The organism is Streptomyces sp. NPDC093261 (assembly GCF_044753645.1).
Lineage (GTDB): Bacteria > Actinomycetota > Actinomycetes > Streptomycetales > Streptomycetaceae > Streptomyces.
This window is the reverse complement of sequence record NZ_JBIVNO010000002.1, coordinates 72,121-129,791: the sequence shown is the minus strand read 5'-3', so window position 1 is coordinate 129,791 and position 57,671 is coordinate 72,121. Positions and strand designations below refer to the sequence as shown.

General features: G+C 70.4%; 47 protein-coding genes and 1 riboswitch (1 of these 48 running past the window's edge). Of the genes, 11 read left to right on the top strand and 36 right to left on the bottom strand.

Going from position 1 to position 57,671, the window contains the following annotated elements; genetic code table 11:
* From htpX to ACIP94_RS06890, 11 genes are all read right to left on the bottom strand, one after another.
* On the bottom strand, nucleotides 1-786 hold the 5' portion of the coding sequence (gene htpX / locus ACIP94_RS06940; RefSeq protein WP_402420679.1) for a zinc metalloprotease HtpX. Its footprint begins 78 nt before the window's first position; only the first 786 of its 864 coding nucleotides appear in the window; it begins with the start codon at nucleotides 784-786; the stop codon falls past the left edge of the window.
* Between the two features lie 207 nt (nucleotides 787-993).
* Nucleotides 994-2,493 carry an NADH-quinone oxidoreductase subunit N gene (locus ACIP94_RS06935; protein WP_402420677.1) on the bottom strand — a complete coding sequence of 500 codons (1,500 nt, stop codon included), beginning with the start codon at nucleotides 2,491-2,493 and terminating at the stop codon, nucleotides 994-996.
* The gene (locus ACIP94_RS06930; RefSeq protein WP_402420674.1) at nucleotides 2,490-4,064 is read right to left on the bottom strand and encodes an NADH-quinone oxidoreductase subunit M; all 1,575 of its coding nucleotides are present in this window, start codon (nucleotides 4,062-4,064) and stop codon (nucleotides 2,490-2,492) included. Before ACIP94_RS06930 ends, ACIP94_RS06935 begins: the two co-directional genes overlap by 4 nt.
* A gap of 6 nt (nucleotides 4,065-4,070) precedes the next feature.
* Entirely contained in the window at nucleotides 4,071-6,062 is a 1,992-nt protein-coding gene (locus ACIP94_RS06925) for an NADH-quinone oxidoreductase subunit L (protein ID WP_402420672.1), read from the bottom strand.
* The gene (gene nuoK / locus ACIP94_RS06920) at nucleotides 6,059-6,424 is read right to left on the bottom strand and encodes an NADH-quinone oxidoreductase subunit NuoK (protein ID WP_402420670.1); all 366 of its coding nucleotides are present in this window, start codon (nucleotides 6,422-6,424) and stop codon (nucleotides 6,059-6,061) included. The genes ACIP94_RS06925 and nuoK (ACIP94_RS06920) overlap by 4 nt, the downstream gene beginning before the upstream one ends.
* Complete coding sequence (locus ACIP94_RS06915) at nucleotides 6,424-7,056, bottom strand: NADH-quinone oxidoreductase subunit J (protein WP_402420668.1); 633 nt, start codon at nucleotides 7,054-7,056, stop codon at nucleotides 6,424-6,426. The genes nuoK (ACIP94_RS06920) and ACIP94_RS06915 overlap by 1 nt, the downstream gene beginning before the upstream one ends.
* On the bottom strand, nucleotides 7,053-7,556 hold the full coding sequence (locus tag ACIP94_RS06910; RefSeq protein ID WP_402421714.1) for a 4Fe-4S binding protein: 504 nt from the start codon (nucleotides 7,554-7,556) through the stop codon (nucleotides 7,053-7,055). Before ACIP94_RS06910 ends, ACIP94_RS06915 begins: the two co-directional genes overlap by 4 nt.
* A 113-nt stretch (nucleotides 7,557-7,669) precedes the next feature.
* On the bottom strand, nucleotides 7,670-8,638 hold the full coding sequence (locus tag ACIP94_RS06905; RefSeq protein ID WP_402420665.1) for an NADH-quinone oxidoreductase subunit H: 969 nt from the start codon (nucleotides 8,636-8,638) through the stop codon (nucleotides 7,670-7,672).
* A complete protein-coding gene (locus tag ACIP94_RS06900; protein WP_402420662.1) occupies nucleotides 8,635-10,170 on the bottom strand; it encodes an NADH-quinone oxidoreductase subunit C in 1,536 nt (511 codons plus the stop codon). The genes ACIP94_RS06905 and ACIP94_RS06900 overlap by 4 nt, the downstream gene beginning before the upstream one ends.
* Nucleotides 10,167-10,871: an NADH-quinone oxidoreductase subunit B gene (locus ACIP94_RS06895; RefSeq protein WP_402420659.1), complete on the bottom strand. Its 705-nt coding sequence runs from the start codon at nucleotides 10,869-10,871 to the stop codon at nucleotides 10,167-10,169. The genes ACIP94_RS06900 and ACIP94_RS06895 overlap by 4 nt, the downstream gene beginning before the upstream one ends.
* Complete coding sequence (locus ACIP94_RS06890; RefSeq protein ID WP_402420656.1) at nucleotides 10,862-11,311, bottom strand: NADH-quinone oxidoreductase subunit A; 450 nt, start codon at nucleotides 11,309-11,311, stop codon at nucleotides 10,862-10,864. The genes ACIP94_RS06895 and ACIP94_RS06890 overlap by 10 nt, the downstream gene beginning before the upstream one ends.
* A gap of 351 nt (nucleotides 11,312-11,662) precedes the next feature.
* On the opposite strand from ACIP94_RS06890, the gene ACIP94_RS06885 reads away from it, so the two are divergent.
* The 5 genes from ACIP94_RS06885 (at nucleotide 11,663) to ACIP94_RS06865 (ending at nucleotide 19,063) form a co-directional block, all read left to right on the top strand.
* Nucleotides 11,663-12,859: a sensor histidine kinase gene (locus tag ACIP94_RS06885; RefSeq protein WP_402420653.1), complete on the top strand. Its 1,197-nt coding sequence runs from the start codon at nucleotides 11,663-11,665 to the stop codon at nucleotides 12,857-12,859.
* A 242-nt stretch (nucleotides 12,860-13,101) separates the two neighbouring features.
* Complete coding sequence (locus ACIP94_RS06880; RefSeq protein ID WP_402420650.1) at nucleotides 13,102-14,454, top strand: sensor histidine kinase; 1,353 nt, start codon at nucleotides 13,102-13,104, stop codon at nucleotides 14,452-14,454.
* Between the two features lie 634 nt (nucleotides 14,455-15,088).
* A complete protein-coding gene (locus ACIP94_RS06875) occupies nucleotides 15,089-15,748 on the top strand; it encodes a LuxR C-terminal-related transcriptional regulator (RefSeq protein WP_402421712.1) in 660 nt (219 codons plus the stop codon).
* A 314-nt stretch (nucleotides 15,749-16,062) separates the two neighbouring features.
* Nucleotides 16,063-17,991, top strand: a complete 1,929-nt coding sequence (locus ACIP94_RS06870; protein WP_402420647.1) for a 2-oxoacid:acceptor oxidoreductase subunit alpha — start codon at nucleotides 16,063-16,065, stop codon at nucleotides 17,989-17,991.
* The gene (locus ACIP94_RS06865; RefSeq protein WP_402420644.1) at nucleotides 17,984-19,063 is read left to right on the top strand and encodes a 2-oxoacid:ferredoxin oxidoreductase subunit beta; all 1,080 of its coding nucleotides are present in this window, start codon (nucleotides 17,984-17,986) and stop codon (nucleotides 19,061-19,063) included. The genes ACIP94_RS06870 and ACIP94_RS06865 overlap by 8 nt, the downstream gene beginning before the upstream one ends.
* A gap of 20 nt (nucleotides 19,064-19,083) precedes the next feature.
* Here ACIP94_RS06865 and ACIP94_RS06860 read toward each other — a convergent pair whose 3' ends face one another.
* Nucleotides 19,084-19,446, bottom strand: coding sequence for a winged helix-turn-helix transcriptional regulator (locus ACIP94_RS06860; protein ID WP_402421709.1), 363 nt, complete (start codon nucleotides 19,444-19,446; stop codon nucleotides 19,084-19,086).
* A 156-nt stretch (nucleotides 19,447-19,602) separates the two neighbouring features.
* Here ACIP94_RS06860 and ACIP94_RS06855 point away from each other — a divergent pair, with 156 nt between their 5' ends.
* A complete protein-coding gene (locus ACIP94_RS06855) occupies nucleotides 19,603-20,457 on the top strand; it encodes an SDR family oxidoreductase (protein ID WP_402420642.1) in 855 nt (284 codons plus the stop codon).
* 197 nt (nucleotides 20,458-20,654) lie between these two features.
* Nucleotides 20,655-21,608 carry an EamA family transporter RarD gene (gene rarD, locus ACIP94_RS06850; protein WP_402421706.1) on the top strand — a complete coding sequence of 318 codons (954 nt, stop codon included), beginning with the start codon at nucleotides 20,655-20,657 and terminating at the stop codon, nucleotides 21,606-21,608.
* Between the two features lie 99 nt (nucleotides 21,609-21,707).
* Here the strand turns inward: rarD and ACIP94_RS06845 are convergent, their stop codons facing one another.
* The 6 genes from ACIP94_RS06845 to ACIP94_RS06820 form a co-directional block, all read right to left on the bottom strand.
* A complete protein-coding gene (locus ACIP94_RS06845; RefSeq protein ID WP_402420639.1) occupies nucleotides 21,708-23,081 on the bottom strand; it encodes a hypothetical protein in 1,374 nt (457 codons plus the stop codon).
* 506 nt (nucleotides 23,082-23,587) lie between these two features.
* On the bottom strand, nucleotides 23,588-24,484 hold the full coding sequence (locus tag ACIP94_RS06840; RefSeq protein ID WP_402420637.1) for an ABC transporter permease: 897 nt from the start codon (nucleotides 24,482-24,484) through the stop codon (nucleotides 23,588-23,590).
* On the bottom strand, nucleotides 24,471-25,475 hold the full coding sequence (locus ACIP94_RS06835) for an ABC transporter ATP-binding protein (protein ID WP_402420634.1): 1,005 nt from the start codon (nucleotides 25,473-25,475) through the stop codon (nucleotides 24,471-24,473). The genes ACIP94_RS06840 and ACIP94_RS06835 overlap by 14 nt, the downstream gene beginning before the upstream one ends.
* A gap of 37 nt (nucleotides 25,476-25,512) precedes the next feature.
* Nucleotides 25,513-26,805 carry an outer membrane lipoprotein carrier protein LolA gene (locus ACIP94_RS06830; RefSeq protein WP_402420631.1) on the bottom strand — a complete coding sequence of 431 codons (1,293 nt, stop codon included), beginning with the start codon at nucleotides 26,803-26,805 and terminating at the stop codon, nucleotides 25,513-25,515.
* 313 nt (nucleotides 26,806-27,118) lie between these two features.
* Nucleotides 27,119-28,144, bottom strand: a complete 1,026-nt coding sequence (locus tag ACIP94_RS06825; RefSeq protein WP_402420628.1) for a CHRD domain-containing protein — start codon at nucleotides 28,142-28,144, stop codon at nucleotides 27,119-27,121.
* Nucleotides 28,145-28,287: 143 nt separating this feature from the next.
* Nucleotides 28,288-29,298, bottom strand: a complete 1,011-nt coding sequence (locus ACIP94_RS06820) for a polyprenyl synthetase family protein (RefSeq protein WP_402420625.1) — start codon at nucleotides 29,296-29,298, stop codon at nucleotides 28,288-28,290.
* An 805-nt stretch (nucleotides 29,299-30,103) separates the two neighbouring features.
* Nucleotides 30,104-30,304, top strand: a riboswitch (cyclic di-AMP (ydaO/yuaA leader).
* Nucleotides 30,305-30,308: 4 nt separating this feature from the next.
* On the opposite strand from ACIP94_RS06820, the gene ACIP94_RS06815 reads away from it, so the two are divergent.
* Nucleotides 30,309-30,824 (top strand): transglycosylase SLT domain-containing protein, encoded by a 516-nt coding sequence (locus tag ACIP94_RS06815; protein WP_402420622.1) that lies wholly within the window; start codon nucleotides 30,309-30,311, stop codon nucleotides 30,822-30,824.
* A gap of 140 nt (nucleotides 30,825-30,964) precedes the next feature.
* Here the strand turns inward: ACIP94_RS06815 and ACIP94_RS06810 are convergent, their stop codons facing one another.
* Entirely contained in the window at nucleotides 30,965-31,831 is an 867-nt protein-coding gene (locus tag ACIP94_RS06810) for an HAD family hydrolase (protein WP_402420620.1), read from the bottom strand.
* A 660-nt stretch (nucleotides 31,832-32,491) separates the two neighbouring features.
* Here ACIP94_RS06810 and ACIP94_RS06805 point away from each other — a divergent pair.
* Nucleotides 32,492-32,797, top strand: coding sequence for a hypothetical protein (locus tag ACIP94_RS06805; RefSeq protein ID WP_402420617.1), 306 nt, complete (start codon nucleotides 32,492-32,494; stop codon nucleotides 32,795-32,797).
* 146 nt (nucleotides 32,798-32,943) lie between these two features.
* Here ACIP94_RS06805 and ACIP94_RS06800 read toward each other — a convergent pair whose 3' ends face one another.
* Both ACIP94_RS06800 and ACIP94_RS06795 read right to left on the bottom strand, forming a co-directional pair.
* Nucleotides 32,944-34,146: an FAD-dependent oxidoreductase gene (locus ACIP94_RS06800; RefSeq protein WP_402420614.1), complete on the bottom strand. Its 1,203-nt coding sequence runs from the start codon at nucleotides 34,144-34,146 to the stop codon at nucleotides 32,944-32,946.
* Nucleotides 34,147-34,228: 82 nt separating this feature from the next.
* Nucleotides 34,229-35,473, bottom strand: coding sequence for an ATP-grasp domain-containing protein (locus tag ACIP94_RS06795; protein WP_402421703.1), 1,245 nt, complete (start codon nucleotides 35,471-35,473; stop codon nucleotides 34,229-34,231).
* Between the two features lie 241 nt (nucleotides 35,474-35,714).
* Here ACIP94_RS06795 and fahA point away from each other — a divergent pair, with 241 nt between their 5' ends.
* Nucleotides 35,715-36,929, top strand: a complete 1,215-nt coding sequence (gene fahA, locus ACIP94_RS06790; protein ID WP_402420611.1) for a fumarylacetoacetase — start codon at nucleotides 35,715-35,717, stop codon at nucleotides 36,927-36,929.
* Nucleotides 36,930-37,150: 221 nt separating this feature from the next.
* On the opposite strand, the gene recQ is transcribed toward fahA, so the two are convergent.
* From recQ to ACIP94_RS06715, 15 genes are all read right to left on the bottom strand, one after another.
* Nucleotides 37,151-39,163: a DNA helicase RecQ gene (gene recQ / locus ACIP94_RS06785; protein ID WP_402420609.1), complete on the bottom strand. Its 2,013-nt coding sequence runs from the start codon at nucleotides 39,161-39,163 to the stop codon at nucleotides 37,151-37,153.
* Between the two features lie 200 nt (nucleotides 39,164-39,363).
* Nucleotides 39,364-41,013 (bottom strand): NADH-quinone oxidoreductase subunit NuoN, encoded by a 1,650-nt coding sequence (gene nuoN, locus ACIP94_RS06780; protein WP_402420606.1) that lies wholly within the window; start codon nucleotides 41,011-41,013, stop codon nucleotides 39,364-39,366.
* Nucleotides 41,010-42,581, bottom strand: a complete 1,572-nt coding sequence (locus ACIP94_RS06775) for an NADH-quinone oxidoreductase subunit M (RefSeq protein ID WP_402420603.1) — start codon at nucleotides 42,579-42,581, stop codon at nucleotides 41,010-41,012. Before ACIP94_RS06775 ends, nuoN begins: the two co-directional genes overlap by 4 nt.
* Nucleotides 42,582-42,586: 5 nt before the next feature.
* Nucleotides 42,587-44,533, bottom strand: a complete 1,947-nt coding sequence (gene nuoL, locus ACIP94_RS06770) for an NADH-quinone oxidoreductase subunit L (protein ID WP_402420600.1) — start codon at nucleotides 44,531-44,533, stop codon at nucleotides 42,587-42,589.
* A gap of 15 nt (nucleotides 44,534-44,548) precedes the next feature.
* Complete coding sequence (gene nuoK / locus ACIP94_RS06765) at nucleotides 44,549-44,848, bottom strand: NADH-quinone oxidoreductase subunit NuoK (protein ID WP_076093711.1); 300 nt, start codon at nucleotides 44,846-44,848, stop codon at nucleotides 44,549-44,551.
* Nucleotides 44,845-45,687, bottom strand: coding sequence for an NADH-quinone oxidoreductase subunit J (locus ACIP94_RS06760; RefSeq protein WP_402420596.1), 843 nt, complete (start codon nucleotides 45,685-45,687; stop codon nucleotides 44,845-44,847). Before ACIP94_RS06760 ends, nuoK (ACIP94_RS06765) begins: the two co-directional genes overlap by 4 nt.
* Nucleotides 45,684-46,322 (bottom strand): NADH-quinone oxidoreductase subunit NuoI, encoded by a 639-nt coding sequence (nuoI, locus tag ACIP94_RS06755; RefSeq protein ID WP_402420593.1) that lies wholly within the window; start codon nucleotides 46,320-46,322, stop codon nucleotides 45,684-45,686. Before nuoI ends, ACIP94_RS06760 begins: the two co-directional genes overlap by 4 nt.
* Complete coding sequence (gene nuoH, locus ACIP94_RS06750; protein WP_402420591.1) at nucleotides 46,315-47,679, bottom strand: NADH-quinone oxidoreductase subunit NuoH; 1,365 nt, start codon at nucleotides 47,677-47,679, stop codon at nucleotides 46,315-46,317. Before nuoH ends, nuoI begins: the two co-directional genes overlap by 8 nt.
* Complete coding sequence (locus tag ACIP94_RS06745) at nucleotides 47,676-50,180, bottom strand: NADH-quinone oxidoreductase subunit G (RefSeq protein ID WP_402420588.1); 2,505 nt, start codon at nucleotides 50,178-50,180, stop codon at nucleotides 47,676-47,678. Before ACIP94_RS06745 ends, nuoH begins: the two co-directional genes overlap by 4 nt.
* Entirely contained in the window at nucleotides 50,177-51,526 is a 1,350-nt protein-coding gene (nuoF, locus tag ACIP94_RS06740) for an NADH-quinone oxidoreductase subunit NuoF (RefSeq protein ID WP_402420585.1), read from the bottom strand. Before nuoF ends, ACIP94_RS06745 begins: the two co-directional genes overlap by 4 nt.
* On the bottom strand, nucleotides 51,526-52,413 hold the full coding sequence (nuoE, locus tag ACIP94_RS06735) for an NADH-quinone oxidoreductase subunit NuoE (protein ID WP_402420582.1): 888 nt from the start codon (nucleotides 52,411-52,413) through the stop codon (nucleotides 51,526-51,528). Before nuoE ends, nuoF begins: the two co-directional genes overlap by 1 nt.
* Nucleotides 52,410-53,792: an NADH-quinone oxidoreductase subunit D gene (locus ACIP94_RS06730; RefSeq protein ID WP_402420579.1), complete on the bottom strand. Its 1,383-nt coding sequence runs from the start codon at nucleotides 53,790-53,792 to the stop codon at nucleotides 52,410-52,412. The genes nuoE and ACIP94_RS06730 overlap by 4 nt, the downstream gene beginning before the upstream one ends.
* The gene (locus tag ACIP94_RS06725) at nucleotides 53,789-54,601 is read right to left on the bottom strand and encodes an NADH-quinone oxidoreductase subunit C (RefSeq protein WP_402420576.1); all 813 of its coding nucleotides are present in this window, start codon (nucleotides 54,599-54,601) and stop codon (nucleotides 53,789-53,791) included. The genes ACIP94_RS06730 and ACIP94_RS06725 overlap by 4 nt, the downstream gene beginning before the upstream one ends.
* Nucleotides 54,598-55,152, bottom strand: coding sequence for an NADH-quinone oxidoreductase subunit B family protein (locus tag ACIP94_RS06720; RefSeq protein WP_023547484.1), 555 nt, complete (start codon nucleotides 55,150-55,152; stop codon nucleotides 54,598-54,600). Before ACIP94_RS06720 ends, ACIP94_RS06725 begins: the two co-directional genes overlap by 4 nt.
* A 13-nt stretch (nucleotides 55,153-55,165) precedes the next feature.
* A complete protein-coding gene (locus ACIP94_RS06715) occupies nucleotides 55,166-55,525 on the bottom strand; it encodes an NADH-quinone oxidoreductase subunit A (RefSeq protein ID WP_003992243.1) in 360 nt (119 codons plus the stop codon).
* 788 nt (nucleotides 55,526-56,313) lie between these two features.
* Here ACIP94_RS06715 and ACIP94_RS06710 point away from each other — a divergent pair.
* A complete protein-coding gene (locus tag ACIP94_RS06710; RefSeq protein ID WP_402420573.1) occupies nucleotides 56,314-57,117 on the top strand; it encodes a C40 family peptidase in 804 nt (267 codons plus the stop codon).
* Nucleotides 57,118-57,671: the final 554 nt, after the last annotated feature.

The window sequence follows — 57,671 nt, the reverse complement described above, 5'->3', positions numbered from 1 at the left end:
AAGTCCCTCGCCCGGACGGAAGGGGTTCGCGATCATCATGTGACTCGCGGTCTCGATGCGCGGCTCGGGCGGCAGCGGGAGCTGTCTGGTGCCCGCTTCGAGCTTGCGCAGGGCACTCGCGAGCGCGAGGGGGTCGCCGGTCAGCTGGGCTCCGGAGGCGTCCGCCTGGTACTCCCTGGAGCGGCTGATGGCAAGCTGGATGACCGTCGCGGCGAGCGGACCCAGGATCATGATCAGGAGCAGGCCGACGAGGCCGGGGCCCTCGTCGTCGTCCGAGCGGCCGATCGGGATCAGCCAGGCGAAGTTCACCAGGAACATGATCACGGAAGCGAGCGCTCCGGCCACCGACGAGATCAGGATGTCGCGGTTGTAGACATGGCTCAGCTCGTGCCCGATGACGCCGCGCAGTTCGCGCTCGTCGAGGATGCGCAGGATGCCTTCGGTGCAGCACACGGCCGCGTTCCGCGGATTGCGGCCCGTCGCGAACGCGTTCGGCGCCTCCGTCGGCGAGATGTAGAGCCTGGGCATGGGCTGACGGGCCTGGTTGGACAGCTCACGGACCATGCGGTAAAGCCCCGGGGCCTCGAATTCGCTCACCGGGCGCGCCCGCATCGCGCGTAGAGCCAGTTTGTCGCTGTTCCAGTACGCGTACGCGTTGGTGCCGATCGCTACGAGGACCGCGACGATCAAGCCCGTACGCCCGAAGAAGCTGCCGATGACGATGATGAGTGCGGACAGTCCCCCGAGGAGTACTGCGGTCCTGAGCCCGTTGTGCCGGCGGTGCACGGTACGCCCTCCAAGTGGTGCGGCAGGGGAACCCTTTGTCTGCGGATGCTGCTGACTCCACTTCTCAGTGGACCCTCCCGTACTGGTCAACGCCAGGCGGAGAGCGCGAGTTCCCTTGTGCGGGCACCAGGCCTCGTAGGCCGTCCGGGTGAGGTGGCCGCCTCACCCGCGCGTGGCGGTCACGGGTGCCCGCGGTGAGGGCGTCGGTCAGAACAGGGCGGCGGCCGAGAAGCGGAGCACCAGCTGCGGCGCTCCGGACAGGGCGATGCCCAGGACGGCGGTCAGGGCGAGGGCGGCCGTGAGCGGGGCCGGGACGCGGTGCTTCTCGGGCTCTCCCTCGGGGGCCCGGAAGAGCACGGCCGTCCACTGGAGGTAGTAGAAGAGGGCGATCACCACGTTGACGGCCATGACCACGGCGAGCCAGCCGAGTCCGGCGTCCACGGCCGCGGAGAACACGGTGACCTTCGCGAAGAGGCCGATGATGCCCGGCGGGAGGCCCGCCAGGCAGAGCAGGAAGAACGCCAGCAGCAGGGCGGCGAGGGGATGGGACGCGTACAGACCGCGGTAGTCGGTGATCCGGTTCAGGGCTCTCGTCCGGCCCACGAGCGCGGCCACGGCGAAGGCACCGAGGTTCACCGCCCCGTACATGAGCGCGTACGCCACGGTGGAGCCGATCGACTTCTGGGCGTCCTTGGAGTAGGCGGCCGCGGCGATCGGCACCAGGAGGTACCCCGCCTGGCCGACGGAGGACCAGGCGAGCAGGCGTACGGCGCTGTACGCGCGCGTGGCCTGCTGCCGTAGGGCGCCGACGTTGCCGACGGTCATGGTCAGGGCCGCCAGCGCGGCGAGGGCCGGGCCCCAGACGCCGGAGTACGACGGGAGGGCCACGACGGTGACGAGGATCAGGCCGGAGAAGCCGACTGCCTTGCCCACGACGGACAGGTAGGCGGCGACCGGCAGGGGCGCGCCCACATAGGTGTCGGGCACCCAGAAGTGGAACGGGACCGCGGCCGTCTTGAAGGCGAAGCCGACGAGGGTGAGGACGACGCCCGCCTGGGCGAGGGTATGCAGCTGGCCGTCCACGTGCTGGATCCGGTCGGCGATCCGGGCGAGGTAAAGGGTGCCCGTGGAGGCGTACACGAAACTGATGCCCATGAGGCTCACCGCGGTCGCGGTGACGGACGACAGGAAGAACTTCAGTGCCGCTTCGGAGGACCTCCTGTCGCCGTACCGGATGCCGATGAGGGCGAACGCCGGCAGGGACGCGACCTCCAGGGCGACGATGAGGGTCGCCAGGTCGCGAGAGGCGGGAAGCAGGGCGGCCCCGGCGGCGGAGGAGAGCAGCAGGAACCAGAACTCCCCTTCGGGGACCTCCTTGCGCGCGTCCTTCAGGGAGGTGACGGACAACAGGGCCGCGAGGAGGGCGCCGAGGAGGACGAGGAGCTGGATGACAAGGGTGAAACGGTCCGCCGTGTAGCTGCACAGGTGCGGATCGCCCGTCAGGCAGAAGGTGGCGCGGTCGCCGTCCAGCAGGGGCAGCAGCATCAGTGCCGCGACGGCGAGTCCTGCGACGGACACCCAGCCGAGCAGGGGCTTTCTCCGTTGGTCGAGGAAGAGGTCGGCGACAAGGACGACGATTCCGACGACCGCCGCGATGGTGGGCGGCGCGATCGCCAACCAGTCGACGGACTGGACGAGGGAGCTCATCGGGTGCCTCCTGCGAGGAGCTGCTGCACGGCCGGGTCGGTCAGGCCGAGGAGGGCCCTGGGCCACAGGCCGGCGACGACGGTGAGGACGACGAGCGGCGTCCAGGCCGCGAATTCGTACGTGTGGACGTCGACGAGGTTCGGGGCCTCCTGCGGTACGGCGCCCATGCACACCCGCCGGACCACGATGAGCATGTACGCGGCGGTGAGCAGGGTGCCGAACGCGGCGATCGCCATGAAGGTGAGGAAGGCCGGGCGGCTGAGGTCGGCGGCAGGCTTGAAGGCGCCGAACATGGCGAGCATCTCGCCCCAGAATCCGGCCAGTCCCGGCAGGCCGAGCGAGGCGACGGCAGCGAAGGCGAGCAGCCCGCCGAGGCGGGGTGCCTTGCCGTAGAGGGCGGCACCGGTCTCCTCGGCGAGGGTGTCGAGGTCGGTGGTGCCCGTGCGGTCCTTCAGCGCGCCGACGAGGAAGAAGAGCAGGCCGGTGATGAGGCCGTGGGCGATGTTGGCGAACAGCGCGCCGTTCACTCCGGTCGGGGTGGTCGTCGCGATGCCGAGCAGCACGAAGCCCATGTGGCCGACGGAGGAATAGGCGATGAGCCGCTTGAGGTCGCCTTTCGCGCCGCGCTTGGCGAGGGCGAGGCAGGCCAGGGATCCGTAGATGATCCCGACGACGGCGAAGGCGGCGAGGTAGGGCGCGAAGGTGTGGAACCCCTGCGGCGCGACCGGCAGGAGGATGCGCACAAAACCGTACGTACCCATCTTCAGCAGCACACCGGCCAGCAGGACCGAGCCGACGGTGGGGGCTGCGGTGTGGGCGTCGGGCAGCCAGCTGTGCAGAGGCCACATCGGCGTCTTCACCGCGAGCCCGATCCCGATCGCCAGAACGGCGATGACCTGCACGGACGTGGTGAGTGACCGGCCGTTGTCAGTGGCGAGTGCCACCATGTCGAACGTGCCTGCCTTGAGTCCGATCAGCAGCAGGCCGAGCAGCATGACGACGGAGCCGAGCAGCGTGAAGAGGATGAACCGCCACGCGGCCTGGGTTCGCCCCTCACCGCCCCAGCGGGCGATGAGGAAATACATCGGGATGAGGACCATTTCGAACGCGAGGAAGAACAGCAGCAGGTCGAGGACGGCGAAAGTGGCGAGGGTGCCGGACTCGAGGACGAGCAGCAGGGCGACGAAGGCCTTCGGGGACGGCCCCGCGGGCGGCTTGAAGTACGAGTAGAGCGCGCAGAGGAAGGTCAGCAGCGCGGTCAGGACCAGAAGGGGGAGGGAGATGCCGTCGATGCCGAGGTGGATCCGCACGTCGAGTGCGGGGATCCAGCTGATGTCGGTCGTGGCCTGCATCTTCGACGGGTGGCCGTGGTCGAAGCCGAGCGCGAGGACGATGGCGGCCGCGAGGACGGCGCCGGTGACGGTGACACCGTGCCGCAGCACGGCCTGCGCGGGCGACTTCCCCTTCAGCCCGGGCGGGGCCGGCACAAGGGCGGCGAGCGCGCCGATGAGCGGCACGACGACGATGAATGCCAGAAGGAACTGCATCACGGACTCGCTGATATCGATCACGTCTGCTCACACTCCCGTGGCGACGAGGAGGGCGGCCACCGCCAGGAGGACGGTGCCAGCGAGCAGCGCGCTCACATAGGTCTGCACATTGCCGGTCTGGGCTCGTCGTACGGCGGCCCCGAGCAGACGGGGCAGGGCGCCCGCGCCGCGTACGTAGGTTTCGACGACCTCGCGGTCCAGGAACCTGACGAGGCTCGCCCCGGCCCTGACGGGCCGGACGAAGAGCACGTCGTAGACGGCGTCCAGGTGGAAGCCGACGGCCGCGTGGCGGTGCAGCGGGCCGAGCAGCAGGCGGCCCGGGTCCGCCGGGTCGGGCGCGTACGCGACATCTCCGTAGACGGGCGTGTGGCTGGCGATGGCTTCCGCCTCGACGAGTCCGGCGTCCGCCTCGGGGTGGGCCGCGACCGCACCCAGCGGGACGCGGCTCCCGAGGGCGGTGGTGTGTCGCCAGGCTCCGTAGGTGACGAGTCCGCCGACCAGGGCGAGGCCCGTGCCGAGGACGGAGGTCGTGAGCGCCGGCGTGAGGGAGCGGCCGTCGAACCAGTCGGGCAGCACGCCGTAGGCGAGACCGAAGGCGAGCGACGGGACGCTGAGCACCCACAGCACCGCGTTCATGGTGAGGGGCTGCTTGCCGTGGTCGGGGGCCTCGGGGCCGTGGCCGCGGAAGGCGAGCAGCCACAGTCGGGTCGCGTAGGCGGCGGTGAGCAGGGCGGTGACCAGACCGGTGACGAGGATGATCCACCCCGCGGCGCCGGGTGCGTGCTCGGTGTGGCCGGTGGCGACGTGCTCGGCGGCGCCGAGCACGGACTCCTTGGAGAAGAAGCCCGCGAAGGGCGGGATCGCGGCGAGTGACAGCAGCGCCACGGTCATCGTCCAGTAGGCGTCGGGGACGCGGCTCCGCAGGTCCTTCATACGGGACATGGCGGCCAGCGAGTTGGTGCCGGCGGCGTGGATGATCACGCCTGCGGCGAGGAACAGCAGCGCCTTGAAGGCGCCGTGCGACAGGAGGTGAAAGACGGCGGCACCCCGGTCGCCGACGGCGAGGGCGCCGGTCATGTAGCCGAGCTGGCCGATCGTCGAATAGGCGAGGACGCGTTTGATGTCGTCCTGCGCGAGCGCGGCGAGCGCTGATCCGGCCATCGTCACGGCGGCCATCACGGCGAGGACCACCATCGCGGCCGAGGAGGCCTCGAAGACCGGGAGGAGCCGGGCGATGAAGTAGACACCCGCTGCGACCATGGTCGCGGCGTGGATCAGCGCGGAGACGGGGGTGGGGCCCGCCATCGCGTCGGGAAGCCAGGTGTGCAGCGGGAACTGCGCCGACTTGCCCGCCACGCCGGCCAGGAGCAGCAGGGCGACCAGGGTGGGGTGGTGCAGTCCGCCGCTCGCGACGGTGCTGAGGACCCTGGTGATGCGGAAGGAGCCGGCGTCGGTGCCGAGGGCGAACAGTCCGATGAGGAACGGGATGTCGCCGAGCTTGGTGACCAGGAAGGCCTTGATGGAGGCGGCGCGGGCCTCCGGGGTCTCCCAGTAGTGGCCGACCAGGAAGTAGGAGCAGATGCCCATGACTTCCCAGCCGACCAGCAGCACGATCAGGTCGCCCGAGTAGACGACCAGGAGCATCGCGGAGGTGAACAGGGAGACGAGAGCGGCGTACGAGGGGTAGCGCGGGTCGTCGCGCAGATAGCCCGTCGAATAGATCTGCACACAGGTGGCGACGACGCCGACCAGCACGGCGACGAGGGCGGCGAATCCGTCGATGTGCAGGGCGAGTTCGACCGGGACCGAGCCCGTGGGCGTGAGTTCGGTGGCGGAGTCGACGGCCCTGCCGCCGCCCTGACGCGCGGCGACCAGCACGGCCATCACGAGTGACGCGAGGGTGGGCAGGACGGCGAAGGGACGGACGAAGCCGGGGGCCGTGCGGCCGAGCAGCAGGCCGGCCGCGGCGCCCAGGAAGGGAAGGAGGGGGACGAGGACGGCGAGGGTGGTCGTGGTCACGCGGTGGCCTCAGCCTTCTCAGCCGCAGGAGTGTCGCCGTCGCGACCCTCGGCGGTGTCGCGGAGCCGGTCGATGTCCGAGGTGCCGCGGTTGCGGTAGACGGCGAGGACGATCGCCAGGCCGATGCCGATCTCGGCGGCGGCGATGGCGATGGTGAACAGGGTCAGGGCCTGGCCTGAGTGCAGCGTCTCGCGGGCGGTTCTGCTCAGCCAGACGTCGAAGGCGACGAGGTTGAGGTTGACGGCGTTGAGCATCAGCTCGACCGACATCAGCACGAGGACCGCGTTGCGGCGGGCGAGGACGCCGTACAGGCCGGTGCAGAAGAGGAGAGCGGAGAGTACGGCGGGATAGGCGAGGTGCATCAGCGGACGCCTTCCTTCTCACTCCGGCTGCCCGGGACGACCGGGGTGCCCGCGGTGGTGGTCGCCGCGTTCGCCTTGGCCCTGCGGGACAGGACGATCGCGCCGACCAGGGCGGCGAGGAGGAGGACGGAGAGGGCCTCGAAGGGGAGGACCCAGTTCTGGAAAAGGCTCGCGCCCGTGACCTTGGTGGAGCCGGAGGCGGCGCCGCCGAGGTCGATCCAGGTCGTGCGGAAGGCGTCGACGACCACCCACACCAGCGCGGCCGCCGCGGCGACGGCCACGGTCAGAGCGGCCCAGCGATTGCCGGAGTCGGCGTCCGGGGAGCGGCCGATGGGGGCCTTGGTGAGCATCAGTCCGAACAGGAGGAGGACGACGACGGAACCGACGTAGATGAGGACCTGAACCCAGGCGATGAACTCGGCGGTGAGCAGCAGGTACTCGATGGCGAGCCCGCCGAGGGTCGCCACGAGCCACAGCGCGGCGTGCACCAGCTGCCGGGTGGTGACGGTGACGAGCGCGGCGCCGAAGGTGACCAGGCCGACGAGGAGGAAGGCGACTTCCACACCGGTCGGGGAGAGGAAGCCGTGCGTGGGGGCGGCCGCCGTGGCCGCCGTCGCGGAGGCGAGGCTCACGACACTCCTTCCTGCGGACCGGCGGGCTCGGCCTGGGCCGCGGCCAGCTTCTCGGCGGTCTTGTGGGCGGCGGCGATCTCCTTGGGCTCCTCAGCGCCGGGGTCGAGGGCGGGCGGGGCCGGCACGGTCCACATCCACTCGCGGAGCTTGTCGCGCTCGTGGGTGAGGTCGCGGATGTCGGTCTCGGCGTACTCGAACTCCGGGGACCAGAACAGGGCGTCGAAGGGGCAGACCTCGATGCAGATACCGCAGTACATGCAGAGGGAGAAGTCGATGGCGAAACGGTCGAGGACGTTGCGGCTGCGCTCATGGCCGCCGGGGGCGGCGGGCGGGACCGTCTCCTTGTGGGAGTCGATGTAGATGCACCAGTCCGGGCACTCGCGTGCGCACAGCATGCAGACGGTGCAGTTCTCCTCGAACAGACCGATGACACCGCGGCTGCGGGGCGGGAGGGCCGGCTGAGCCTCCGGGTACTGCTCGGTGACGGACTTCCTCGTCATCGTGCGCAGGGTGACGGCCAGACCCTTGGCGAGGCCGGAGCCGGGGATCGACAGGCGGGGCCGCGCGGAGGGCGTCGTCGAGGCGTGGTGGTCGGGCGACGGGCGGGACATGGTTACGAGATCACCACCTTGACGATGCCGGTGAGGGCGATCTGGGCGAGGGACAGGGGGACGAGGAGGGTCCAGGAGAACTTCTGGAGCTGGTCCTCGCGCAGGCGCGGGTACGTGACGCGCAGCCAGATGACCACGAAGGCGAGAATCGCGGTCTTCAGGAGCGTCCACAGCCAGCCGAGACCTTCGGCGCCCCAGGGGCCGTGCCAGCCGCCCAGGAAGAGGACCGTGGTCAGGCCGCACAGGACGACGATTCCGGCGTACTCGGCAAGGAGGAACAGGGCGAAACGGAGACCGGTGTACTCGGTGTACGCACCGAAGATGATCTCCGAGTCAGCGACGGGCATGTCGAACGGCGGACGCTGCAACTCGGCGAGGCCGGCGACGAAGAAGACCAGCGCGCCGATGATCTGCCAGGGCAGCCACCACCACTGGAAGGCGTTGACGATGCCGGGAAGCGAGACCGTGCCCGCCGCCATGGCGACCGATGCGGCGGCGAGCAGCATGGGGAGTTCGTAGGCGAGGAGCTGGGCGGCGGTACGGAGGCCGCCGAGGAGGGAGAACTTGTTCGCGGAGGCCCAGCCCGCCATGAGGGAGCCGAGTACGCCGACGCCCATGACGGCCAGGACGAAGAAGATGCCCGCGTCAATGACCTGGCCGACCGCGCCCTGGCTCGGCCCGATCGGGATGGCCAGGAGCACGAGGAGGTAGGGCAACAGGGCGACGGCGGGGGCGAGCTGGAAGATACGGCGGTCGGCGCCCGCCGGAACCACGTCCTCCTTCTGGGCGAACTTCACGCCGTCGGCGACGAGCTGGGCCCAGCCGTGGAAGCCGCCTGCGTACATCGGACCCAGGCGGCCCTGCATATGGGCCATGACCTTGTGCTCGGTCTGGCCGACGATCAGGGGGAAGGTGAGGAAGACGACGAACACGACGACGAGTCGCAGAGCGACGTCGAGAGCGCCGTTCACTGCGTGCCTCCGGAGGAATCGTCGGGGGTGGTCTCGTCGGGGAGGGTGTCGTCTGGGGTGGCCGGCTTGGGGGGCTGGTCGTCGCCGGAGCGGGATTCCCGGTCAGTGGCTTTGGGCTCCGCTGTGGGCGTGACGTCCGCTGCGGTGCCCGGGGAATCGGGTTTCGCGGGCGGCTCGGCCACGGTCTCGGCGGCGGTCGGCTCGACCACGGTCTCGGCCGCCGGAGGCACGGCCCCGGCCTCCGGCTCCGCAGACGGCTCGGCCGCGGTCTCCTTCGCCGGAGGCTTGACGCCGGCCCCCGGCTTCGCGGTCGGCTCGACCACGGTCTCGGCCGCCGGAGGCACGGCCCCGGCCTCCGGCTCCGCAGACGGCTCAGGGGCGGTCGGCTCGGGGGCGGTCGGCTCCGGCTCGTCGAAGGCCGGGCGGGCGTGGTGCCACGGGGCGTCCGCGCTGCGCGGGGCGATGGGGGGCTCGGGGTCCGCGCCCGCTGCCGCGCCGGCATCCGCGCGCTGGGAGGCGGAGCCTTCCGAGGCGTTGCGCGACCGGCGGGGGCCGGAGGAAGGCCCGGCAGGAGCAGCGGGCGGCGCGGCACCCTCGGTGCTCTCGGCAGCGCGCTGCGAGGCCGAGCCCTCCGACACGCTCCGCGCACGGCGGGGGCCGGCCGGGGCGGCCGTGGCCCCCGTTGCACCCTCGGCGCGCTGCGAGGTCGAGCCCTCCGAGGCGCTCCGGGCGCGGCGCGGACCCGCCGCAGTCGCCGGCTGCGTGCTCGGCTCCGCCCCGCGCTGCGAGGCCGAGCCCTCCGACACGCTACGAGCGCGGCGAGGCGCCGGTGTGGCCTCCCCCGATTCGACGCCTGTCGGGGCCTGGCTCGCCGAACCCTCCGCCGTCGTGCGAGTGCGGCGCACCGGGCGCTCGCCCGTGGCACGGCCGGCGGCGCGGGCCGGACGGGCGGGAGCCGGGGGCAGCTGCCCCTTGAGAGGGCCCCACTCGTTCGGGTCGGGGACGCCCGGAGGCAGCATCTGACGGCGCTTGGGGCCGCCGTGGTCGGACTCCCCCGGTTCCTTGGCGCCCGGCCAGGCCTTGGCGACCCGGGCCGCCAGGACGAAGTCCTTGCGCAGGGGGTGGCCCTCGAAGCCGTCGGGGAGCAGCAGGTGGTCCAGCGCCGGGTGACCCTCGAAGGCGACGCCGAACATCTCGTGGGTCTCGCGTTCGTGCCAGGCGGCGCCCGCGTAGATCTCCACGGCGGAGGGCAGGACGGGGGCCTCGTGCGGGACCGTGGTCCGTACGAGGAGACGGCGGACCGGGGACAGAGCCACCACATGCGCCGAGACGCGCAGGCCGGTGCCCGGTTCGTCGACCGCGCTCAGCCAGTCGAAATAGGTGCAGCCCAATTCGTCGCGCGCGACCCGCAGCGCCGCGATCCAGCCTGCCGGGGGCACGTCCACCGTCAGGACCTCGTACGACTCCTCGGCCGTGGCCTCCGGCCCGAAGAGGTCCTCGACGGATACGGGCAGCCAGCCGGCGGCGCTCATCGCGCCACCCCGGAACCCGAGTCCGCACCGGAGACAGAGCTCGCGCCGGAGGAGAGACCCGAGCCCGCGGCAGCATCCGGGTCCGAGCCCGCGCTCGGAACAACGGACGGCGGCTGGACCAGCCCGCTCCGCAGGGCGGCGGCGGACGGTCGCGAGGTGCCGTACCGCTCCCCCAGCGACTCGCGCGCGATCTTCTCCTGAAGCTTGAGGATGCCCTGGAGCAGCGCCTCGGGACGCGGCGGGCAACCGGGAACGTACACATCCACCGGGATGATCTGGTCGACGCCCTTCGTGACCGAGTACGAGTCCCAGTAGGGGCCTCCGCAGTTCGAGCAGGCGCCGAAGGAGATGACGTACTTCGGCTCGGGCATCTGCTCGTACAGGCGTTTGATCGCCGGGGCCATTTTGTCGGTGACCGTGCCGGACACCACCATCAGGTCGGCCTGGCGTGGCCCTGGCGCGAACGGGATCACCCCGAGGCGGATGAAGTCGTGCCGGGCCATCGACGCGGCGATGAACTCGATCGCGCAGCAGGCGAGGCCGAAGTTGAAGACCCACAGCGAGTAACGGCGGCCCCAGTTCAGAACCACCTTCATCGGCTCGGGGGCGAGGCGTGCGAGCGCGCCGAGCCGCTTCGGCTCGGGCAGCAGCACGGGCTCCGGGACCGAGGAAGCAGGGGTGGCCGAGGGGTTCACGTCCATGCCAGGACGCCCTTCTTGTATGCGTACAGCAGGCCTACGGCGAGGAAGCCGAGGAAGATGAACATCTCCACGAGCGTCGCCGCGCCGTAGCCGGGGGCGGCGAAGACCGTCGCCCAGGGGAACAGGAAGATCGAGTCGATCGCGAAGATCACGTACAGGAAGGCATAGACGTAGTAGCGGACCTGTGTATGGGCCCAGCCCTCGCCGACGGGGTCGACACCGCACTCGTACGTCAGAAGCTTTTCCGGGGTGGGCACGACGGGACGCAGCAGGCGGCCCGCGCCGAAGGCGACGGCGACGAAGAGCACGCCGATGAGGGCGAGCAGCCCGACGACGGAGTAGGAGTGGAAGTAGCCCGCCGCGACTACGTTCCCCGCGTTCGCGGCGGTCCTCGCGCTCCCGGTCTCCGCCATGACGGCAACGGCGGTCGGATCCGGCACGTCAGCCCCTCACTCCCTGACCTCGTGACCCTGGTGAACCTTGTGTTCGACGATCTGTACGCACGGGAGTCTAGGCCCTGCTAAAGAGACGGTAAGCAGCCCGTCACACCTCGAGACGCGCTGGTACTCCCCGCGCGCTCCGATCACGTACCCATGGTGCGACTCCGCGCACGCCTCAGGGGACCCCGAAAGCACGCTACCCGGCCCCGAAAGCGTGCCGCTTGCCGTCGGAAGCCGACCTCACCGCCCCGGAGGTGGGGTTTCCCCCACCGGATCGCGGCGGCCCGCCTCATGGTGTCGCGGCGGGCGGCACGGCACGCTGAACGACATGACCGAACGAGGCCGGCAGATATGACCGAACGCATGACGACCCACGGCGTCCGGGACCGCGGCGAGCACCCGCCGCCCGCGCGTTTCGCCCTGGACGGGCACACCTGGCGGGAAATCGCGTATCTGCTCACGAACCTGCCGATGTCGCTGGCGGGGTTCATCTACGTGGTGACGGTGCTGTCCACGGGAGCGGGGCTGACGGTGACTGTGATCGGTCTCCCGTTGGTGGCGGCCGGGCTGGGGGGTGCGCGGCAGCTCGGCAGGCTGGAGCGGGCACGGGCCGGGGCGCTGCTCGGGGTGCGGGTGGACGAGCCGACACCACTCCGCTTGCTCAGAAGAGGCGGGCTGTTCCAGCGGCTGTGGACGGCGCTGAAGGATCCCGTGGGCTGGCGGACCATGTTGTACGGCTTCATCCGGCTGCCATGGGGGATCCTGACCTTCACGGTGACGTTCGTGTCGCTGTTCCTGCTGTGGCCGGTTCTTCCGTTCCTGGCGCGCGGGCTGACGAACGTCGACCGGGCGATGGCGCGGGGCCTGCTGTCCCCCTCCGACGAGTTGGAGCGGCGCATCGCCGAGCTGGAGTCCGACCGCGGGGTGGTCGTGGACACGGCGGCAGCCGACCTGCGGCGCATCGAGCGCGATCTGCACGACGGGGCACAGGCCCGGCTGGTGAACCTGGCGATGGGGCTCGGACTGGCCAAGGAGAAGCTGCTGGAGGACCCGGACGAGGCGGCGGCGATGGTCGAGGAGGCGCACGGCGAGGTGAAGCTGGCGCTGCAGGAGCTGCGGGACCTCGCGCGGGGCATCCATCCGGCGGTCCTGACCGACCGGGGCCTGGACGCGGCGCTGTCGGCGGTCGCCACCCGCTGCACGGTGCCGGTCAAGGTGACCGTGGATCTGGCCCGAAGACCGGCCGCGGCGATCGAGGGCATCGCCTACTTCACGGTCTCCGAGCTGCTGCAGAACGTCAGCAAGCACAGCGGGGCGAAGTCGGCCTCCGTCGATGTGTGGCAGGCGGAGGAGCGGCTGCTCATCCAGGTCCAGGACGACGGTCGCGGCGGCGCCCGCCTCGACGGGGGTACCGGCATGGCGGGGCTGGCGGAGCGGCTGGGCGCCGTCGACGGCCTGTTCGTCGTGGACTCCCCGGCGGGCGGTCCGACGACGGTCACGGCGGAACTGCCGTGGCGCGACCGAGAGGACGAGGCAACCGGACGGTAGGGGCACCCGCGATCTGTGGAGGCAGAAAGCGGTCGTACGTGACAGCGTGCGGGCCGCTTCTGCCGTCACACGAGGGGTTCGGGTGCGCCCGCCGTAGAAGGTGGGGAAAACCCCCGCTCCAAGAGGCCGATGGGCTCCATGGTCGGACGGGCGCGGAACCGGGAGTGTGGAGCCACGAACCCGGAGACAGCCGAGCAGGCCGACCACACCGGGCTGGACGACGAGGGGAACGGACGACACCGATGGCCACGTACTACGGGCAGGGGTACGGAGAGTGGGACGACCCGGCATCCCCGGGCCCCGGAAGGCAGCCGCACCGGCTTCCGGTCGTGCTGCGGGCGCCGTTCGAGGCGCGCAGCTGGAGTGAGTTCTGCTATCTGCTGCTGAGCCTGCCCCTCGGGATCCTGATGTTCACCTACAGCGTCACGATGCTCTCGCTCGGCGCCGGTCTGCTGGTGACGTTCCTCGGGATACCGGTGCTCGCGGCGGCCCTCGCGGGATGCCGGGGCTTCGGAGCCCTGGAGCGGGCGCGGGCCCGGGGACTGCTGCGGCTCGAGGTGGCCGATCCGGAGCCCCTGATGATGAAGCGGCGGGGGCCGATGGCCTGGATCGCGGCGATGCTCAGGAGCGGGGTGTCGTGGCGGCACGTGCTGTACACGGCGCTGCAGTTCCCCTGGGCGGTCTTCTCGTTCGTCGTGGGGGTCACTTTTTGGACGTCCGGATGGACGCTGCTCACCTATCCGCTGTGGTTCTGGGTGTTCCCCATGTACGGCGGTCAGGGCGGGCTTCAGCTGTACGGCGACGAGACACACAGCGTCTACCTCGACAACCCGTTCGAGATCATGGTGACCGCCCTGGTCGGTCTGTTGATCACGCTGGCCACACCGTGGATCGTCCGGGGGCTGACGACCGTGGACCGGCTGCTGGTGCACGGGCTCCTCGGGCCGTCCCGCCTGGCCACTCGGGTGGTGGAGCTGGAGTCGGACCGAGGCGTGGTGGTCGACACGGCGGCGGCGGACCTCCAGCGCATCGAGCGGGACCTGCACGACGGGGCGCAGGCCCGGCTGGTGGCGCTGGCCATGGATCTGGGGCTGGCCAAGGAGAAGCTGGCACAGGACCCCCGGGCGGCGGCGCAGATGGTGGAGGAGGCGCATGGAGAGGTCAAGACGGCGCTGCGGGAGCTGCGGGACCTGGCGCGCGGGATCCATCCGGCGGTGCTGACGGACCGGGGGCTGGACGCGGCACTGTCGGCGGTGGCCTCTCGGTGCACCGTGCCGGTGAAGGTGGAGGTGGACCTGCCGTCGCGGCCGGCCCCGGCGATCGAGGGGATCGCGTACTTCACGGTGTCGGAGCTGCTGCAGAACGTCAGCAAGCACGCGAGGGCGTCGCGGGCAACGGTGGACGTGTGGCGGGCGGAGGAGCGGTTGCTGCTGCAGGTGGTGGATGACGGGGTGGGAGGCGCGGACGCCTCCAGTGGGTCGGGGCTGGCCGGGTTGGCCGGGCGGCTCGATGCGGTGGACGGGATTCTGGTGGTGGATTCGCCGACCGGGGGGCCGACCAGAATCACCGCCGAGCTGCCATGGCGATCGTCCTGACCGTCCGCACCGCCCCCAGCAGGACACCGGAACTCCAGCACGCCTCCGCGCGCAACGCCTGAACCCACCCGGCCCACGACACGACACCTGCGGAACCCCCACCCAGTACCGCCCTGCCCCACCACGCACCCGCCTGCCTCACCGCCGACCTGCCGTCCCGCCACACCCCTACCCGCCTCCCTGACCCACCGCCCCAACGCCCAGCTCACCGCCCCGACCTACCGCCCCGCCCCTACCCGCCTCCCTGACCCACCGCCCCAACGCCCAGCTCACCGCCCCGACCTGCCGCCCCGCCCCTACCCGCCTCCCTGACCCGCAGCCCCAACGCCCAGCTCACCGCCCCGACCTGCCGCCCCGCCACTACCCGCCTCCGTGACCCGCAGCCCCAACGCGTCCCCACTCCCATGCCTCATCGACCCACCTCACCCCCGGCCGACCCACCCCCTCGACGGCACGAAAGCGACCCTCAACACGGCCGCGGGAGTCTTATCCACAGGCCCGATGTGGAAGTGTGGATCGCGCGATACTGAGGTGCCGAAGGGGGCCGGACGTCGGGAGTCCAGGACACCGCCGGACGCGCAGACGCACGGCCGAAGACGAAGGGCACGGGGGGCCGAGGATCGTGGAGGACAAGGTGCGGGTGGTCATCGCCGAGGATTCAGTGCTGCTCAGGGAGGGCCTGACCCGGCTTCTGACCGACCGCGGACATGAGGTCGTCGCCGGCGTCGGGGACGGGGGCGCGCTGATCAAGACCATCACCGAGCTGGCGGACCGGGGCGAGCTGCCCGACGTGGTGGTGGCCGACGTCCGGATGCCTCCCACGCACACGGACGAGGGTGTCCGGGCCGCGGTCCAGTTGCGCAAGGCGCACCCCGGGCTCGGTGTGCTGGTGCTGTCGCAGTACGTGGAGGAGCGATACGCCACCGAACTCCTGGCCGATTCCAGTCGCGGTGTGGGCTATCTGCTCAAGGACCGGGTCGCCGAGGTGCGCGAGTTCGTGGACGCCGTGGTGCGAGTGGCCCAGGGGGGTACGGCACTGGACCCGGAGGTGGTCGCACAGCTCCTCGGGCGCAGCCGCAAGCAGGATGTGCTCGCCGCGCTCACTCCGCGTGAGCGGGAGGTCCTCGGCCTGATGGCCGAGGGACGGACGAACTCCGCGATCGCCCGACAGCTGGTCGTGAGCGACGGAGCCGTGGAGAAGCATGTCAGCAATATCTTCCTGAAGCTCGGCCTGGCGCAGAGCGACGGGGATCACCGGCGTGTTCTGGCCGTGCTCACGTACCTCAACTCCTGATCGACTGACACTCTGTCAGGCAACGGGACGCTCAGGCGCGGACCCGACGGCCTGTCGGGGCCGGAGCCGGACTCCGGCGCGGCCTCGCGGCACGCCCCGGACGTACCAGCACCGCAGTGTGGACAGGGAGCGTCCTCGAAAGCAGCGCCGGGAGGCGGATACAACATGGCACATCAGGTCGTCGGAGGGCCCCTCGGTGGTGTCCACCGTGCGAGATACCGAGGGAAGGCGACCCTTACCGACGTAGGGTTGATTCCGGGAGGGCCGACGGGACGGCCGCGCCCAGACAGCTGCCTCGAAGGAGGTCCAGTTCAGTGACCAGCCAGGTCAGCAGGACAACGGAGCAGGCCGACGGAGCCGTCGTAGGAGAACAGCGCAAACCGGCGGGCACGAAGGATGTGCGCAAGCTCGACCGAGTGATCATCCGTTTCGCGGGCGACTCCGGTGACGGAATGCAGCTCACCGGTGACCGCTTCACCTCGGAGACGGCGTCCTTCGGCAACGACCTGTCCACCCTGCCGAACTTCCCGGCCGAGATCCGCGCCCCCGCCGGCACCCTGCCGGGCGTCTCGTCCTTCCAGCTGCACTTCGCCGACCACGACATCCTGACCCCGGGCGACGCGCCGAACGTCCTGGTGGCCATGAACCCGGCCGCCCTGAAGGCCAACGTCGGCGATCTGCCGCGCGGCGCGGAGATCATCGTCAACACGGACGAGTTCACCAAACGGGCGATGCAGAAGGTCGGCTACGCCGCCAGCCCGCTGGAGGACGGCACGCTGGACGGCTACAGCGTCCACCCGGTGCCGCTCACGACGCTCACCGTCGAGGCCCTCAAGGAGTTCGACCTCAGCCGCAAGGAGGCCGAGCGCAGCAAGAACATGTTCGCGCTGGGCCTGCTGTCGTGGATGTACCACCGGCCGACGGAGGGTACCGAGAAGTTCCTGAGATCGAAGTTCGCGAAGAAGCCGGACATCGCGGCCGCCAACATCGCCGCCTTCCGCGCCGGCTGGAACTTCGGCGAGACGACGGAGGACTTCGCGGTCTCGTACGAGGTCGCACCGGCCGCCAAGGCCTTCCCGGTGGGCACGTACCGCAACATCTCCGGGAACCTGGCCCTGTCCTACGGCCTGATCACCGCCTCGCGCCAGGCGGACCTGCCGCTGTTCCTGGGCTCCTACCCGATCACCCCGGCCTCGGACATCCTGCACGAACTGTCCAAGCACAAGAACTTCGGCGTGCGGACCTTCCAGGCCGAGGACGAGATCGCCGGTATCGGCGCCGCGCTGGGTGCGGCGTTCGGCGGTTCGCTCGCGGTGACCACGACATCCGGCCCCGGTGTGGCCCTCAAGAGCGAGACCATCGGGCTCGCGGTCTCTCTCGAGCTGCCACTGCTGGTCATCGACATCCAGCGCGGCGGGCCGTCCACCGGCCTGCCGACCAAGACCGAGCAGGCCGACCTCCTCCAGGCGATGTACGGGCGCAACGGCGAGGCGCCGGTTCCGGTGATCGCCCCGCGCACCCCGGCCGACTGCTTCGACGCGGCCCTGGAGGCGGCCCGCATCGCGCTCACCTACCGCACCCCCGTGTTCCTCCTGTCCGACGGCTATCTGGCGAACGGGTCCGAGCCCTGGCGCATCCCCGAGCTCGACGAGCTGCCGGACCTCCGGGTGCAGTTCGCCCAGGGCCCGAACCACACGCTGGACGACGGCACCGAGGTGTTCTGGCCCTACAAGCGCGACCCGCAGACCCTCGCCCGCCCCTGGGCCATCCCGGGCACACCGGGCCTGGAGCACCGCATCGGCGGCATCGAGAAGCAGGACGGCACGGGCAACATCTCCTACGACCCGGCCAACCACGACTTCATGGTGCGCACGCGCCAGGCGAAGATCGACGGCATCGGGGTACCCGACGTGGAGGTGGACGACCCGCACGGCGCGCGGACCCTCGTCCTCGGCTGGGGGTCGACCTACGGTCCGATCACCGCGGCGGTACGGCGGCTGCGCACGGTGGGCGAGTCGATCGCGCAGGCTCATCTGCGGCACGTCAACCCGTTCCCGCGGAATCTCGGCACGGTTCTGAAGCGTTATGACAAAGTGGTGATCCCCGAGATGAACCTCGGTCAGCTCGCCACGCTCATCCGGGCGAAGTACCTGGTCGACGCCCATTCGTACAACCAGGTGAACGGTATGCCGTTCAAGGCCGAGCAGCTCGCCGCGGCTCTCAAGGAGGCCATCGATGGCTGAGACGACCATGGAAGGCACGGATACGATCGAGGCGCTTTCCCTCGTCCCCAAGGCTGTGGCCAGGCAGTCCATGAAGGACTTCAAGTCGGACCAGGAAGTGCGCTGGTGCCCCGGCTGCGGCGACTACGCGATTCTTGCCGCGGTCCAGGGCTTCATGCCGGAACTGGGCCTGGCCAGGGAGAACGTCGTCTTCGTCTCGGGCATCGGCTGTTCGTCGCGCTTCCCGTACTACATGAACACGTACGGTATGCATTCCATTCACGGCCGTGCGCCCGCGATCGCGACAGGACTCGCCTCCTCGCGTCGCGATCTGTCGGTGTGGGTGGTGACCGGGGATGGCGACGCGCTGTCCATCGGCGGCAACCACCTCATCCACGCCCTGCGCCGCAACGTCAACCTGAAGATCCTGCTGTTCAACAACCGGATCTACGGGCTGACCAAGGGCCAGTACTCGCCCACCTCAGAGGTCGGCAAGGTCACCAAGTCGACGCCCATGGGCTCGCTGGACGCGCCCTTCAACCCGGTGTCGCTGGCGATCGGCGCCGAGGCGTCCTTCGTGGCCCGTACGGTCGACTCCGACCGCAAGCACCTGACCGAGGTGTTGCGCCAGGCCGCCGCCCACCCCGGCACCGCGCTGGTGGAGATCTACCAGAACTGCAACATCTTCAACGACGGCGCCTTCGACGCCCTCAAGGACAAGCAGACCGCCGAGGAAACGGTGATCCGGCTGGAGCACGGGCAGCCGATCCGGTTCGGGCCGGAGGGTTCGCGCGGTGTCGTCCGGGACATCCGCACCGGTGATCTGAGGATCGTCCCGGTCACTCCGGAGAACGAGGCGGAGGTCCTGGTCCACGACGCCCACGCCGCCTCCCCCACGACGGCGTTCGCGCTGTCCCGGCTGGCCGATCCGGAGACCCTGCACAACACCCCCATCGGCGTCTTCCGCTCGGTGGACCGGCCCGTCTACGACGCGCAGATGGCCGACCAGCTCGACACCGCCATCGAGCAGAACGGCAAGGGCGACCTGGCCACGCTCCTGGCGGGCGGGGACACCTGGACGGTGGTCGGCTAGCACAAAGCCGGCCGGCTGTTCTACGAGGCCTGGGCGCTCTGCGTCCGGGCCTCGTCGTATGCCCGGCGGGAACGCTCGACGTCGGGGATGCGCTGCTGCGTCCACAGCGCCAGCGCCCGCACCTGCTCGGCCGCCTCGCGGCCCAGGTCGGTCAGGGAGTAGTCGACCCTCGGTGGGATCACGGGCTTGGCGTCCCGGTGCACGAGACCGTCCCGTTCCAGGGTCTGCAGCGTCTGGGTGAGCATTTTCTCGCTGATGCGGCCGACCCGTTCGATCGCCCGGCGCAGCTCGCTGAAGCGGTAGGGGCGGTCGAGCAGCTCGATCAGGACGAGGACGCCCCAGCGGCTGGTGACGTGCTCCAGGACGAGCCGGTAGGGGCACAGCGCCGCGTCGGCGTCCCTTGAACGGACCGCCGGGGCGCTGGAGGAGGGCGAGGCACTTACCGTCACGCCAGTACCTTACTTCAAAGTGGGTACTTTCCATCAGTTAGTGCCGCTCCTAGGGTGAGTGTCAGACACACCCCACAAGGAGATCCCGTCATGAGCATCGTCGTCACCGGAGCCACCGGACACCTCGGCCGCCACGTGGTGGAGCAGCTGCTGGAGAAGGTGCCGGCCGACCAGATCACCGCCGTCGTCCGCATCCCCGAGAAGGCCGCCGACTTCGCGGACCGCGGGGTGCGGATCGCGGTCGCCGACTACAACGCTCCCGAGACCTTCGACGGCCTCTTCACGGCCGGCGACAAGGTACTGCTGATCTCCGGCAACGAGTTCGACAAGGGCCGGGTCGGCCAGCACAAGGTCGTCCTCGATGCCGCCAAGGCGGCCGGGGTCGCGCTGTTCGCCTACACCAGCGCCCCCGGCAGCCTGACGGCCACCCTGGCCGACGACCACCGGGCCACCGAGCGGCTGATCCTGGAGTCGGGCGTGCCGTATGTGCTGCTGCGCAACGGCTGGTACCACGAGAACTACACCGAGAACCTGGCCCCCGTCCTGGAGCACGGCGCGGTCACCCAGGCCGCCGGCGAGGGCCGGATCGCGTCCGCCTCCCGCGCCGACTACGCGGCCGCCGCCGTCGCGGTGCTGACCGGCGAGGGCCACGAGAACGCCACCTACGAGCTGAGCGGCGACACCGCGTGGAGCTTCGCCGAGTACGCCGCCGAACTCAGCCGGCAGACGGGCAGGGAGATCGCCTACAACGCCGTCCCGCTGGACGTCTACAGCGGCATCCTGACCGGCGCCGGACTGCCCGGCCCTCTCGCCGAGATCCTGGCCGGCGTGGACGTCTCCATCGAGAAGGGCGAGCTGGCCGTCACCACCGGCGACCTCTCCCGCCTGACCGGCCGCCCGACCACCCCGGTCGCCGAGTCGATCACCGCCGCGCTCAAGGGCTGACCCTTCCCCGGCGGGCTCGATCATCGCGGCCTCCGCCTGTCATGACCGTATGGCGATACGGGTATGACCGGCGGGGGCGCTCGCGTTACCTTCTTGAAGGTTGCATCAACCAGTCGAGCGAGTGAGGAGAGCCCGTGGCCGAGAAGTCGAAGGGCGAGCGGCGGACAGGTCTGCTGAACGGCTTCGCGGCGTACGGGATGTGGGGGCTCGTCCCTCTCTTCTGGCCGCTGCTGAAGCCCGCCGGGGCGATGGAGATCCTGGCCCACCGGATGGTGTGGTCACTGGTCCTGGTCGCTCTGGCGCTGCTGGTGATGCGGCGCTGGGCATGGGCGGGCGAGCTGCTGCGGCAGCCCCGCAAGCTGGGGCTGATCACGATCGCGGCGGCGGTCATCACCGTCAACTGGGGCGTGTACATATGGGCCGTGAACAGCGGCCATGTGGTGGAGGCCTCGCTCGGCTACTTCATCAACCCGCTCGTCACCATCGCGATGGGCGTGCTGCTCCTGAAGGAACGGCTGCGGCCCGTCCAGTGGGTGGCGGTCGCGGTCGGCTTCACCGCCGTGGTCGTGCTGACGGTCGGGTACGGCCGTCCGCCGTGGATCTCCCTGTGTCTCGCCTTCTCCTTCGCCACATACGGGCTGGTGAAGAAGAAGATCGGCCTGGGCGGCATCGAGTCGCTGGCCGCGGAGACCGCTGTGCAGTTCGTCCCGGCGCTCGTCTATCTGCTGTGGCTGTCGGCGCAGGGCCGGTCGACGTTCACCTCTCAGGGCGCCGGGCATGCGACGTTGCTCGCCGCCACCGGAGTGGTCACCGCGCTCCCCCTCGTCTGCTTCGGTGCCGCCGCGATCCGGGTGCCGCTGTCCACGCTCGGTCTGCTGCAGTACCTGGCGCCGGTCTTCCAGTTCCTGCTGGGCATCCTCTACTTCCATGAGGCGATGCCGCCCGAGCGATGGGCGGGCTTCGCGCTGGTCTGGATCGCGCTGGCCCTGCTGACCGGGGACGCGCTGCGCACGGCTCGCGCGGCGGCGCGCGCGCTCAGGAGCCGGTCCGCGGTGCAGGCCTCCGCGCCCACGGCCGCCGGGACCGTGAGCGCGCCTCGGAAGCCGGACAGCGTGGCGGCCGGTCCCGATCCGGTGGACGCCACGCCGTAGTCCAGGGCGGCCGGCTCCTGCCGGAGCCAGAGGTTCCCCCCAGGACGCGGCCTGCCGCCTACGGAACCCTTGCTCCCCGACAGGCCGCCGCCCCTCGGGTCACTGGACGCCGGCCGGCTCTCCGCCGGTGGCGGCGCGGGCGCGCTCGGTCAGACGGCCCATACGGGTACGGGCGCGCTCCAGTTGCTCGAGGTCGTTGGCGGCGGGGCCCGGTGCGGCGGCGACGTCGCCCCACACTCCGATCAGCTCGCGGCCGAGGTCCAGGCTCTGGAGCGGATCGCGGACGGCACGCCAGGCGGCTGCCGCGCTCTGCACGTTTTCGTAGGCGCCGCGCGCGTCGCGCATACGGTGGCGGAGCCGGGCGAGGTCCAGCGAGAGGCGGAACGAGCGCAACGGGTCGTCGGCGAGGTAGGCCGCATAGGCGGTGAGTTCGCGCAGGCGCAGTACATCGGGGTGGTCGGCGCCGAGGGTTCGGAAGGCCCCGGCGAGGGTTCGCTCGGCCGTCTCGACGGCCTCCGCGATCCGGCCTTGCTTCACGGCCTCGTGGATCCGGGCCAGGGGTCCGGCGAGGGGCCCGCCCATGTCCGGGTCCGGCGCGAGTACGGCCTCGGCGACGGAGTCGAACTCACGTACCGGCGCCTCCTTGGTCTCCGCCTCGACCGCGACGACGGGAACAGCCCGCGGGGCCGGGGCGGGCTGCCACCCGGGCGGGGAGTACGACTCGGGACCGGGCCCGAAGTCGGGCCCCGCCGTCTGCGGCTCGTCCGGCCCGGTCGCAGGCGCCGGCCAAACGGGCGCGGTCTCGGCGGTCACCTGCGGGAGGCCGAGGGCTCCCACCGGGGAACCGAAAGTTCCCGTCGGGGGGCCGAAGGCTCCTGTCGGGGTCTGGACCGTGCCCGGAGGCACGGCCGCGGACCCGGCCGCCGGCCACTCCTGGGCCAGTCCGGACGTCGCGCTGATCAACGGCTCCTGCTCCGGCACCGCTCGCACCATGCAGGTCGCGACGGCACCTCCGGGGCTCACGGGGGCGTCCACCGCGCAGGAGGCGGGAGCTTCCTCGATGGCGGAAACGGGGGCGTCCACCATGGCGGCCGCGTCGGCTTGGTGAGCGGACGTCTCGAGCGCGTCCACCCGCATCGGCTCCCCCGTGAATTCGCTCGACCCGTCGACCAGCACCCGGACCGGTACCACATACCCGATCCGCTCGTCACGGACGGCCGCGAGAACCGGGTGGCCCGTGGCGAGGGCGAGACGGTGGAGGTGGTTCAGAACGGCCTGCTGTACCGGCTCCCCCGGTGCCGCGACCACCGGCATCCCGCCGACGGTCGCCCCGGTCCCGGCATCGGCAGCCCCGTCCAGCGCCCCCATCGGAACATGGACCTGGATCGGCGCCATCCCGGACTCCGTTCCCTCCGTGGACGCGGCCACGTCGGCGGAGCGTTCCCGCTCGTGTTCGCGGCTGAGTCGAGACATCGTTCCCCTCACTCGGGTCGGCCGGTCGAGGAAAGGACGGCGACGGAGGTGCCCACGACGACGAGCACACGGCAGGCAAGCGTACGCGGGCAGGACGGGACGGAGCCTCCCCTACGCGCCGTACGCGCCGTGAGCCTCTGACTCGTCATCCTTCCCTCCTCACCTGGCCCGGCCACGGTGCCGTATCGGCCTACGTGAAGTCTGTGGCCGCCATACGCTCCTGGCGTCACCGCAGCGTCACAGACCTGTCCCAGGACCTGTCCCAGGACCCCGACCAGCCCCGACCCGCAGCGACACCGCGCTCCTGCTCGACGCCGGCCTCGCGGCGACGGGCATCGTGATCCCCGGGCGGTCAGGCGCCCGCAGCCAGCCGGCCTTCTCAGACAGACAACGCCCTCAGACGGTCGCCCCTCCGACAGTCGACGGCCCGGACACTCGCCCCGCAGACAGACCACGGCCCCAGGCACTCGCCCCCCAGACAGACCACGGCCCCCGACACTCGGCGCTCAGGCAGTGATGTCCTTCGTCGTGAACCGCGCCCAGGCCGCCGAGCCGAAGACCGCCGCGTACAGGGCCTGGAGGCCGAGGTTGCGGACCAGATCGTCCCAGTACACCGGGTCGCGCATGAGGTCCGCGAAGGACATCCAGTAGTGCGGGAAGAAGTACGGCTGGAGCGCGTGCAGTTGGGGGACCTGGTCGAGGATCTGCACGGTGATCACCAGGCCGACCGTGGTCGCCATGGCCGCGATCCCGCTGTTGGTGAGGGTGGAGACGAACAGCCCCAGGGCCGCCAGGCCGGTCAGGGACACCGCGACGGTCAGCGCGATGAGCAGGGCACGGCCCAGGCCGTCACCGAAGCCGATGCGGGTACCCGAGATCGTCGTCAGATCGCCCAGCGGGAAGAGCAGGGCGCCCACCGCGAGCGCCGAGAGCGCGACGACAAGAGTGGCGAGCAGACAGAAGGCCAGCGTGGTCGCGTATTTGACGAGGAGGAGGCGGGTGCGGCCCGCGGGGGCGACCAGGAGATAGCGCAGTGTGCCGGAGTCGGCCTCGCCCGCGATCGCGTCGCCCGCGATGACACCGACCGCCATCGGCAGGAAGAACGGGAGCGTCACGGCGAGCGCGGTGAAGACCAGAAACAGGCCGTTGTTGGTGATCTGCGCGATGAACGCGGGGCCACCGTCGCCGCCTCGTCCGCCGGCACCGGAACCGCCGCCCGTCTCCACCTTCACGGCGATCCCGACCAGGACCGGTACGGTCGCCAGCACGGCCAGCAGCGCGAGCGTGCGCCACCGCCGCACGGTCGTCACCAGTTCGCTGCGCAGCAGTCCGAGGGACCACAACGGGTTCTGTCTCCGCGGAACCCGGATCCGGACCGGCCCCGCCCCCTCAGCCTGCGACATCGAATCCCTCTCCCGTCAGCGCCACGAACGCGTCCTCCAGGGAGGCCCGTTCGACACCGAAACCGCGGACGCGGATTCCGGCGGTGACCAGCGCGGCGTTCACGTCGGCCGGTTCGCCCTCCGGGGGATCCCCCGTCACCCGGCCCTCCCCCACGACCACGTCGGCGACACCCTGTTCCTTCAGAACGCGGGCCGCCTCCGTCACATCCGGGGTGGTCACGACGAGACGTCCGCGTGCCCCGGACGCCAGGTCGGCCACCGCGCCCTGCGCGATCAGCCGGCCCTGCGCCATCACGGCGGCGTGCGTGCAGACCTGTTCGATCTCGTCGAGCAGATGGGAGGAGAGGAAGACGGTCGTGCCCTCGGACGCCAGTTCCCTGACGAGGGAGCGGATCTCGCGCATGCCCTGCGGGTCGAGGCCGTTGGTCGGCTCGTCCAGGACGAGGAGGCGGCGGGGCTGGAGCAGGGCGGCCGCGAGCCCCAGGCGCTGTTTCATCCCCAGGGAGTACGCCTTCGCCTTCTTGCCGGCCGCCGCCGTCAGACCCACCCGGTCCAGCGCGGCCTCGATGCGTGCGCGCCGGGTGCGCGGGTCGGCGGTGGGGTCGGCGGAGTCGTAGCGCAGGAGGTTGTCGCGGCCGGAGAGGAATCCGTAGAGCGCCGGGCCCTCGATGAGGGCGCCGACGTGCGGGAGCACGGCGCGCGAGGCGCGGGGCATGGACCGCCCCAGCACGCGCACCGTGCCCGACGTGGGCTCGATCAGGCCCATCAGCATGCGGATGGTGGTGGTCTTGCCCGAGCCGTTGGGCCCGAGGAAGCCGAAGACGCTTCCCGCCGGGACGGTCAGGTCGAGTCCGTCCACGGCGAGCTGCCCGCCGCGGTAGCGCTTGGTGAGGGCGCGGGTGGCGATGACCGGGGCCTGCCGGGCCTCCGGGTCGCCCACCGCCGCCCCGGAGCCCTGCGACTCCCCCTCCGCGGCGGACAGTTCCTCCATGGACTCTCCTGCTCCAGCCATCCGTGCCGTGCGGGGTCTACTTCCCCGCGTCGGCCGCCTTCACCAGCGCGTCCTTGGTGACCGCGCCCGCGTACACCCTGCCGTCGTCGGTGATCAGGGCGTTGACCAGGCGGGTCGAGAAGACCGTGCCCGAGCCGAACTTGCCCTTGACATGGTCGCCCAGGGAGCCCAGGAAGCCGGCGACCGCGCCGTCCTTGGACGCGCCGTCCTTGGACGCGCCGTCCTTGGACTTGGCGTCCGTGGGCAGGCCGCCCTTGCTGCCACTGTCGAGGACGACGATCGTGTTCCAGCCCTCGCCGATGGTTTTGGGCTCGGCGCCGGGTGCCGCCTTCTCGGAGCCCCGCGCCGCCTTCCCGTCGCCGTGCGCCGACTTCTCGGTGCCGTGGGATCGCGCTGCGCCCTCGTCCTTCAGGTCGTCGCCCTGGGTGACCTTCGTGCCCTTGGGCGGGGTGAAGGTGAACGTCGACGCGGCCGGCCTGCTGAACGACACCTGGGTGAAGCCGGCGTCGACGACGGCCGCGCCGCCCGACGCCGGGGTCAGGGTGAACTTCAGCGGGAGCCCGGTCTTCGCGTCGACCGCGATGCTGATGGCGCCGACCGTCGTGCCCGACTGCTTGGGCCGGATGAGCAGCTTGTAGGCGTCCCGGCCCGCGACCTGGGCGGTGCCGTCGACCGTGACCGACGTCGTCTTGCCGGCGGCCTTGAGGGCCTGCTCGGCCAGGTCCTTCGGCGTGGCCGGCACGTCCTCGGGCGCCGCCTTCGCGCCCTTGTGGTCACCCGCGCCGGTCGAGTGGTACGCCTCGTTGGACGCGCTGTCGTAGGCCCACACCTGGTCGCCGTTGCGGATGACGCTGTACTCGGCGGCCTTCTCCAGGAGGGAGACCTTCTGCTTGTCCTGGCCGTCGGCGGCGACCCGCACGGTGTGGGTGCCGGAGGCCAGCTCCAGCAGCTTGGCGCTCGGGTCCGCGGCCGAGCCGCCCTTGCCGCCCGCGCCCTGCGAGAGCGCGCCCGAGGTGAGGCTGTTCTCCAGACCGCCCAGGTTGGGCAGGCCGAGGTCCGTGCTGATCTTCACCGTGCCGGACATCTGCTGGACGTCCGACTTGGCGATCTTCTCGATGAGCTGCTGGGCGCTGATCTTCGGCAGGTCGGGGTCGCCGGATCCCGCGAATGCCGGGACGAGCCCGATGGTCGCGGCCGCCACTCCCACCACCGCGGCCGGGACGACGTACCGTGCGGCGGTGCGCCGCCCGTCGCGTACGTCCTCGGCCTCGCCGGCGTGCGTGCTGCCGTCGGATTCGTACGGTGCCATGTGTGCCTTACCTCCGTCGTCGGCGGCGGCCTACCGTCCGTGCCCTGGCCCACCCCTGTGCCGCCATTCTCACCCGAACTCCTTTGAGGTGGTGTCTCCCATCTGACCAAATCGGCCCGGCGGAAGCGTCAGACCGCGGGCCCAACTCCGCGTAATCCTGGGGTATGACATCGCGGGACGGCGCCTGCCCCGACCCGTAGGGGTTCCACGGGTTCCCACGGTTCTACGGGTTCCACGGGTTCCCACGGTTCTACGGGTTCCACGGGTTCCACAGTTCTGCGGTTCCACAGGGAGGGCGCCGCGCGTTTCCCGCTCAGTGCTGCACGAAGACGTAGTCCGCCCGGTAGGGGACGCCCACGATCGTGCCGGGTGTGCAGGAGCCGGCCGGGGCGATGCCGCCGGCCGTGTTCAGGCGCAGGACCTCGGCGGTGTCCGCGAGCAGGCCGTGGCGCTTGCCGGACGGGGTGGCCAGCAGGTCGAGTTCGGGGATGTTCGTGTCGCCGTTCGGGGTCCTGGACACCACCGCGCCGGTGACGGCGCTGCGGTCGGGGGCGACCCACCGTGGCGTACCGGAGCCGGGTTTCACGAACGAGTGGAGGATGCCGCCGCCGAGCAGGGCCGCGACATCGCGCTGGGCGAAGGCGTAGCCGCCGCCGGTGGTTCGCTTGCACTCGTAGATTTGCCGGCCCGTCACCACGGAGGCCTGGAGGTTGTCCAGGGCGTGGCGGAAGTCGAAGGCCGTGGTGACGTTGTGGAGCCGGCCGCGCACCGCTCCACCGGGGAACGCGGCGGTGTGCAGATTGGCGTAGAAGACTCCGGGGTCGGTCTTGAGCCGGGTGAGCAGCGCGGTGTCCCCGACCTTCACGCTCCCTACCACGGTGTAGCCCTTCACGCCGTTGTCCAGCAGCTTGCCGAAGTCGATCACCACCCCGCCGTTGACGCCCTTCGGGCCCTGGTGGATGTGGAGCATGGTGGGCCGCCCGGTGCCGCGCCAGGTGACGGCGACGGAGACCGTGTCGCCCTCGATCCTGACGAACTCCAGGGCGGCGCCGTCCTTGTCGCCGACGGCGGGGCCTCCGGCGACGGGTACCTCGTCGGCCCCACGGAGGCTCGCGACGAGGGTGGTGCCAGGGGAGCCGCTGCCGGGGCGGGTGGTGCCGTTCCCGGTGGCGACGGTCCCCGCAGTGTGCCCGGCGTGGTCCGCCCCGGTGTGCCCTCCGGTCCGTCCCGCTGCGGCGGCCGGCACGACGACGGCGACGAGCGCTGCCGCCGTGGCCGTGGCGACGCCGGTGAGGAGCGGGGCGGTGCGGCGCTTTGCGAACGTGGCCGTCGTACGCATGATCGTGATTCTCCCCGTTTCACAGCCGACGCCCCCTGCGTCAGCTTTCGGGCAGGAGTACGGAGCCGATCTCGGTACGGACTCAACCCAACTACGTGACACGGCTCACACGAGCGCGTACGAGGAGTGACGGAAAAGCGGCCTCAGCCCGCCCGGTGCACCACCGCGTCGCACAGCTCCATCAGGGCCGCCTTGGCGTCGCACTCCGGCAGCGGGGCCAGGCCCGAGCGGGCGTCCTCCACATAGCGGACCGTGTCGCGGCGCGCCTGCTCCAGGGCCGGGTGAACGCGCAGACGGGCGAGGGCCTCGGAGTGCCGGGCGTCATCCGTGAGGTCGGAATCCAGGAGCTCACACAGGGCGATGTCCTCGGCCAGCCCCATGCGCTCCGCACGCTCACGCAGACGCAGCACCGGGAGCGTGGGGACACCCTCACGCAGGTCCGTTCCGGGCGTTTTCCCGGACTCGCGCGAGTCCGACGCGATGTCCAGGACGTCGTCGGCCAGCTGGAACGCCACGCCCAGCCGCTCGCCGTACTGCGTGAGCACATCCACGACCGTCTCGTCGGCGCCAGACATCATCGCCCCGAAGCGGCACGCCACCGCCACCAGCGAGCCGGTCTTGCCGCCGAGGACGTCGAGGTAGTGCTCCACGGGGTCACGGCCGTCCCGTGGACCCGCCGTCTCCAGGATCTGACCGGTGACCAGGCGCTCGAACGCCTCCGCCTGGATCCGGACCGCCTCCGGACCGAGATCGGCCAGGATGTGTGACGCCCTCGCGAACAGGAAGTCACCCGTGAGGACCGCGACCGAGTTGCCCCAGCGGGTGTTCGCGCTGACCACGCCGCGCCGCACCTCGGCCTCGTCCATCACGTCGTCGTGGTAGAGGGTGGCGAGGTGGGTCAGCTCCACGACCACGGCCGAGGGCACGATCCCGGGCGCGTACGGGTCGCCGAACTGGGCCGCGAGCATCACGAGCAGCGGCCGGAACCGCTTCCCGCCCGCACGCAGCAAGTGCTGCGCGGCCTCCGTGATGAAGGGCACCTCACTCTTGGTGGCCTCGAGCAGCCCTTCCTCGACAGCCGCCAATCCGGCCTGGACATCGGCCTCCAGAGCCTGGTCCCGCACGCTCAGCCCGAACGGCCCGACGACGGTCACGTGGGGTCTCCTGTCTGCTGACGTCTGCTGACGATCACACGGTCGGTCTCAAGGACGGTCACTTGGTCGATGACGTCGCCTGTCGACGTGGCGTATCGAGTTTGTCGATCTGTCGCCGCCATCACTCAAGTCAGCGTATCCGGTCACGTTTCGATCACCACGAGCGCCCACTGTTCCAGGCCGGGCGGTATCGGATCAGGAAGGGCATGTTCTTGATCATTCGATACGAACAGACATTCACTGACATAACAGACAAAGAGCCCTTACGGCTGGGATCAGCCAGGTTGCCCCCTGCCCCACGAGCACCGGACACCCCTTCGCCGCGCCTCACCCATCACCGCCTGGCCACCCAGTGCCACCTTTTCGGCCACCGGACGACTCCCCCTACGACTGCCCGCGCTCACGTTCCGCACGCCCCCCGCACACGCCGCCCGGAGGCTCGTCCCACCCGCCGCCCCACCGGGAGAACTCCCCTCAGGGGCACCGGAGTCCGGGTCGAACGGTCGGCGGCCACCCGCCCCGGGGCCCGGGTCTCACCACGCGACATGTGGCCGTTTTGTCCGAATAGGACCGTTATGCAGGGGAGTGCTGATGACGACCACGGGAACGGAAGTGAAATAGCTCACGTGCGCGACAGGCGAGGCATCGCGGGCGTGTCGCCAACTCACGCTTTGCTAATGGCAACTTGAACCCTTCTCAACAAAATGGATCAACGACCTTATTCCCCCATTTCATGGCCAATCCGGAATGACTGTGACGTGCGGGCTTGTTCCCGACATGTGCTCTCGCATACCTTCCCCTCGATCCGAGCGGAACGCCGAATCCTGCCGCCGCTCGGGAGCCCATCGACCCACGACGGCAGGAGCGGGGGACCCAGGTAAACCGCCGATCCGGACACCACACCGGAACGGCTAGGGGTGAAGTCGCGACCTCGGCGTCGAGGACGCGGCCGGGCACCTCCCCGCCCGAACCCGACAGCTCACCTCGCAGGCGCCGGAGAGGAATGCGACATGTCCGCTTTCGCACTGCCCGCACGCCGTCGGGACCGTGGCTCCAAGGCCACTCGTCTCACCCGTGCCCTCGCAATCGCGGGGGCGGGTGCTGCCCTTCTCGCCCTGCCGGTCATGGGGGCGACCAGCGCCTCCGCCGCGCCCGGCAAGCCGGCGACGGTGACCGCCACCACCATGAAGTCCGTCACGACCCGAGGCACCACCCTCGACAGCTGGATCCGCCAGTCGCTGGAGGTCATGGCCCAGCACGGCATCCCCGGCACGTACAACGGCATCTACCGCAATGTGATGCGCGAGTCGTCCGGCAACCCGAAGGCCATCAACCTGTGGGACTCGAACGCCCGTAAGGGCATCCCCTCCAAGGGCCTGCTCCAGATCATCGACCCCACCTTCGCCGCGTACCACGTGCCCGGCACGTCGTTCGACCCCTACGACCCGGTGGCGAACATCACGGCCGCGTGCAACTACGCCGCCCACCGGTACGGCTCGATCGACAACGTCAACAGCGCGTACTAGAAGGCCTGGCGATCTCCGGGCGGCGTTCCTGACGATCGCCGGCCGGTAGGCCCGGTAGTCGCCGAGTAGGCGTCGTAGCCGACCGGCAGGACGAGCAGGCCTCACAGCCGACCGGCAGGACGAGCAAGCCTCGTAGCCGACTAGTGGGCCTGGCAAGAGCCGACGGACCGTCGGCCGGCGCTGTCGGCCGTCGGCCGGTGGCCACCGAGGAGTCGTTCGAGGACGACGGCGATGCCGTCGTCCTCGTTCGACGTGGTGATCTCGTCCGCCACGGCCTTGAGTTCCGGGTGGGCGTTGGCCATGGCCACCCCGTGCGCGGCCCAGTCGAACATCGGGATGTCATTGGGCATGTCGCCGAAGGCGATGGTCTGGGACGGGCCCAGCCCCAGATGCTCGGCGGCCAGTGCGAGCCCCGTGGCCTTGGTGATGCCGCACGGCTGGAGTTCGACGGTACCGGGCCCGGACATGGTGACCGTCGCAAGCGAACCGACCGCCGCGCGCGCCGCCGCCGCCAACTCGTCGTCCGAGAGGGCGTGATGGCGCAGCAGTACCTTGCTGATCGGCTCGCACCACAGGTCGTCGCGCCGCTTGACCCGTACCGCGGGCAGGGTGGGGTGCGGCATCCGGTAGCCGGGTTCGATGAGCGTGAGCCCGTCCACCCCGTCCTGATCCACGGCCGCGTACACCTGCCCCACCTCCGCCTCGATCTTGCCGAGCGCGGTCTCGGCCAGTTCCCGGTCCAAAGTGACGGAGAACAGCAGCCGGTTCGTGCCGGCGTCGTACACCTGCGCGCCCTGCCCGCACACCGCGAGCCCCGTACTGCCGAGATCGTCGAGCAGCGGCCGCACCCTGGGCGCCGGGCGCCCCGTCACGACGAGGTGCTGTGCGCCTGCCGCCGAGGCCCGCGCCAGCGTGGCCCTTGACCGGTCGGAGAGCGTGTCGTCGTCACGCAACAGCGTTCCGTCCAGGTCAGTGGCGATGAGTGAATATGCGAAGGGTGCGGCCATGATCAGAGAATACGGATGGAACGCCCCGCCGACTCGGCGCGAACCGGACGACGTTCGGTATCCCGCCGCCACCGAACTCCCGTAGCCCAGCACCGGAGTTGCCTCGCGCCCCGGGGACACGACGGCGCCCGGCCCCGGCACGCCCCTCGCCCCGGCGTGGGCCCCGCGCCGGCACCGCCGTTCGGTGCCGGCGCCGCACGACGGTGCCCTGCCCGGCGCGCGGCAGCACCTCGCGCGGCCGGTGCACGCATCGGGCGCTCAGGCGCCCGCATCCAGCAGGCGGCGCCTCGGCGCGCGGCGACCTCGCGGAGTTCGCGGGGCCGCACGGTACGCAACGGCGCCTTGACCGCGATCAGTTGTTCCGCGTACCAGTCGGGCTCGTCGGTGGTGGCGACCAGGGGGGACCAGGCGCGTGGTGACCAGCCGCGTGGTGACCAGGCGCGTGGTGACCAGCCGCGTGGTGACACTGGTGTGGAAGTGCGAGGGGCTGGACGCGGCGGGTCTGTGCGCCACGGTCGGCGCCGCTTCGATCTCCCCCTGGGGCCCGGTCTCCCCCACGGAACGCGCCGAACGGCTGCGAGAAGAGACCCACTGCGGTGATCCGGGGACGGCCACGACGAGTGGGCTCGTCGCCCGGCTGGACGGCGATCCCGTGGGCTGGTGCGCGGTGGGGCCCGGACGTCGTATCCGCAGCCGGCCCGCGCCCGGGTCCCCTGGTCCGGACGCCAGGAGGACAAGGTGGACGACGGCGTCCGGGCCGTGGCCTGCTTCCTCACCCGTACGGGCTACCGCCGCCGCGGCATCACCTACGCGCTCGCCCGCGCCACGGTCGGGCGTGCGCGGGACCGGGGCGCCCGCGCGTCGGAGGCCTATCCGGTGATCACGTGCCCCGGGCTCGAGATCACCTGGGGGCGCCGCACGTCGGCAGCCGCGAGGTGTTCGCCCAGACCGGCTTCCGGGAGGTGAGCAGACCCCCGCTACGGCGGGCCGTGCTGCGCATCGACTTCCGAACGACGCGTACCGGCCTCCGGCCTGGGGCGTGACCCGCCACGGCGCCACGCCCCAGCCCGCCATCGGTGATCCCCGGCCGGACCACCCGGCCCGGCGCGCCCTCAGCCGTGCGCCGCCGCCAGGTGCTTCGCCAGCCGGGGAGAGGCGAACTCCGTGCCGCACACGAAGCGCATCACCGGGCCGTACGAGGACGCCGCCGGCAGGCCCGTGAAGTACAGGCCCGGTACGGAGGACACATATCCCGCGCCGAGCCTCGGCGTGCCCCGGCTCACCGCCAGTGCCGTGCGCAGTCCGTGGCCCAGGAAGTCCATCGCCGCGATGTCCACGCGGTAGCCGGTGGCGGCGATCACATGGTCCGCGGTGAGTTCCTCCGTGGTGCCCGTGTGCGTCCGGACCGTCAGGACGGGGCTGCCGTCCGGCACGGACGCGCCGACCACACCGGCGACCTCACGCACCTGCACCTTGCTCTGGAAACGGTCGCGCAGCCACCACGCCCCGAGCGGGCCGAGAACCCGGCGCACCAGGTAGTGACGGGTCTGGTCGGGCAGGAACCGGTAGGGGTGCGGGTAGTAGCTCAGCGCCCACAGGGACCAGGCGCGCCCGAAGGGCGATTCGGGGCGGAACTTCGGCTGGTCCCAGGGGGCCGCGCCGAAGGCCACCTTGCCCTGGCCGCGCGAGATCACCCGCACCCGCGCGCCCGCCTCGGCCGCGAGCGCGGCCGTCTCCAGGGCGGACTGCCCCGCGCCGATGACCAACAGGTCCTTGCCGGAGAACCGGGTCAGGTCATGGTGCTGGGAGCTGTGGGAGACCGGTCCCGTGGGCGAGGGGCCGTCCGCCGCGGCGGTGGCCAGTTCCGGCGGGAGGTGGGCGAGGCCCGACAGGCCGGTGGCCACCACGACCGCCCGCGCCGCGAACTGCTCGCCCGAGTCCAGCTTCAGATCGAAACCGCCACCCTGACGGCGGTCCACGGAGACGACCCTGACCCGCTCCAGCTCGGGCACCAGCTTCTGCTGGAACCACTCGCCGTAGGCGATGAACGTCTCGATCGGGATGATGTCCTCGTCGGTCACCAGCCGGGCGATGCCTGCCGCGTCGCAGTAGTCGGCCAGGGTGTGACCGCTCTGGGGGGCGTCGAGGTTCGAGGCGGCCGGGGTCGACTTCAGAAGCATGCCCGCGGGCATGTGGTCGCGCCAGCTCACCATGAGCTCACCGAAGACGCGTACCGGGATACCGCGCGCCCGCAGATGGGCGGCGGTGGACAGGCCGAACGGGCCGGCGCCGATGACTGCTACCGGTTGAATCACGAAGTCCCTCCCCAGGACGCGACGTGCCTACCTCGTGGTGGAGCCGTACGCACAGGGCGTACCGGTGGTTCGGCCGTACGCGCTAACGCGTACGGCTGGTGGAACCGCGGCGGTTGGTCCGCCACAGCTGATACAGGTGCTTCGCGCCCGGCCGCACGAAGCGCGCGAGCATCGTGAAGAACGGCCGCGGGTCGTCACTCGCGAACCAGGCCAGCTCGGTGCCGCTCGCTCGGGCCGGCGCGTGCGGCGTCGTGTAGCCGCTGCGCCGGTAGGCGATCAGGGCCGGCAGGTCGATGTTCTCCACGATGTACCGGTGACCGGCGCGCTGTTCCCCCTCCGGTACCGGGCGGCCGGTCAGGTCCAGATGCATGGCGCGGACGACGTCCACCCCCGCCGCGTTCTCGAAGAGGCGGAACTGGGCGCCCATGCGTGGGTTGAAGTCGAGCAGTTTGTAACGGCCGTCGCGGCGGTCGAAGCGCAGGTCCAGATCGACGATGCCGGTGAAGCCGATCTGCTTGATGAAACGTGCCGCGAGGTCGGCGAGTTCCGGGTTGTCGACGACGTACGCGTTCGCCGTCATGCCCGCGTGCGGCGGCCAGGAACGGACCTTGACGCCGGTGAACAGGGCGAGCGGGGCGGAGTCCTGGCCGAAGTACGCGTGCACGATCCAGTCCTCGGCCTCCTCCCTGGGCAGGTACTCCTGGAGGATCACGCCCGGGCGCTCGCCCCAGTCGCGGGCGAGCGCGAGCAGCCCCTCAGGAGTGGTGATCTTGGTCGTGCCGTTCACCGCGGGCCGTTCACGGCGTACGAACGCCTCCCGGTTCTTGGCCACGAGTGGGAAGCGGGCCTTCTCGGCGAAGCGCACGATGTCGTCGTACGACTGCGGGAAGGCGGCCTGCGGGCTCGGGATGCCGTGTTCCACGCACAGCTCGTGCAGGCCCTGCTTGCTGGCCAGGCGGCGCGGAAGCTTGGCATCCACCTTCGGGAAGAGGAAGGGACCGGCGAGCACGTCCTGATGCTCGGCGATCAGTACGGCGGCCTCCTCGTCGGTGGGAATGAGCACGGTCGGCCGTCCGACACGGCGCCCGACGCGCAGCAGGCCCTCCACGAGCCGTTCCGGTTCCTCCGTCCCGGTGGTCGGCCACACGAAGGCGCGCCGCAGATAGCGGGAGACCGCAGCCGGCGTGTAACGGTCCTCGGTGATCGCGTACATCGGTATGCCCAGCCGGCCCAGGCTCCGGATGGCACCCACGCCGCCGTGGTGCAGTGGATAGTCGCCGAATTTCACGATGAGCCCCGGCACCCCGCGGTCCGCGTCGAACGGCACGCCGGTGCTCCTGGCCACGGGTCCCCCCACGTGTCCCCCCTACGGACCGGACCCACCCCGTCCGTGTCCCCAAAGGACGCTAAGCCGGAATTGGGTGCTCCGACAAGGCCTATTCGGACATTGCGAACTCTTTAGACACTGCCCAAGACAGGCAACTCACCCGTAACGTGTGCGGCGACCACATGGAACGCACCCCCATGCACGACACACCCGACGTGCACGAAAGCGAGGCAGCATTCCCATGCCCCCCATCGACGTCCCCGAGGGCGACCCCTTCGGTCCGCACAACCTCCCCTACGGCGTGTTCTCGCCGGTCGGCTCCGATGAGCGGAAGGTCGGCGTCCGCCTGGGCGACCACGTGCTCGACGCGGGCGCCGCCGCCGAGGCGCTCGGCTCCCCGTACGCCTCCCTCCTGGCCCAGGCCTCGCTGAGCCCCCTCCTGGCGGCCGGCCGCACCGCCTGGTCGGATGTGCGCCGGGCGCTGACGGCGTGGGTGACGGTGCCCGCGCACCGCGAGACCATCGAGCCGCTGATGCACCCGCTCTCCGAGGTGGTCCTGCACCTTCCCTTCGAGGTCGCGGACTACGTCGACTTCTACGCCTCCGAGAACCACGCCCGCAACGTCGGGCAGATCTTCCGCCCGGACGCGGCGGACTCCCTGACCCCCAACTGGAAGCATCTGCCCATCGGTTATCACGGCCGGGCGGGAACCGTCGTGGTGTCCGGCACGGACGTCGTACGCCCCCAGGGACAGCGCAAGACGCCCACGGACCCGGCGCCGGTCTTCGGGCCCTCGGTCCGCCTGGACATCGAGGCGGAGGTGGGATTCGTGGTGGGCGTGCCGTCGCAGCTGGGCCGGCCGGTGCCGCTGTCGGCCTTCCGCGACCATGTGTTCGGGCTCTGCCTCCTCAACGACTGGTCGGCACGGGACATCCAGGCCTGGGAGTACGTGCCGCTCGGCCCGTTCCTCGGCAAGTCGTTCGCCACCTCCGTCTCGGCATGGATCACCCCCCTGGACGCCCTGGAGGAGGCGCGGGTGGCACCCCCCGGGCGCACGCACCCGCTGCTGCCGTACCTGGACGACGCACACGAGGAACCCGGGGGCTACGACCTGCGCATCTCCGTCGCGATCAACGGCCATGTGGTCTCCGAGCCGCCGTTCTCGACCATGTACTGGACGGCGGCCCAGCAACTGGCGCACATGACGGTGAACGGGGCGTCACTGCGGACGGGCGACCTCTACGGCTCGGGCACCGTGAGCGGCCCGACGGAGCACGAGCGCGGCTCGCTGCTCGAACTGACCTGGAACGGGCGGGACCCGCTCGAACTCCCCGACGGCAAGCGGGCGTTTCTGGAGGACGGGGACGTGGTGACCATGACCGCCTGGGCTCCGGGGCCGCACGGCACGCGGGTCGGGCTCGGGGAGGTGACGGGCCGGGTGGTGCCCGGCACCTGAGCCATCCTCGGGGCCCGCAGCGCCTGGAGCCGCTCCCCTAGGCCCGCACGGCGTTCCGGCCAGGGGCTCGCCGGCCGTCGGCGCCGACGGACGAGCATCCCGGGCCGGCGCCCCGCCCCCGGCGCCCGCAGCGTCCACGGAGGCGGATCCTGCCCAGCTTCCGGTCGGACCCTCGACTCAGAGGCGCCGTGGCCGTGCCGTCCCGGGGCCCGTCCCGACGCTCATATCCAGTCGTCGGGTTCGGGCTCCGGCTCCAGGTCCGGCTCCGACTCGGGCCAGTCGTCCACCGGTGTCCCGCCGGTCGCCCGGGCCGTCTCGGCCGCAGGGGCCGCGCCGTCCGCCGACGGCCCGTCGAGCGATGCGAGCACTTCGAGCACTCCCTCGCCGTAGGTGGCCAGCTTCTTCTCGCCGACCCCGCCGATGGTCCCCAGCTCCGCCACCGTCGTGGGGTGGACGGTGGCGATCTCCCGCAGCGTCGCGTCGTGGAAGATCACATATGCCGGAACGCCCTGTTCCTTCGCCCGGGCCGCGCGCCAGGAGCGCAACGCCTCGAAGACGGGCAGCAGTTCCGGCGGCAGCTCGGCGGCGGCCTTCGGTCTGCGTTCGCCCTTCGGCGACGAGGAGCGGGCGGCAGCCGCGGGCTTCGCAGGCTCCTTACGCAGCGGTACCTCGCGCTCCCGCCGCAGCACCGCCCCGCTCGGCTCGGTCAGCACCAGGGTCCCGTACTCCCCCTCGACCGCGAGCAGGCCCTGGGCCAGCAACTGCCGGATGACCCCCCGCCACTCGCCCTCGGTCAGCTCCTCGCCGATGCCGAAGACGGACAGCTGGTCGTGGTCGAACTGGATGACCTTGGCCGTGCGCCGCCCCAGCAGGATGTCCACGATCTGCACCGCGCCGAACTTCTGCCGCCGCTCCCGGTCCAGTCTCCACACCGTGGACAGCACCTTCTGGGCCGCGGTCGTCCCGTCCCAGGTCTCCGGCGGCACCAGGCATGTGTCGCAGTTGCCGCAGTCGCCCGTCTCGGCGTCCTGGCCGAAGTAGGCGAGCAACTGGCCGCGGCGGCACCGGGCCGTCTCGCAGAGCGCCAGCATCGCGTCCAGGTGCCCCTGGGCCCGGCGGCGGAAGGCCTCGTCGCCCTCCCCGGACTGGATGAGCTTGCGCTGCTGTATGACGTCGTTCAGCCCGTATGCCATCCAGGCCGTGGACGGCAGGCCGTCGCGGCCCGCCCGGCCGGTCTCCTGGTAGTACCCCTCGACCGACTTCGGCAGGTCCAGGTGTGCGACGAACCGCACATCCGGCTTGTCGATGCCCATCCCGAACGCGATGGTCGCGACCACGACCAGGCCGTCCTCGCGCAGGAACCGGGACTGGTGCGCCGCGCGCGTGCCCGCGTCCAGACCCGCGTGGTAGGGCACCGCGTCGATGCCGTTGCGGGTCAGGAACTCCGCCGTCTTCTCCACCGAATTGCGTGAGAGGCAGTAGACGATGCCCGCCTCGCCCGGGTGCTCCTCGCGCAGGAACGACAGCAGCTGCTTCTTGGGGTCGGCCTTCGGGACGATCCGGTACTGGATGTTGGGCCGGTCGAAGCTCGCCACGAAGTGGCGGGCCGTCGGCATGTTCAGCCGCTGGGTGATCTCCTGGTGCGTGGCGCGCGTGGCCGTCGCCGTGAGCGCGATCCGGGGGACCTCCGGCCAGCGCTCGCCGAGCAGGGACAGGGACAGATAGTCGGGGCGGAAGTCGTGGCCCCACTGGGACACACAGTGCGCCTCGTCGATCGCGAACACCGAGATCTTGCCGCGCGAGAGGAGATCAAGGGTGGACTCCAGGCGCAGCCGCTCCGGGGCCAGATAGAGCAGGTCCAGCTCGCCGGCCAGGAACTCCGCCTCCACCACGCGCCGCTCGTCGAAGTCCTGCGTGGAGTTGACGAACCCGGCCCGCACACCGAGCGCCCGCAGCGCGTCCACCTGGTCCTGCATCAGCGCGATCAGCGGTGAGACCACCACGCCGGTGCCGGGTCTGACCAGGCTCGGGATCTGGTAGCACAGCGACTTGCCGCCGCCGGTGGGCATGAGCACCACGGCGTCGCCGCCGGCCACCACATGCTCGATGATCGCTTCCTGCTCGCCGCGGAAGCTCTCGTACCCGAAGATCCGGTGCAGCGTGGCCCGCGCCTCGCTCCCGTCACTCGGCGCCGGCATCACGCCCGCCTCCGTCATCACAGCCGTCCCGTCCATCGCCCGTCCCCCGTGTGTCGTCCCTCGACCACGCCATCCACGATAGGGGGCCGCGCCGACAGCCCCGGAGTTGTCCACAGGCCGGCCTCCTGGATCTCGCCGAGATCAAGGCACGTCCTGAGGACGTGCGGTAAACCTGACGGCGGACGGCCCGGCACCCCCCGAGCGGGCACCGGGCCGTCGTGTGCGGCGGGGGCTCCTCAGCGCACGAAGATGCCCGCCTGACTCGCCAGATCCAGGAAGTACTGGGGCGCCACACCCAGCACCAGCGTGACCGCCACGCCCACCCCGATCGCCGTCATGGTCAGCGGGGAGGGGACCGCGACCGTCGGACCCTCGGGACGCGGTTCACTGAAGAACATCAGCACGATCACGCGGATGTAGAAGAACGCCGCGACCGCCGACGAGATCACACCGATCACGACCAGCGGGATGGCCCCGCCCTCCGCGGCCGCCTTGAACACGGCGAACTTCCCGGCGAAGCCGGAGGTCAGCGGGATGCCCGCGAAGGCCAGCAGGAACACCGCGAACACGGCCGCCACCAATGGCGACCTGCGCCCGAGCCCGGCCCACTGGGACAGGTGTGTCGCCTCGCCGCCCGCGTCGCGGACCAGCGTCACGACGGCGAAGGCGCCGATCGTCACAAACGAGTACGCGGCCAGGTAGAAGAGGACGGAGGAGACACCGTCGCGGGTCGTCGCGATGACACCCGCGAGGATGAAGCCGGCGTGCGCGATCGACGAGTACGCCAGCAGCCGCTTGATGTCGGTCTGGGTGATCGCGACGATCGCGCCGCCCAGCATGGTGACGATCGCGACCGCCCACATCACCGGCCGCCAGTCCCAGCGCATGCCCGGCAGGACGACGTACAGCAGCCGCAGCAGAGCGCCGAACGCCGCCACCTTCGTCGCCGCGGCCATGAAGCCGGTCACCGGGGTCGGCGCGCCCTGGTAGACATCCGGCGTCCACATGTGGAACGGCACCGCGGCCACCTTGAACAGCAGGCCCATCCCGATCAGCGCGGAACCGACCAGCAGAAGCGCGTCGTTGCCCATGGTGTTCGCGAGCGCCGGGTCGACGTTCGTGACCGTCCCGTCGACGACCTGGGCGATCGTCGCGTACGACACCGAGCCCGCGTACCCGTACAGCAGCGCGATGCCGAACAGGGTGAACGCGGAGGCGAACGCGCCCAGCAGGAAGTACTTGACCGCGGCCTCCTGCGACATGAGCCGCTTGCGGCGGGCCAGGGCGCAGAGCAGGTACAGCGGCAGGGAGAAGACCTCCAGGGCCACGAAGAGCGTCAGCAGGTCGTTGGCCGAGGGGAAGACAAGCATGCCGCCGACCGCGAACAGCAGCAGCGGAAAGGCCTCGGTGGTCGTGAAGCCGGCCTTCACGGCGGCCTTCTCGCCCTCGCTGCCGGGTACGGACGCGGCCTGCGCGGCGAACGAGTCGACCCGCTGGCCGTGTGCGGCGGGGTCGAGGCGCCGCTCGGCGAAGGTGAACACGCCGAGCAGACCGGCCAGCAGGATCGTGCCCTGCAGGAACAGGGAGGGCCCGTCGACCGCGATGGCCCCCATCGCCGCGATGTGCGCCTTGGTGGTGCCGTAGCCGTCGGCCGCGAGCGCCACGACCGCGGCGAACGCGGCGGCGAGCGCGACGACCGAGACGAACACCTGTGCGTAGTAGCGGGATGCGCGCGGGACGAACGCCTCGATCAGCACCCCGATGAGCGCCGCGCCGATGACGATCAACGTCGGCGACAATTGCCCGTACTCGATCTTCGGCGCCTGGATCTTCGAGATCGGGTCGGCTGCGGTTGTCCACAGGCTGTGGACGGCTGCTGTGCTCACTTGACCGCCTCCACCGCGGGCTTGGGATCGGTCTGGTGTACGTCGGACATGGTCTGTCTGACCGCCGGGTTCACGATGTCGGCGACGGGCTTCGGATAGACGCCCAGGAAGATCAGCAGGACGATCAGCGGGGCGACGACGAGGAGCTCGCGCACGCGCAGATCCGGCATCGCGGCGACCTCCGCCTTCACCGGGCCCGTCATCGTCCGCTGGTAGAGCACCAGGGTGTACAGCGCGGCGAGAACGATGCCGAGGGTGGCGATGATGCCGATCGCCGGATGGCGTGTGAACGTGCCGACCAGGACCAGGAACTCACTCACGAAGGGCGCGAGTCCCGGTAGGGAGAGCGTGGCCAGACCGCCGATCAGGAAGGTGCCGGCGAGCACCGGCGCGACCTTCTGGACGCCTCCGTAGTCCGCGATCAGACGCGAGCCGCGGCGCGAGATCAGGAAGCCCGCCACCAGCATCAGGGCGGCGGTCGAGATCCCGTGGTTCACCATGTAGAGCGTCGCGCCGGACTGGCCCTGGCTGGTCATCGCGAAGATGCCCAGGATGATGAAGCCGAAGTGCGAGATCGAGGCGTACGCCACCAGCCGCTTGATGTCCCGCTGGCCGACCGCGAGCAGCGCCCCGTAGATGATGCTGATGAGCGCCAGGACGAGGATGACGGGCGTGGCCCACTTGCTCGCCTCCGGGAAGAGCTGGAGGCAGAACCGCAGCATCGCGAACGTGCCCACCTTGTCGACGACCGCCGTGATCAGGACGGCGACCGGGGCGGTGGCCTCCCCCATGGCGTTGGGCAGCCAGGTGTGCAGCGGCCACAGCGGCGCCTTCACCGCGAAGGCGAAGAAGAAGCCGAGGAACAGCCAGCGTTCGGTGCCGGTCGCCATGTGCAGCGAGCCGTTCGCCCGCGCCTGCACGATCTCCGGGAGCGAGAAGTTCCCCGCCTGCACATAGAGACCGATGACCGCGGCCAGCATGATCAGGCCGCCGACGAGGTTGTAGAGGAGGAACTTCACGGCGGCGTACGAGCGTTGTGTGGACGCCGCCTGCTCGCCGTGCTCGTGGGCGTGGTCCCCGAAGCCGCCGATGAGGAAGTACATCGGGATGAGCATGGCTTCGAAGAAGATGTAGAAGAGGAAGACATCGGTGGCCTCGAAGGAGAGGATCACCATCGCCTCGACGGCCAGGATCAGGGCGAAGAAGCCCTGCGTCGGCCGCCAGCGGCGGCTTCCGGTCTCCATCGGGTCGGCGTCGTGCCAGCCCGCCGTGATCACGAACGGGATCAGCAGTGCGGTCAGCGCGATGAGCGCAACCGCGATGCCGTCCACGCCCAGCTCGTACCGCACCCCGAAGTCCCTGATCCAGGCGTGCGATTCGGTGAACTGGTAGCGGGCGCCGCCCGGCTCGAAGCGGAACCCGATCACCGCGGCGAGCGCGAGCGTGGCGAGTGAGACGAGCAGCGCCAGCCACTTGGCGGTGGTGCGCCGGGCGGCGGGGACCGCGGCCGTGGCGATCGCCCCCACGGCCGGGAGCACCGCCGTCGCTGTCAGCAGGGGAAAGGACATCGCTATCAGACCGCCCTCATCAGCAGGGTCAGGGCGACGAGCATCGCCGCACCGCCGAACATCGAGACCGCGTACGAGCGCGCGTAGCCGTTCTGGAGTCGGCGGAGCCGGCCGGACAGGCCGCCGACCGAGGCGGCCGTGCCGTTGACGACGCCGTCGACCAGGGTGTGGTCCACGTACACCAGGGAGCGGGTGAGGTGCTCTCCGCCGCGGACGAGGACAACATGATTGAAGTCGTCCTGGAGCAGGTCGCGCCGGGCGGCCCGGGTGAGCAGCGACCCGCGCGGGGCGACGACCGGGACCGGACGGCGGCCGTACTGGGCGTAGGCGATGCCGACACCCACGACGAGCAGCACCAGGGTGGCGGCGGTGACCGTCAGGGCGCTGACCGGCGAATGGCCTTCGGAGTGCCCGGTGACCGGCTCCAGCCAGTGCAGGAAGCGGTCGCCGACCGAGAAGAGGCCGCCCGCGAACACCGACCCGAAGGCCAGCACGATCATCGGGATCGTCATGACACCCGGCGACTCGTGCGGATGCGGTTCGGCGTGCTCGCCCCGGGTTTCGGCGGCGGGCTCCACGCTGGGCTCGGCCGGCGACGGGGTCGGGGCGTTGCGCCAGCGCTCCTCTCCGAAGAACGTCATCAGCATCACGCGGGTCATGTAGTACGCCGTGATGGCCGCGCCCAGCAGGGCCGCGCCGCCGAGGATCCAGCCCTCGGTGCCGCCCTTGGCGAACGCCGCCTCGATGATCTTGTCCTTGGAGAAGAAGCCGGACAGGCCGGGGAAGCCGATGATGGCGAGATAGCCGAGGCCGAAGGTGACGAACGTGACCGGCATGTACTTCCTGAGCCCGCCGTACCTGCGCATGTCGACCTCGTCGTTCATGCCGTGCATGACCGAACCGGCGCCGAGGAACAGCCCGGCCTTGAAGAAGCCGTGCGTCACCAGGTGCATGATCGCGAAGACATAGCCGATGGGGCCGAGACCCGCGGCGAGCACCATGTAGCCGATCTGCGACATGGTCGACCCGGCCAGCGCCTTCTTGATGTCGTCCTTGGCACAACCGACGATCGCACCGAACAGGAGCGTGACGGCGCCGACCACGGTGACGGCCAGTTGGGCGTCGGGCGCGGCGTTGAAGATCGCCCCGGAGCGGACGATCAGATACACGCCCGCGGTCACCATGGTCGCGGCGTGGATGAGGGCCGAGACCGGGGTCGGGCCCTCCATCGCGTCACCGAGCCAGGACTGCAGCGGCACCTGGGCGGACTTGCCGCAGGCGGCGAGCAGCAGCATCAACCCGATGGCGGTGAGCTTGCCCTCGCCCGTCCCGTGCGTATCCGCGAAGACCGGGCCGAAGGCGAAGGTCCCGAACGTCGTGAACATCAGCATGATCGCGATCGACAGGCCCATGTCGCCGACACGGTTGACGAGGAACGCCTTCTTCGCCGCGGTCGCCGCGCTGGGCTTGTGCTGCCAGAACCCGATCAGCAGGTAGGAGGCGAGACCGACGCCCTCCCAGCCGACGTACAGCAGCAGATAGTTGTCGGCGAGGACGAGCAGCAGCATCGCCGCGAGGAACAGGTTCAGATAGCCGAAGAAGCGGCGCCGGCGCTCGTCGTGCTCCATGTACCCGACCGAGTACAGATGGATGAGCGAGCCGACACCGGTGATCAGCAGAACGAACGTCATCGAGAGCTGGTCGAGCCGGAAGGTCACATCGGCCTGGAAGCCGGCCACCGGGATCCAGCTGTACAGATGCTGTGTCACGGCCCGGTGGTCGGCCGCCTTGCCCAGCATGTCGGCGAAGAGGACGACGCCGAGGGCGAAGGAGGCGGCGGCGAGCACCGTACCGATCCAGTGGCCGACCGCGTCCAGCCTTCTGCCGCCGCACAGCAGGACGGCCGCTCCGAGCAGGGGCGCCGCGATCAGCAGCGCAATCAGGTTCTCCACGATTCTTCCGACCCCTTACAGCTTCATCAGGCTGGCGTCGTCGACCGAGGCCGAGTGTCGGGTACGGAACAGCGACACGATGATCGCGAGACCGACCACGACCTCTGCGGCGGCGACGACCATCGTGAAGAAGGCGATGATCTGGCCGTCGAGATTGCCGTGCAGCCGGGAGAAGGTCACGAACGCGAGGTTGCAGGCGTTGAGCATCAGCTCGATGCACATGAACACCACGATCGCGTTCCGCCGGATCAGCACGCCGGTGGCGCCGATCGTGAACAGCAGGGCGGCGAGATACAGGTAGTTGACCGGGTTCACTTCGACGCCTCCTCGGTCCTCTTGAGCGCCGGCCGCTCGTCCTCGTCCCGCTCCAGGCGTTCGGCGGTGCGCTGTTCCAGTGCCTTCAGATCGCCGATCGCCTCGTCGGACACATCACGGATCTGGCCGCGGGCCCGGAGCGTCTTATTGACGGTCAGCTCGGACGGGGTGCCGTCCGGGAGCAGGCCGGCGACGTCCACCGCGTTGTGCCGGGCGTAGACGCCGGGGGCCGGCAGCGGCGGGACGTGCCTGCCTTCCCGTACACGCTGCTCCGACAGCTCGCGCTGGGTCCTGGCCCGCTCGGTGCGCTCGCGGTGGGTGAGCACCATGGCGCCGACCGCGGCCGTGATGAGCAGGGCGCCGGTGATTTCGAAGGCGAACACGTACTTGGTGAAGATGAGGGCCGCGAGGCCCTCCACATTGCCGTTCGCGTTCGCCTTGCCCAGGCCGTCGAAGTCCTTCAGGGACGCGTTGGTGATGCCCGCGAGCAGCAGGACGCCGAAGCCGACCCCGCACACAAGCGCCAGCCAGCGCTGGCCCTTGATGGTCTCCCTGAGGGAGTCCGCCGCGGTGACACCGACCAGCATCACCACGAACAGGAACAGCATCATGATCGCGCCGGTGTAGACGACGATCTGCACGATGCCCAGGAAGTACGCGCCGTTGGCGAGGTAGAACACCGCCAGGACGATCATGGTGCCGGCCAGGCAGAGCGCGCTGTGCACGGCCTTCTTCATGAAGACGGTGCACAGGGCGCCGATCACCGCGATCGTGCCCAGGACCCAGAACTGGAAGGCCTCACCGGTGGAGGTGGTGTAGGCGGCGAGTTGCGCGCTCATGCGTCCTCCCCCTGTTCGTCAGGCGCGCCCGAAGGGCCCGCGAACTGAGGCTGTTCTCCCTGGGAGACGGCGACCTGGCGCACCGTGCCGGGCGCGGCCTCCGTCACCAGGCCCCGGTAGTAGTCCTGCTCGTCCATCCCGGGGTGGATCGCGTGGGGCGTGTCGACCATGCCCTCCTCGAGGCCGGCGAGCAGCTGTTCCTTGGTGTAGATGAGGTTGGCGCGGCTGGAGTCGGCGAGCTCGAACTCGTTCGTCATCGTGAGTGCGCGCGTGGGGCACGCCTCGATGCACAGGCCGCACAGGATGCAGCGGGCGTAGTTGATCTGGTACACCCGCCCGTACCGCTCGCCCGGGGAGTAGCGCTCCTCGTCCGTGTTGTCCGCGCCCTCCACGTAGATCGCGTCGGCGGGGCAGGCCCAGGCGCACAGCTCGCAGCCGACGCACTTCTCCAGGCCGTCCGGATGGCGGTTGAGCTGGTGCCGTCCGTGGAACCGCGGAGCCGTGGTCTTCTTCTGCTCCGGGTACTGCTCGGTCAGCCGCCTCTTGAACATGGCCCTGAAGGTCACGCCGAAGCCGGCCACCGGGTTCTGGAATCCGGGCTTCGTCTGCCCGGGCTCCTTGGGTTCCTCAGCCATCGGACGCCTCCTTTCCATCCGTAGATCCGTCACTGACAGTGTCCGGGCCACCACTGACAATCAGCTCCCGCTCCCGGCGCGAACGGCGCCTGGGCACCGGCGGAAGCGTCTGTCCCGGCAGCGGCGGCACGGGGAAGCCGCCCGCCATCGGGTCGAAGGCGACGGGCCCCGCCGAGGGCCGCTCGGGCTCCTTGGCCTTCTCGCGGAACAGGTCGACGAGGAACGAGAGCACCAGCAGCGTGAGGACACCGCCCGCGACATAGAGGGCGATGTCGGCGAATCCGTAGTGTTCGTTCCGGAGCGCCCGCACGGTCGCGACGAGCATCAGCCAGACCACGGACACCGGGATGAGGACCTTCCAGCCGAGCTTCATCAGCTGGTCGTAACGGACGCGCGGGAGCGTGCCGCGCAGCCAGATGAAGAAGAACAGCAGCAGCTGGACCTTGACGACGAACCAGAGCAGCGGCCACCAGCCGTGATTCGCGCCCGCCCAGAAGCCGCTGATCGGCCAGGGCGCCCGCCAGCCGCCCAGGAAGAGGGTGGTCGACACGGCCGAGACCGTCACCATGTTCACGTACTCGGCGAGCATGAACATCGCGAACTTGATCGACGAGTACTCGGTGTTGAAGCCGCCGACCAGGTCGCCCTCGGACTCCGGCATGTCGAACGGGGCGCGGTTGGTCTCGCCGACCATCGTGACGATGTAGATGATGAACGAGACGGGCAGCAGCAGGATGTACCAGCGGTCGTGCTGCTGCTCGACGATCCTCGACGTCGACATCGACCCCGAGTAGAGGAACACGGAGGCGAAGGCGGCGCCCATGGCGATCTCGTACGAGATCATCTGCGCGCAGGAGCGCAGACCGCCGAGCAGCGGATAGGTGGATCCGGAGCTCCAGCCGGCGAGGACGATGCCATAGATGCCGACCGAGGCGACCGCGAGGATGTAGAGCATCGCGATCGGCAGATCGGTGAGCTGCATCGCGGTGCGGTGACCGAAGATCGAGATCTCGTTGCCGGCGGGGCCGAACGGGATCACCGCGATCGCCATGAAGGCCGGGATGGCCGCGACGATCGGCGCGAGGACGTAGACCACCTTGTCCGCGCGCTTGACGATGACGTCTTCCTTCAGCATCAGCTTCACGCCGTCGGCGAGCGACTGGAGCATGCCCCAGGGGCCGTGCCGGTTCGGGCCGATCCTCAGCTGCATCCAGGCGACGACCTTGCGCTCCCAGACGATGGAGAACAGCACGGTCACCATCAGGAAGGCGAAGCAGAACACCGCCTTGATCGCGATCAGCCACCAGGGATCGCGGCCGAACATGGAGAGGTCTTCAGCGGCGAGGTACGGGCTCATGCCTCCACCTCCTTGGGAGCCGCGGCGGCGGGCGTCGCCGGGCCGATATGGACGAGGTTGCCGGGCAGCGCACCGGTGTCGGAGGCGACGCCCCCGCCGGTGGAGTTCATCGGGAGCCAGACCACCCGGTCCGGCATCTCGGTGATCTGCAACGGGAGTTCCACGGTCCCCGACGGACCGCTCACCGTCAGCGGATCACCGTCCTTGACGCCTACCTCGGCGGCGGTCGCGGCCGACACACGCGCGTGTGCCGCGTGGCGCGTCCCGGCGAGCGCCTCGTCGCCGTCCTGGAGCCGCCCCTGGTCGAGCAGAAGCCGGTGCCCGGCGAGCACCGCCTCCCCGGCGGCCGGACGGGGCAGTTGGCCCCCGATCTCCAGGGGGTTGGCGGCCCGCGGTCCGTCCCAGGGGCCGAGCCGGTCCAGCTCCGTCCGCACGGTCCGCAGATCGGGCAGCCCCAGATGCACGTCCATGGCGTCGGCAAGCATGTGCAGCACGCGCGCGTCGGTGGGAGCCAGAGAGCGCGTCATCTGGTCGGGCTTGAGCGCCGCCTCGAAGAAGCGGGCCCGGCCCTCCCAGTTGAGGAAGGTGCCTGCCTTCTCGGCGACCGCCGCGACCGGCAGCACCACGTCGGCGTGCTCGGTGACCTCGCTGGGGCGCTGTTCCAGTGACACCAGGAAGCCCACCGAGGAGAGCGCCTCACGCGCGCGTGCCGGATGCGGCAGGTCGGCGACCTCGACACCGGCGACCAGCAGGGCCCGCAGTTCGCCGGAGACCGCGGCCTCGACGATCTGGCCCGTGTCCCGGCCGAAGCGCTGCGGGAGTTCGGCGACTCCCCAGGCGGCGGCGACCTCGTCCCGCGCGCGCGGGTCGGTGGCCGGACGGCCGCCCGGCAGCAGCGTGGGCAGCGCGCCCACCTCGACCGCGCCCCGCTCCCCGGCCCGGCGCGGGATCCACACCAGTTGCGCGCCGGTGGCGGCCGCGGTCCGTACCGCCGCGGTGAGTCCGCCCGCCACATCGGCGAGCCGCTCCCCGACGACGATCACCGCGCCCTCGGTGCGCAGCGCCTCCGCGGCCCGTACGCCGTCCTCCTCCAGGCCCACCCGGCCGGCCAGCGCGTCCAGCCACTCGGTCTCGGTGCCGGGCGCGGCGGGCAGCAGGGTGCCGCCGGCCTTCTCAAGACCCCGGGTGGCGTGCGTGGCGAGCGCGAACACCCGCTGGCCGTGGGCCCGCCAGGCCTTGCGCAGCCTCAGGAAGACGCCGGGCGCCTCCTCCTCGGCCTCGAAGCCGACGAGCAGGACGGCGGGTGCCTTCTCCAGGGCGGTGTACGTGACACCCGTGCCGTCGAGGTCACGGCCGCGTCCGGCGACCCTCGCGGCCAGGAAGTCGGCCTCCTCGCCGCTGTGCACACGCGCACGGAAGTCGATGTCGTTGGTGTCGAGGGCCACGCGCGCGAACTTGCTGTACGCGTAGGCGTCCTCGACGGTGAGCCGTCCACCGGTCAGCACACCGGCCCGGCCCCGCGCGGCGAGCAGGCCCTGGGCGGCGGCCTGGAGCGCCTCGGGCCAGGAGGCGGGCTCCAGCTCACCGGACTCGCCCCGGACCAACGGGGTGTCGAGCCGGTCCTTCAGCTGCGCGTAGCGGAACGCGAACCGTCCCTTGTCACAGAGCCACTCCTCGTTGACCTCGGGATCGCCGGCCGCGAGGCGGCGCATGACCTTGCCGCGGCGGTGGTCGGTGCGCGTCGCGCAGCCGCCGGAGCAGTGCTCGCACACCGACGGCGACGAGACGAGGTCGAAGGGGCGGGAGCGGAAGCGGTACGCCGCCGAGGTGAGGGCGCCGACCGGGCAGATCTGGATGGTGTTGCCGGAGAAGTAGGACTCGAAGGGGTCGCCCTCGCCGGTGCCGACCTGCTGGAGCGCGCCCCGCTCCAGCAGCTCGATCATCGGGTCGCCCGCGATCTGGTTGGAGAACCGGGTGCAGCGGGCGCACAGCACGCACCGCTCGCGGTCGAGCAGCACCTGGGTGGAGATCGCGACGGGCTTCTCGTAGGTGCGCTTCCTGCCCTCGAAGCGGGACTCGGCGTTGCCGTGCGACATGGCCTGGTTCTGCAGCGGGCACTCGCCGCCCTTGTCGCAGACGGGGCAGTCCAGCGGGTGGTTGATGAGCAGAAGCTCCATCACACCCTTCTGGGCCTTCTCGGCGACGGACGAGGTGAGATGAGTCTTCACGACCATCCCGTCCGTACAGGTGATCGTGCAGGACGCCATGGGCTTGCGCTGGCCCTCGACCTCGACGATGCACTGGCGGCAGGCGCCGACCGGGTCCAGAAGGGGGTGGTCGCAGAAGCGGGGGATCTCGATGCCGAGTTGTTCGGCGGCGCGGATGACCAGGGTGCCCTTGGGCACGCTGATCTCGATGCCGTCGATCGTCAGCGTGACGAGGTCCTCCGGCGGGACCGCCGCCTGCCCCCCTCCCGAGGGAGCGTTGGTGGTCACAGTCATGCGGTCACCTCCGCGGGCTTGTCCGCCCAAACCGTGGACTTGGCCGGGTCGAAGGGGCAGCCCCGGCCCGTGATGTGCTCCTCGTACTCCTCGCGGAAGTACGTGAGGGAGGAGAAGATCGGCGAGGCGGCGCCGTCGCCGAGGGCGCAGAAGGACTTGCCGTTGATGTTGTCGGCGATGTCGGCGAGCTTGTCGAGATCGGTCATCGTTCCCTTGCCCGCCTCGATGTCGCGCAGCAACTGCACCAGCCAGTACGTGCCTTCGCGGCAGGGCGTGCACTTGCCGCACGACTCGTGCGCGTAGAACTCGGTCCATCGGGTGACGGCGCGCACCACGCAGGTCGTCTCGTCGAAGCACTGCAGGGCCTTGGTGCCGAGCATGGAACCGGCGGCGCCCACGCCCTCGTAGTCCAGCGGGACGTCGAGGTGCTCGTCGGTGAACATCGGCGTCGAGGAGCCGCCGGGCGTCCAGAACTTGAGCCGGTGGCCGGGGCGCATGCCGCCGCTCATGTCGAGGAGCTGGCGGAGCGTGATGCCGAGCGGAGCCTCGTACTGACCGGGGCTGGCCACATGGCCGCTGAGCGAGTAGAGCGTGAAGCCGGGGGACTTCTCGCTGCCCATCGACCGGAACCATTCCTTGCCCCGGTGCAGAATCGCGGGAACCGACGCGATCGACTCGACGTTGTTCACAACAGTCGGGCACGCATACAAGCCCGCGACAGCAGGGAAGGGGGGACGGAGCCGCGGTTGGCCACGGCGGCCTTCGAGCGAGTCGAGCAGTGCGGTCTCCTCACCGCAGATGTACGCGCCCGCGCCCGCGTGCACGGTGAGGTCGAGGTCGAGTCCGCTGCCGAGGATGTTCTCGCCGAGGTAGCCCGCCGCGTACGCCTCGCGTACGGCGGAGTGCAACCGCCGCAGTACGGGGACGACTTCACCCCGCAGATAGATGAAGGCATGCGACGACCTGATGGCGTAACACGCGATGACGATGCCCTCGATGAGGCTGTGCGGGTTCGCGAAGAGGAGCGGGATGTCCTTGCAGGTCCCGGGCTCCGATTCGTCGGCGTTGACAACCAGATAGTGGGGCTTGCCATCACCCTGGGGAATGAACTGCCACTTCATTCCCGTCGGGAATCCCGCGCCGCCCCGGCCGCGCAGCCCGGAGTCCTTGACGTAAGCGATCACGTCGTCGGGCGACATGGCGAGCGCCTTGCGGAGCCCCTCGTACCCGTCGTGCCGTTGGTAGACGTCCAGCGTCCAGGACTTCTCCTCGTCCCAGAAGGCCGACAGCACGGGTGCCAGCAGCTTCTCCGGGCTGGTCTCGTTGATCTGGGGTGCCAACGTCATCACGACCCCTCCTCGTCGACGGGCCCAGCGGGGTGGGCTGGGTCGGAGGCCGATGTGTCCTGCGGCGCGTCGTGCGAGCTGAGGTGTTCGGTCGGTGACGGTTCATGCACCGCCGCATCCTCCGGCGCCCCGTCCCGCGGCTCGTCGTGCGGCCCGCCGTCCCGCGGGTGCACCACGCGCGCGGCGGCGCTCTCCCCCTTGGCCAGCCGCAGCCCGACCAGGGAGGCGGGGCCCGCGCTGCCGGTCGCCTCGACGGCCCCGTCCCTCTCGTCGGGGAAGCCGGCCAGCATCCGCGCGGTCTCCTTGAAGGTGCACAGGGGCGCACCGCGGGTGGGATCGACCTGCCGGCCCGCCCGCAGGTCGTCGACCAGGCGCTTGGCGCTCTCGGGGGTCTGGTTGTCGAAGAACTCCCAGTTGACCATCACCACCGGCGCGAAGTCGCAGGCCGCGTTGCACTCGATGTGCTCCAGGGTGACCTTGCCGTCGGCGGTCGTCTCGCCGTTGCCGACGCCCAGGTGCTCCTGGAGGGCGGAGAAGATCGCGTCGCCGCCCATCACGGCGCACAGGGTGTTGGTGCAGACGCCCACCTGGTAGTCGCCGGAGGGACCCCGACGGTACATGGTGTAGAAGGTGGCGACCGCGGAGACCTCGGCTGTGGTCAGGCCGAGCATGTCCGCGCAGAACCGCATCCCGGTGCGGGTGACGTGTCCCTCCTCCGACTGCACGAGATGCAGCAACGGCAGGAGGGCGGACCGCGAGTCCGGGTAGCGGCCGATGATGTCGCGCGCGTCCTGCTCCAGGCGCGCTCGGACGTCGTCCGGGTAGGCGGGCGCGGGCAGCTCGGGCATGCCCAGGCTGACGCCGCGCTCCGAGGAACTGGTGGTCACCGGTCGACGCCTCCCATCACGGGGTCGATGGACGCGACGGCGACGATCACGTCGGCGACCTGGCCGCCCTCGCACATCGCCGCCATGGCCTGCAGATTGGTGAAGGACGGGTCGCGGAAGTGGACCCGGTAGGGGCGCGTGCCGCCGTCGGACACGACGTGCACGCCGAGTTCGCCCTTGGGCGACTCGACCGCCGCGTATGCCTGTCCCGGCGGGACGCGGAAGCCCTCGGTCACCAGCTTGAAGTGGTGGATCAGTGCCTCCATGGAGGTGCCCATGATCTTCTTGATGTGATCGAGGGAGTTGCCGAGCCCGTCCGGCCCCAGGGCGAGCTGGGCGGGCCAGGCGATCTTCTTGTCGGCGACCATGACCGGGCCGGGCTGGAGCCGGTCCAGGCACTGTTCGATGATCCCGAGCGACTGGCGCATCTCCTCGAGGCGGACGAGGAAGCGGCCGTAGGCGTCACAGGTGTCGGCGGTCGGGACGTCGAAGTCGTAGGTCTCGTAGCCGCAGTAGGGCTGCGCCTTGCGCAGGTCGTGCGGGAGGCCGGCGGAGCGCAGGATCGGGCCGGTGGCGCCGAGGGCCATGCAGCCGGCCAGGTCCAGATAGCCGACGTCCTGCATACGGGCCTTGAAGATGGGGTTCCCGGTGGCGAGCTTGTCGTACTCCGGCAGGTTCTTCTTCATCTTCTTCACGAACTCACGGATCTGGTCCACCGCGCCCGGCGGCAGGTCCTGGGCGAGTCCGCCGGGGCGGATGTAGGCGTGGTTCATCCGCAGGCCGGTGATCAGCTCGTAGATGTCGAGGATCATCTCCCGGTCGCGGAAGCCGTAGATCATGATCGTGGTCGCGCCGAGTTCCATTCCTCCGGTGGCGATGCACACCAGGTGGGAGGACATCCGGTTCAGCTCCATCAGGAGCACGCGCAGGATCGTGGCGCGGTCGGGGATCTGGTCCTCGATGCCGAGGAGCTTCTCCACCGCGAGGCAGTACGCCGTCTCGTTGAAGAACGGCGTCAGATAGTCCATGCGCGTCACGAACGTGGTGCCCTGGGTCCACGTGCGGTACTCGAGGTTCTTCTCGATGCCGGTGTGGAGGTAGCCGATGCCGCAGCGGGCCTCGGTGACGGTCTCGCCGTCGATCTCCAGGATGAGCCTCAGCACCCCGTGCGTGGACGGATGCTGCGGACCCATGTTGACGATGAGGCGTTCGTCGTCGGCGCGGGAGGAGGACTGGACGACCTCGTCCCAGTCGCCGCCGGTGACCGTGTAGACGGTGCCCTCGGTCGTCTCGCGGGGAGAACTCTGCGTCCCGAGGGGGCCCCATGAGGGGTCATGGTCGGGCGACGGGTGGGCAGAGGACGGAGTCTGCGTGCTCATGAGTACGACCTCCGCTGGTCCGGAGCCGGGATCTGGGCGCCCTTGTACTCGACGGGGATGCCGCCGAGGGGATAGTCCTTGCGCTGCGGGAAGCCCTGCCAGTCGTCGGGCATCATGATCCGCGTCAGCGCCGGGTGGCCGTCGAAGATCAGGCCGAAGAAGTCGTACGTCTCGCGCTCGTGCCAGTCGTTCGTCGGATAGACGGAGACGAGCGACGGGAGGTGCGGGTCGGCGTCGGGGGCGCTGACCTCCAGGCGGATCAACCGGTTGTGGGTGATCGACCGCAGGTGGTAGACGGCGTGCAGTTCACGCCCCTTGTCGCCGGGATAGTGCACTCCGCTCACGCCGGTGCACAGTTCGAAGCGGAGTGCCGGGTCGTCGCGGAGTGTCTGGGCGACGGCGAGAAGGTACTCGCGCTCGATGTGGAAGGTCAGCTCGCCGCGGTCGACGACCGTCTTCTCGATGGCGTTCCCGGGGGCGAGTCCCTGTTCCTCCAGGGCGCCCTCCAGTTCGTCGGCCACCTCGTCGAACCAGCCGCCGTAGGGGCGGGTGGCGGCGCCGGGGAGCCGGATGGAGCGGACCAGGCCGCCGTAGCCGGAGGTGTCGCCGCCGTTGTTGGCGCCGAACATGCCGCGCTGGACGCGGATCTCCTCGCCGTGGTCGCCGCGCCTGCCCGGGAGGTTGGCGGCGCCGAGGTCCTTCTCGGGGTTGACGCCGTTGCCGTTCACCGCGGCGCCGTTCGCGCCGTTACCCGGCGCGCCCGATCCGTTGCGGGGCGCGTTCGCGTCGTTGCTCTTCGCGTCGCTCATCGCAGCAGCCCCTTCATCTCGATCGTCGGCAGGGCCTTGAGGGCCGCTTCCTCCGCCTCACGGGCCGCCTCCTCGGCGTTGACGCCGAGCTTCGAGGTCTGGATCTTGTGGTGGAGCTTGAGGATCGCGTCCATCAGCATCTCCGGCCGCGGCGGACAGCCCGGCAGATAGATGTCCACGGGGACGATGTGGTCGACGCCCTGCACGATCGCGTAGTTGTTGAACATGCCGCCCGAGGAGGCGCAGACCCCCATGGAGATCACCCACTTGGGGTTCGGCATCTGGTCGTAGACCTGCCGCAGCACCGGCGCCATCTTCTGACTGACCCGGCCGGCGACGATCATCAGGTCCGCCTGCCGGGGCGAGCCGCGGAAGACCTCCATGCCGAAGCGCGCCAGGTCGTATCGGCCGGCGCCGGTGGTCATCATCTCGATGGCACAGCAGGCGAGGCCGAAGGTGGCGGGGAAGACCGACGCCTTGCGCACCCAGCCCGCGGCCTGCTCGACGGTCGTCAGAAGGAAACCGCTCGGCAGCTTTTCTTCGAGTCCCATGACTAAAGGCCCCTCAGTCCCATTCCAGGCCGCCGCGCCGCCATACGTACGCGTAGGCGACGAAGACGGTGAGCACGAAGAGCAGCATCTCCACGAGCCCGAAAATCCCCAGGGCGTCGAAGGTGACAGCCCAGGGGTAGAGGAAGACGATCTCGATGTCGAAGACGATGAAGAGCATCGCCGTCAGGTAGTACTTGATGGGGAAGCGCCCGCCGCCGGCCGGCGTGGGGGTCGGCTCGATGCCGCACTCGTACGCCTCGAGCTTGGCGCGGTTGTACCGCTTCGGACCGATCAGCGTGGCCATGACCACGGAGAAGATCGCAAAGCCTGCCCCGAGGGCTCCCAGTACGAGGATGGGCGCATACGCGTTCACCGCTCCTCGCTCCTCTCAGTCGGCACTGACTGCTGGCGGTTGCGCTGGACTCACACCGGCCTCACCGGCCCCACGAGCCCCGCCCGCCCCGGCGAAGATCGCGGACATGTGAAGCAGGTCACAAGCCCAACTGCCCCGCATCTTATGCCCGCCGGTATGTGATCTGCGACACGGGGGTCACGACGTACTTTGTGATCTCCACCACCTGGCGAAGGATCATGAAGTCGGATGAGCGGTGACCTTCGTACGCGAAGCAGTCGAGTGATCACCAAGAGGTGACATTTTCGCTCGTCTCCGCTGGTCGACGGCGCCTTGCACTATCAAAGGCAGGCCACTGAAAGCAAATTCGCGCTGCACTGGATCCCTTGATAAAGGGACGCGTTCACACCCGGGAGTGAGGGGCGGGGAGCGATGTGGACGCGTGCACACGTTCACAAGCAGGGGCAGACGTGATCACGCGTGAAGGTGCGCGCACGTGTGAAGGGGGAGAAGTGCCGATCGCGCGCGAGACGCCACCTCCGCGGTGACCGTTCCGTGACCTGCGCCACATCTGTGTGAGGCCGCCATAAAGCGGGCTTGGCCATGTGCCGCAACCGGTGATAGGTGCGGCGCAATCCGGGCGTAACGACGAAAGCACGTGATCACAGGCTTGATCACCAGTGTCCGCAATGCCCGTTACGGCGTCAATAAAGAACCGCACGCCCGGCGTTTGGGGGGCCGATTGAACAACTGTGGCGCACCACACGTTTCTTGAAGGTATGGAGGAGCCCCTGATACCCGTTGTACTCATGTCCCACACCGCTCACATACGCAGCCACCGGAAGCCCCGCAACCGCAGCGCGTCCACGATCGCGATGCGGGCCGGAGTTGCGGGTGGCGTCCTCGGCACGCTGGCCGTAGCCGGCGCGTCGGCCTCGGCGAACGCCGCCGAGCCGGTGACGCAGACCCTTGAACTGCCCACCCTCACGGCCGACATGGCCACGCAGATCGCGCAGTCCGCGGAAGCCACCCAGCAGACCGCCGCCGACTACCAGCTTCAGGCCGAGCGCGACGCGGCCGCCGCGAATGCCGCGAAGCAGGCCAAGGCGGACCTCGCGCAGGCCAAGAAGAAGGAAGCGGAGGCTCAGCGGAAGGCCGAGGCCGAGCGCAAGACGGCAGCCGCCGCCTCGCGCAGCGCCGAGCGGACCGTTCTGGCCGCCACCTCCGGCAGCACCTCGACGAGCACGTCCACGGCCACCGGGTCCGCCGCGGCGGTCGTCGCCTTCGTCAAGGCGCAGATCGGCGACTCGTACGTCATGGGCAGCACCGGACCGAACTCGTGGGACTGCTCCGGTCTGGTGCAGACCGCGTTCAAGCAGATCGGCGTCAGCCTGCCGCGCGTCTCGCAGGACCAGTCGACCGTCGGCACCCAGGTCTCGCTGAGCAACCTTCAGCCGGGCGACATCCTCTACTGGGGAAGCGCGGGCAGCGCGTACCACGTGGCGGTGTACGTCGGCGACGGCATGTTCGTCGGCGCGCAGAACCCCTCCAGCGGTGTCGTGGAGAAGCCGCTGTCGTACGACCCGCCGACCGGCGCGGTCCGGGTGTTCTGACCCGCACCACGTCCCTTACGGGCGCCAGGACGCGTACGAGCGTCGCCGGCACCACGGACGCGTCGCCGGCGCCACGGACTGAGGGCCGCCGCTGCCATCGGGCACGGCGGCCTTCCGGCTGCCCTGACGCTCCCCGCCGACGGGGGCGTCGACCGGGTGCGCCGACCTCCCCGCCGGGCTGCCCAGGCGCGCCCGCGGCGCCCGTCGGCGTCACGAGGGCCAGGAGTGCCCTTCCACCGGGCCGAATTCACACCAAAGGGAACACCCGCGTCACGACGGCGACGGGGCGGGGCCCGGTGGGGCGGAGCGTGAGGCGCTGTTCCCGGTCCCGGCACCGGCCGAGTTCACGGCGCACCGCTTCGGCGACGGCGGCCAGCACGAGCCCGCTTCCCCGCGCCCGTACGAGCGCCACTCCCGCCCCGTAACCCGCACGAGCCCGCTCCCCCGCACCCGTACAAGCGCCACTCCCGCCCCGTAACCCGCACGAGCCCGCTCCCCCGCACCCGTACAAGCGCCACTCCCGCCCCGTAACCCGCACGAGCCCGCTCCCCCGC

Excerpts from the sequence above, each read along its gene's own strand:
- ACIP94_RS06935 (WP_402420677.1), bottom strand. The coding sequence starts at position 2,493 with ATGAGCTCCCTCGTCCAGTCCGTCGACTGGTTGGCGATCGCGCCGCCC.
- nuoK (WP_402420670.1), bottom strand. The coding sequence starts at position 6,424 with ATGCACCTCGCCTATCCCGCCGTACTCTCCGCTCTCCTCTTCTGCACC.
- ACIP94_RS06910 (WP_402421714.1), bottom strand. The coding sequence starts at position 7,556 with ATGACGAGGAAGTCCGTCACCGAGCAGTACCCGGAGGCTCAGCCGGCC.
- ACIP94_RS06900 (WP_402420662.1), bottom strand. The coding sequence starts at position 10,170 with ATGAGCGCCGCCGGCTGGCTGCCCGTATCCGTCGAGGACCTCTTCGGG.
- ACIP94_RS06895 (WP_402420659.1), bottom strand. The coding sequence starts at position 10,871 with ATGGACGTGAACCCCTCGGCCACCCCTGCTTCCTCGGTCCCGGAGCCC.
- ACIP94_RS06885 (WP_402420653.1), top strand. The coding sequence starts at position 11,663 with ATGACCGAACGCATGACGACCCACGGCGTCCGGGACCGCGGCGAGCAC.
- ACIP94_RS06880 (WP_402420650.1), top strand. The coding sequence starts at position 13,102 with ATGGCCACGTACTACGGGCAGGGGTACGGAGAGTGGGACGACCCGGCA.
- ACIP94_RS06865 (WP_402420644.1), top strand. The coding sequence starts at position 17,984 with ATGGCTGAGACGACCATGGAAGGCACGGATACGATCGAGGCGCTTTCC.
- ACIP94_RS06855 (WP_402420642.1), top strand. The coding sequence starts at position 19,603 with ATGAGCATCGTCGTCACCGGAGCCACCGGACACCTCGGCCGCCACGTG.
- rarD (WP_402421706.1), top strand. The coding sequence starts at position 20,655 with ATGTGGGGGCTCGTCCCTCTCTTCTGGCCGCTGCTGAAGCCCGCCGGG.
- ACIP94_RS06845 (WP_402420639.1), bottom strand. The coding sequence starts at position 23,081 with ATGTCTCGACTCAGCCGCGAACACGAGCGGGAACGCTCCGCCGACGTG.
- ACIP94_RS06840 (WP_402420637.1), bottom strand. The coding sequence starts at position 24,484 with ATGTCGCAGGCTGAGGGGGCGGGGCCGGTCCGGATCCGGGTTCCGCGG.
- ACIP94_RS06835 (WP_402420634.1), bottom strand. The coding sequence starts at position 25,475 with ATGGAGGAACTGTCCGCCGCGGAGGGGGAGTCGCAGGGCTCCGGGGCG.
- ACIP94_RS06830 (WP_402420631.1), bottom strand. The coding sequence starts at position 26,805 with ATGGCACCGTACGAATCCGACGGCAGCACGCACGCCGGCGAGGCCGAG.
- ACIP94_RS06825 (WP_402420628.1), bottom strand. The coding sequence starts at position 28,144 with ATGCGTACGACGGCCACGTTCGCAAAGCGCCGCACCGCCCCGCTCCTC.
- ACIP94_RS06815 (WP_402420622.1), top strand. The coding sequence starts at position 30,309 with ATGTCCGCTTTCGCACTGCCCGCACGCCGTCGGGACCGTGGCTCCAAG.
- ACIP94_RS06810 (WP_402420620.1), bottom strand. The coding sequence starts at position 31,831 with ATGGCCGCACCCTTCGCATATTCACTCATCGCCACTGACCTGGACGGA.
- fahA (WP_402420611.1), top strand. The coding sequence starts at position 35,715 with ATGCCCCCCATCGACGTCCCCGAGGGCGACCCCTTCGGTCCGCACAAC.
- recQ (WP_402420609.1), bottom strand. The coding sequence starts at position 39,163 with ATGGACGGGACGGCTGTGATGACGGAGGCGGGCGTGATGCCGGCGCCG.
- ACIP94_RS06775 (WP_402420603.1), bottom strand. The coding sequence starts at position 42,581 with ATGTCCTTTCCCCTGCTGACAGCGACGGCGGTGCTCCCGGCCGTGGGG.
- ACIP94_RS06760 (WP_402420596.1), bottom strand. The coding sequence starts at position 45,687 with ATGAGCGCGCAACTCGCCGCCTACACCACCTCCACCGGTGAGGCCTTC.
- nuoI (WP_402420593.1), bottom strand. The coding sequence starts at position 46,322 with ATGGCTGAGGAACCCAAGGAGCCCGGGCAGACGAAGCCCGGATTCCAG.
- nuoH (WP_402420591.1), bottom strand. The coding sequence starts at position 47,679 with ATGAGCCCGTACCTCGCCGCTGAAGACCTCTCCATGTTCGGCCGCGAT.
- ACIP94_RS06745 (WP_402420588.1), bottom strand. The coding sequence starts at position 50,180 with ATGACTGTGACCACCAACGCTCCCTCGGGAGGGGGGCAGGCGGCGGTC.
- nuoF (WP_402420585.1), bottom strand. The coding sequence starts at position 51,526 with ATGACGTTGGCACCCCAGATCAACGAGACCAGCCCGGAGAAGCTGCTG.
- ACIP94_RS06730 (WP_402420579.1), bottom strand. The coding sequence starts at position 53,792 with ATGAGCACGCAGACTCCGTCCTCTGCCCACCCGTCGCCCGACCATGAC.
- ACIP94_RS06725 (WP_402420576.1), bottom strand. The coding sequence starts at position 54,601 with ATGAGCGACGCGAAGAGCAACGACGCGAACGCGCCCCGCAACGGATCG.
- ACIP94_RS06720 (WP_023547484.1), bottom strand. The coding sequence starts at position 55,152 with ATGGGACTCGAAGAAAAGCTGCCGAGCGGTTTCCTTCTGACGACCGTC.
- ACIP94_RS06710 (WP_402420573.1), top strand. The coding sequence starts at position 56,314 with ATGTCCCACACCGCTCACATACGCAGCCACCGGAAGCCCCGCAACCGC.